Raw genomic sequence first — 45,943 nt, 5'->3', positions numbered from 1 at the left:
GCGCGGTCGTGCGGGTGCCGGCGTCGGCGGTGACGGCGGCGCCGAGCCAGTCGGCCAGCCGCACGGCCGCGTCGCCGTGCCGGACGGCGCCGCCGACCAGCCGCAGCGAGACCAGCACGCCGCACAGGATGTCGTCGCCGGACGGCGTCAGCCCCGGCCCGAGGCCGACGATCCGCTCGGCCGCCTCCACCGCGCCCGCGAGGTCGCCGGCCGCGCACGCGGCCGCGAGCGCGCCGGGGTCGGGATGCCCGTCCAGGCCGCCGCGCACCGGCTCGCCGGCGGCGAGCACGCCGGCCGCGGCCAGCTCCGCCTCCAGCGCGCGGACGCCGCGGGCGAGCGCGGCCGGGTGCGGCACCGCGAGCGCGGGCGAGGGGTCCCACCAGCGGCGGACGCGCACGCTCAGCCCGTCCGCCTCCACCCGGCCCTCGCCGACGAGGGCGTCCCCGCCCTCGCGGACCGACCGGAACGGGTGCTCGCGGCGCGTCGCGACGACGACCACCGCGTTCGGCAGACGCCCGGCGTCGGAGGTGACGACGGCGAGCACGCGCGGCTCGGGGCCGCCCCGCATCTCCAGGTACACCGCCGAGGGGAACACGGCGATGACGCGGGCCGCGCGGCGCGGCGGGTCCAGCAGCGGGCGCAGCGCGAGGCTCGCGGCGCCGGCGGCGGGCGGCCGCCGCCGGGGTCCGGCCGGGAGCGGGATGGGGTCGCGGACGAGGGCGGTCACGGATCCTCCCGAGGCCGGTGTCGGCGGCCGCCCGGCGCGCGGGCGGCCCGGCCTCGCGACGACGGTAGAACGGCCCCCGCGGCGGTCGTATGGAGAAAGCTGCCAAGGATGGTTGTCATCGTTCGTCTTTGTTGTCATTTTTGATCAGGAACCGGTAGCGATCACGTCGTCACGGACGATGTACGCACCAAAAGCGAGGTGACCCCTGGCATGAGCTACACCACAGCCGATCCGGGCCCACCGGCCCTGCGGCTCGCGAGTACCGGAACACTGACCTACGGCCTGTCGGTGGGCGAGGTCCTCGGCGTCAGCACCCTCAACGGCGCCCGCCTCATCGCCGGCCGTGCCGGCCTCGACCGCGTCGTCCAGCGGCTCAACGTGATGGAGGTCCCCGACATCCTGTCGTGGGTCAAACCGAACGAGCTGCTCCTCACCACCGGCTACCCCCTCCGCAACACCCCCCAGTCGCTCGACAACCTGGTCGCCGACCTCGACGAGCGCGGCCTCGCGGCCCTGGCCATCAAGCTGGGCCGCTACCTCGACTCCCTTCCCGCCGAGATGATCGCGCAGGCGGACCGGCGCGGCTTCCCCCTGATCCTGCTCCCCAACGACGTCGGCTTCGACGACATCCTGAACCAGGTCCTGACCGACATCCTGAACCGGCAGGCGGCCGTGCTCGCCCGCACCGAGGAGGTGCACCGGGCGCTCGTGCAGATCGTGCTGTGCGGCGGCGGCCTCCAGGAGGTCGTGGACGAGGTCGCGACCCTGCTGGACGTGGCGGTCGTGGTGCTGGACGGCGAGCAGCGGGTGCTCGCCGGCGCCGGGCCCGACGAGCACGTCCAGGCGATGCGCGCGTTCGACGCGGGCCGGCACGCCGCCTGCGGGCGCGGCGGCTGCGGCGTCATCGGCGCGCACGGCACCGGCGACCACCTGGTGGTGCCGGTGATGGCCGGCGGCTTCGACCACGGCCGGATCGTCGCTTTCAGCCCCGGCGGCACGCTGCGCGGCACCGACCTCGGCATCCTGGAGCGCGCCGCGACCGTCGCGGCGCTGGTGGTGACCAAGCAGCAGGCGGTCGCGGCGGTGGAGAGCAAGTACCGCGCCGACTTCCTGCGCGACATCCTCGCCGGGCGGGCCGGCGAGGACGCCCGGGTCGTCGCGCACTGCGGCGGGTTCGGCTGGGACCTGGACCGCCCGATGATGGTGGTCGTGGCCGAGCTGGACGGCCGCCCGCGCGGCGCCGAGCCCGAGGGCAAGGGCCGCGCGAAGGCCGCCGAGCCGGAGGGCCGGGGCCGCGGCGCGGAGGAGCGCTCCGCGCAGGAGCGGCTCGCCGCCGCGTGGACGACGGCCGTCCGCAGGCACGACAAGGGCGCCGCGGTCGCGAGCTTCGCGCACGAGGTCGTCGCGGTCGTCGGCGCGGACGGCGGCGACCCCGCCGAATGGGCGGCCGGGCCGGTGCAGGCGATGGTGAAGGAGGCTTCGTCGATCTTCGCCGAGCACCTGCCGGTGCGGCGGACGTTCTCCACCGGCATCAGCCGGACGGTGGCGTCCCCGGCGGCGCTGCCGGAGGCGTACGAGCAGGCGGTGAAGGCCGTCCGGGTCGGCCGCCAGCTGAACGGCGCGGGCGCGCGGGCGCACTTCGACCAGCTCGGCGTGTACCGGCTGCTCAGCCTCGTGTCGGACCCGGACGAGCTGCACGCGTTCGTCCGCGAGACGCTCGGCGACCTCGCCGCCGACGACGAGCCGGAGCTGGTGGACCTGCGCAGGACGCTGCAGGTGCTGCTGGAGACCAACCTCAACGTCGCCGAGACGGCGCGCCGGCTGCACTTCCACTACAACACGCTGCGGTACCGCATCGGCAAGCTGGAGCGGATGCTCGGGGCGTTCACGGAGGACGCGCATCTGCGGCTCAACCTCACCCTCGCTCTGCACGTTCTGCGCATGCGCGGTATCTGAGCGTAGTGCACCGGGGCGCACACCGGCCGGTCCTCTCAATCGGCGCGGCGGGGTTTGGCAGAAGTCGCCGATGCCCGCCTGTCAGGGTAGATCTACCTTGCCCGCATGAACGCGCTCGGCTGAGCAGGAGGAACCCCGCATGGTGATCGGCTGGAAGCTGCACGGCGACGGACGCACGCCGCCGCCCGGGGAGGTCGTCCGGCCGGACGAGCGGCTGTCGTGGCCGCGGACCGCCGGCATCGGCGCGCAGCACGTGGTGGCGATGTTCGGCGCCACGTTCGTGTTCCCCGTGGTGATGGGGCTGGACCCCAACCTCGCGATCATGATGTCCGGGGTCGCGACGGTGCTGTTCCTGCTGATCGTCGGCGGCCGGGTGCCGAGCTACCTCGGCACGAGCGCCTCGTTCGTCGGCGCGGTCGCGGCGATCCGCGCGGCGGGCGGCGACAGCGCGACCGTGACCGGCGCGATCCTCGTCGCGGGCGCGGTGCTCGCACTGATCGGCGTGCTGATCCACTTCGCCGGCGGCGAGGTCATCCACCGGGTGTTCCCGCCGGTGGTGACGGGCGCCGTGGTCATGCTGATCGGCTTCAACCTGGCCCCGGTGGTCGCCACCGTCTACTGGCCGCAGGACCAGTGGGTCGCGCTCGCGACGCTGGGGTTCGCCGTCCTGGCCGCGGTGCTGCTGCGCGGGTTCTGGGCGCGGATCACGATCCTGCTGGCGCTCGTGTTCGGGTACGCCCTTTCGTGGATTCTCGACAAGACCGCCGGCATGGTCACGTCAGTCCTTCCCGGGCAGAACCTGCTGGACGGGGCGGGCAAGGCGTGCCCTGCGGAGGGCCCGTACTGCGTCGCGACCGCGTTCCCGCACGAGCGGGTCGACTTCTCGGGCGTGAAGGCCGCCGACTGGTTCGGGTTCCCGAGCCTGCACGGCCCCGACTTCAAGACCTCCGCGATCCTGCTGGCGCTGCCCGCGGTCATCGCGCTGATCGCGGAGAACACCGGGCACGTCAAGGCGGTGTCGGCGATGACCGGCGACGACCTGAACCCCGTCCTCGGCCGCGCGATCACCGCGGACGGCATCGGCACCACCCTCGCCAGCGCGGTCGGCGGCTCGCCCACCACCACCTACGCCGAGAACATCGGCGTCATGGCCGCGACCCGGATCTACTCGACGGCCGCCTACTACGTCGCCGCGATCGTGGCGGTGCTGTTCGGGCTGTGCCCCAAGTTCGGCGCGCTCGTCGCCGCGACGCCGGGCGGCGTCCTCGGCGGCATCACCGTCGTGCTGTACGGGATGATCGGGCTGCTCGGCGCGAAGATCTGGATCGAGAACCGGGTCGACTTCGCCGACCCGGTCAACCTCGTCCCGGTCGCCGCCGCGATCATCCTGGCGATCGGGAACGTGACGCTGCAGATCACCGACGACTTCCCGCTCCAGGGCATCGCGCTCGGCACGATCGCCGTCCTGGTCGGGTACCACGTCCTCAACGTGCTGCGCAGACCGGACGACTCGGGCGGCGGCGTCATCGCGCCCGCGGAGAAGGAGATCGGCGGCCCGGTCCGCCCGGCCCCGAACACGCCGGCCCCGAACACGGACGCGGGCTGACACGTGAAGCCGCCGCCGTTCGGCTACCACGCGCCCGGCACGGTCGCCGAGGCCCTGGACGCGCTGGCCGCCGCGCCGGGCGGCAAGGTCCTCGCGGGCGGCCAGAGCCTCATCCCGCTGCTGAACATGAGGCTCGCCGCGCCGTCCGACCTGGTCGACATCAACCGGATCGCCGAGCTCGACACCCTGCGGGCGGAGGACGGCGGCGTCCGGGTCGGCGCGCTCGCCCGGCACGCGCGGGTGGAGCGGTCGGCGGAGGCGGCGGCCGTCCAGCCGCTGCTCGGGCAGGCGCTCCGCCACGTCGCGCACCCCGTGATCCGCAACCGGGGCACGGTCGTCGGCAGCCTCGCGCACGCCGACCCCGCCGCCGAGCTGCCCGCCGTGCTCGCCGTCCTCGGCGGGACGGTCGAGGCGGTGTCGGCGGCGGGGCGCCGGACCATCCCCGCCGCCGGGTTCTTCGCCGGCCCGCTGGAGTCGGCGCTGGCACCGGGCGAGCTGGCCGTCTCCGCGTTCTTCCCGGCGGCGCCGCCCCGCACGGGCACCGCGTTCACCGAGACGGCGCGGCGCCACGGCGACTACGCGCTCGCCGGGGTCGCCGCCGTCGTCACCCTCGACGGGGACCTGCGTGTCGCCGCGGCCCGCGCCGGGTACCTCGGTATCGCGGCGACACCGCTGGTGTTCGACCTGACCGGCGCGGCCGGGCCGGACGGCGACTGGGCGGCCGCCGCCGCGCACGTCCGCGACCGGATCGACCCGGAACCCGACATCCACGCCGGCGCCGACTACCGGCGGCACCTGACCGGCGTGCTCACCGAGCGGGCGCTGCGCGCGGCGGCGTCCGAGGCATTGCTGAAGGCGGAGGCGCCGCGGAAGGCGGGGGACTGATGGAGGAGCGCTTCGACGTCGCGCTGACCGTCAACGGCACGTACCGCACGGCCAGCGTCCCGGCCCGGCGGCTGCTGTCGGACCTGCTGCGGCACGACCTCGGGCTCACCGGCACGCACGTCGGCTGCGAGCACGGCGTCTGCGGCTGCTGCACCGTCCTGCTGGACGGGGAGCCGGTGCGGTCGTGCCTGATGTTCGCCGTCACCGCCGCCGGGCACGAGGTCACCACCGTCGAGGGCCTCGCCGCCGAGGACGGCACGCCGTCGCCGGTGCAGCGCGCCTTCCGCGAATGCCACGGCCTGCAGTGCGGCTTCTGCACGCCCGGCTTCCTCTGCACGGTCACGGCGCTGCTGCGGGAGACGCCGCGCCCGACCGAGGAGCAGGTCCTCGAAGGGATCTCGGGGAACCTGTGCCGCTGCACCGGCTACCAGAACATCGTCAAGTCGGTGCACCGCGCCGCCGAGCTGCTCGCTCCGTCCGCCGAAGAAGGGGAGTCGTGAATGGGCACGCGCGTGTTCGGTGAACGGGTCGAGCGGCGCGAGGACGCCCGGCTCACCACGGGCCAGGGCCGCTACCTCGACGACCTCGGCCGGAACGCGCTCGCGGCGGCGTTCGTCCGGTCGCCGCACGCGCACGCCCGCATCACCGACATCGACGTGTCCGGCGCGCTCGACGTGGACGGCCTCGTCGCCGTCTACACCTGGGAGGACCTGCCGGGCCGGATCGGCGAGCCGCTGCCGCTGCTCATCCCGCACCCCGCGCTGACGCACGGCCGCACCGGGTACCCGCTCGCGCGCGACGTCGTCCGGCACGTCGGCGAGCCCGTCGCCATGGTCGTCGCCCGCGACCGGTACCTCGCCGAGGACGCCGCCGAGCGCATCCGCGTCGAGTACGAGCCGCTGCCCGCCGTCGTCGGCATCGAGGCGGCGACCCGCGCCGACCACCTCGTGCACGACGACGTGCCGGGCAACGTCGGGGCCGTCCTCGTCCAGGAGAACGGCGACGCCCGCGCCGCGATCGACGCCGCGCCGCACGTGCTGGAGTTCGGCCTCGCCATCGAGCGCAGCGCGTCCATGCCGCTGGAGGGGCGCGGCGTCTACGCGCGGTGGGACGCCGACGACGGATCGCTGCGCGTGTACTCGTCCACGCAGGCGTCCACCAGCGTCCGCGCCGCGATCGCCGCGCGGCTCGGGCTGCCGAACGGCAAGGTCGAGGTGGTCGCGCCGGACGTCGGCGGCGGGTTCGGCGTGAAGATCGTCCACCCGTGGCCGGAGGAGGTCCTCGTCCCGTGGGCGGCGCGGCTGCTGGACCGCGAGATCAAGTGGACCGAGGACCGGCGGGAGCACTTCGTGTCCGCCGCGCACGAGCGCGGCCAGCTCCAGGACGTGCGGGTCGGGTTCGACGGCGACGGCCGCGTCCTCGGCCTCGACGTGCGGATCCGGCACGACCACGGCGCCTACACCCCGTACGGGATCATCATCCCGATCGTCACCTCCACCCAGCTCCTCGGCCCGTACAAGATCGGCGCCTACCGGGCGGAGGTCGTCAGCCTCTACACCAACACGCTGATCGTCACCCCGTACCGGGGCGCTGGCCGCCCGCAGGGCGTGTTCTGCATGGAGCGGACGATGGACCGCATCGCCCGCCACCTCGGCCGCGACAGGGCCGACGTGCGCGCCGCGAACTTCATCCAGCCCGACGAGTTCCCCTACGACCAGGGCCTCACCTTCCAGGACGGGCGCCCGCTCGTCTACGACTCGGGCGACTACCCCGAGCTGCTCCGCAAGGCGCGCGACCTGATCGGCTGGGACGGCTTCGAGCGGGAGCGCGCCGCCGCCGCGGCCCGGGGCCGCCGGGTCGGCATCGGCCTCGGCGTCTACGTCGAGGGGACGGGCGTCGGCCCGTACGAGGGCGGCCACGTCGAGATCGACACCGCCGGGCGGGTGCACGTGTCGACCGGCCTCACCTCGCAGGGGCAGGGCCACGAGACGGTGTTCGCGCAGATCGCCGCCGCCGAGCTGGGCGTCCCCATCGAGGACGTGCACGTCACCACCGGCGACACCCGGCGGTTCGGGTACGCGGTCGGGACGTTCGCGTCCCGCGCGGCGGTGATGAGCGGCAACGCGATCGCGCTGGCCTGCCGGAAGGTCCGCGGGAAGGCGCTGCGCATCGCGGGGGAGGCCCTGGAGGCCGACCCGCGCGACCTCGACATCACCGACGGGGTCGTGCACGTGCGGGGCGACCGGTCGGCGTCGGTCCCGCTGCGGACGGTCGCGGTGCTGTCGAACCCGCTGCGGTACGCCTTCGACGCGGAGGCCGCGGCGGCGACGCAGTTCGCGGTGGGCGGCCCGGTCACCGAGCCGCCGGTCGCGGCCGGGGACGAGCCGGGGCTGGAGGGGCGCGACTACTACTCGCCCGTCCGGTCGACGTTCGCGGCCGGCGCGCACGCGGCCGTGGTGGAGGTCGATCCGGACACCGCCGAGATCGCGATCCTGCGGTACGCGGTCGTGCACGACTGCGGGCGGCTCATCAACCCGATGGTGGTCGAGGGGCAGATCCACGGCGGCGTCGCGCAGGGCATCGGCGGGGCGCTGTACGAGCGGATGGTCTACGACGAGTCGGGGCAGCTGCTGAACGCGTCGTTCATGGACTTCCTGATGCCGTACGCGACGGAGATCCCGCGCATCGAGACCGACCATCTGGAGACGCCGTCGCCGCTGAACCCGCTCGGCATCAAGGGCGCGGGGGAGGCGGGCGTCATCCCGGTGTCGGCGGTGATCGCGTCGGCGGTGGAGGACGCGGAGGGCGTCCGCGTGGACGCGATGCCGCTCTCCCCGGACGCCCTCTACGCGCTGCGGCGGCGCGCCGAGGGCGACGCGTCGCTGCGCGTCCGCGAGGGCGTGCGGGCGGGCTGACGCCGCCCCGGGGACGGCTGATGCTGGCGGGACCGGCTCGGGAAGCGGGGGACCTCGGCCCCGCCAGCGAGTTGACCCTAGTCAAGGACCCCCTGGGCCCTCGCCGTAACCGGGATTCCTCCGGGAAGGTCGGAAATCAGCAGCCGGGGATCAGCCGCGGGCGGGGGTCTCGGCGACGTTCCCGCCGAGCGACTTCGGCAGGTAGTTCTCCACGGCCGCGGGCCGGAACCCGGCCTGCTTGATCCAGCCGAGGATCATCTGGAACTCCTGGGCGAGGCCCTTGCGGTAGTGCATCAGGATGATGTCGCCCGGCTTGAACCCCTTGCCGCCGTCGCCGCGCGCGAACCCGTTGAACCCGACGCCGGGGCCGGTCGTCCCGTTGTAGAACTCCGCGGACCACAGCAGCACCGACTTGATGCCGCACTGCTTGGCGACCTGCAGCGTGGTCTGGTTGTAGCTGCCGAACGGCGGCCGGAAGACCTCGGGCCGGCGGCCGTACTGCGCCTGGATGGCGTCGGACGCGCCGCAGATCTCCTTCTTCTGCGCCTCGGCGCCGAGCGTCGCCATGTTGGGGTGGCTGATCGTGTGGTTCTCCATCGGCGACCCGGCGTTGCGCATCGCCCAGAAGTACTGGCCCTGCCCCTTGATGTAGGTGGAGGTCAGGAACGTCATGATCGGAACCTTCTCCTTGCGGACGAGGTTCACGAACTCCGAGTCGTAGGTGTAGCCGTCGTCGATGGTGAGGAAGACGACGCGCTCCTGCGTCTCGATGCGGCTGATGACCGCCGGCAGGCCGTTGGCGGCCGGCTTCGGCATCGTCCAGCTGCCGGGCTTCGGCGTCGGCCACCGCTGGTCGCCGAGGACCGCGGCGAGCTGCGACCGGGTGGACGGTCCGGAGTCGCCGGCCTGCGCGGTGACGACGGGCCATCCGCCCGCGGCCGCGCCGAGCACTCCGGCGGCCACCATGGCGATCACGGGCGTCTTCCCTCGCATCGGCCGCGTACTCCGTTCAGTGGGGGGTGGTGGATGTCGCGTCGGTTGACGCGCGGCGAACGGCCGGGGTTCGCACCCGACCGGAACCTGCCGGACATATCCGATCATTTCCGGGGCCCGTCAGGGTGCATTGCCCAATCGTCGGCGTGTACTCGGCAGATGTTGCCGTTCGGCGCCGCCGCCGCGTTCTCTACAGTCGGGACATGCAGCTGAACGGCAGTGCCGGCGTCGCCGCGCCGCTCGACCGCGTCTGGGACGCCCTCCAGGACCCGGCCGTCCTCGCCCGCACGATCCCGGGGTGCCGCTCCCTGGAGGAGACGGGCCCCGGCACGTACCGGATGACGGTCACCGCGGGCGTCGCGTCCATCCAGGGCACCTACGTGCGCATCTGGAGCGACGTGACCCGGCTGGCCGACGCCGGCGTGCCGCGCCCCGACCTGCTCGTCGTCACCGGCAACCTCACCCACTCGGGCAGCCGCCGGGAGTTCGCCGAGGCGCTGTCGTTCCTGACCAGCCTGCGGGCGCTGCTCGGCCTGGAGGCGCAGCGCGTCGTGATCGTGCCGGGCACCCACGACGTCACCCGCGCCGCGTGCCAGGCGTACTTCTCCAGCTGCGAGGCCGACGACATCGAGCCGCAGCCGCCGTACTGGCCGAAATGGCGCCACTACGCGGGCCTGTTCAAGGAGTTCTACCAGGGCATCGACGCGCTGATCTTCGACAGCGCGCAGCCGTGGACGCTGTTCCCCGTCCCGGACCTGCGGGTCGTGGTCGCCGGCCTCAACTCGACCCTGCCGCAGACCCACCGCGAGGAGGACCGCTACGGCCGGGTCGGCCAGGCCCAGGCCGCCTGGTTCAACGAGCGGCTGCGGCACTTCGAGGGCGAGGGGTGGCTGCGCCTGGGCGCGGTGGAGCACACGCCCATCGCCGGCGAGCCCGGGGCGCTGCGCGACCCCGACACGGTGGAGACGCTCCTCGGCGGCCACGTCAACGTGTTCTTCCAGGGGACGGAGTCGGAGCTCGGCGCCGTCCCGCTGCTCGGCGGCGGCGCCCCGTCCGTCCCGGCGCTCGGCCCCGGACGGCACCAGACCGTCGTCCTGACCCGCGACGGCATGGAGCGGTGGATCCCCGAACGCGCCGCCCAGCGCGGCCCGGAACGGCTCGAACGGTCGTGGGAGGGCGTCGCGGGAACGTTCCCCCCGCCGCGCGCGGAGACACCGCCCGCCCCTCCCGCCCCCGAACTGGGCCCGGTGGGGAACGGCGCCGCCGAACCCGTCCACGACCCCACGGCACGGCTCCTCGACCGGCTGACGGAGGCGTGCGAGACCCGGTTCGAGCGCGCCACCATCCGGCGGATCGTCCCGCCCGCGCGCGAGGAGGGCCGCACCGACCCGCCCCACCTGCTGCTCACCCACATGGAGGACGGCTTCGTCCGGCAGTACCGCATCGGCGCCCACGTCGGGCAGGTGACCGAGGCCGATGTGGACGCCTTCGCCCGGCACGTGCACGCCGACGGCGCCGACCACGGCTCGGAACTGGTGTACCAGGGGCCCGCGCCGTCCCGGTCGCTGCGCGACGACGCGCTGCGGCGCGGCATCCGGGTGCGCAGCCTCACCGAGTTCCAGGGCCTGCTCGACCTGTCGGAGTACGTCGCCGCGCAGACGCGGCGGCTGTCCGGCGACGGGGTGTACCCGCCGTCGCTGTACGTCCCGCAGCGCTTCCGCGAACTCGACCGCTTCCAGACGCCCGGCGAGGGGGCGCGCCTGGCCGGGGACGTCCGCGACGACGTCGTCGGCGAGATGCTGCGGCTGCTCGCCGCCGACCACGGCCGCTTCCTGCTGCTGCTGGGCGACTTCGGGCGCGGCAAGACGTTCGCGCTGCGCGAGCTGGCCCGCCGCATCCCCGAGGAGCTGCCGCACGTCATCCCGATCCTCATCGAGCTGCGCGCCCTCGACAAGGCCCACTCGGTGGACGGCCTGGTCGCCGCGCACCTCGCCAACCACGGCGAGGAGCTGATCGACCTCAAGGCGTTCCACTACATGCTCCGGCAGGGCCGCATCGTGCTGCTCTTCGACGGGTTCGACGAGCTGGTGACGCGGATGACCTACGACCGGGCAGCCGACCACCTCGACACGCTGCTGCAGGCCGCCCAGGACAAGGCCAAGATCGTCGTGGCGAGCCGCACCCAGCACTTCAAGTCGCAGGCGCAGGTGCTGACGGCCCTCGGCGAGAAGGTCGGCGTGCTGCCGCACCGGCGCGTCCTCGGCCTGGAGGAGTTCGCGCCCCCGCAGGTCCGCTCCTACCTGGTGAACCGGTACGGCGACGAGGGCGCCGCCGAGGCGCGGCTGACGCTGCTCGCGGGCATCGAGGAGCTCCTCGCCCTCACCGCCAACCCGCGGATGCTCTCGTTCATCGCCGACCTCCCCGAGGACCGGCTGCGCGCGGTCGCGCAGGCCCGCCGCGCGGTCTCCCCCGCCGACCTCTACGACGAGATCCTGTCGTCCTGGCTGGCCTACGAGGCCGACCGGGTCGGCGGCGCCGGCGGCCCGTCCGGGCTGAAGACCGACGACATGTGGCGCGCCGTGGGCACCCTCGCGCTGCGGCTGTGGGAGGGCAACGAGCAGTTCCTCAGCCTCGCCGAGCTGGCCGACGTCGCCGACGCGCTCACCGGCCTCGCCGGCGGCCGGATGTCGCCGCACCAGGTCACGCACGCCGTCGGCGCCGGCAGCCTGCTCGTCCGCACCGACGACGGCCTGTTCGGGTTCATCCACGCCTCGGTGATGGAGTGGCTCGTCGCCCGCCACATCGCCGCCGAGTTCGCCGCCGGCGCGGCGGGCACCGCGCCCGCCGCGCTCGGCCGCCGCGCCATGACCCAGCTCACCGTCGACTTCCTGTGCGACCTCGCCGACCCCCGCGCCTGCCAGGAGTGGGCGGCCGGCGTCCTCGCCGACCCCGGCGCCGGCGACATCGCCCGCGCCAACGCCATCCGCGTCACCACGCGGCTGCGCACCCCGGCGCGCACCGACCTGCGGGGCGCGCGCCTCCAGGGCGAGGACCTGTCCTACCGCGACCTGCAAGAGGTCGACCTCACCGGCGCCGACCTCACCGACGCGCAGCTCGTCGGCGCGAACCTGTCGCGGGCGGTCCTGCGGGACGCCTCCCTCGCCGGGGCCCGGCTGGACGAGGCGCGGCTCACCGGCGCCGACCTGCGCGGCGCCGACCTGTCCCGGGCCCGGCTCGCCCGCGCCGACCTGCGCGACGCCGCCGTCGACGGCAGCCGCTGGACCCGCGCCGCCCTCGTCGACGCCGTCCTGCCCGACCGGATCGCCGCCGCGCCCGAGCTGCGCGAGGCCGCGATCGCCCCCGGCCGCCCCATCGACATCCAGATCGCGCCGCCCGCGGTCGGCGTCCCCTACGGGTTCCACTTCGCCACCAGCCGCCTCCCGCAGCCGCTCGCCTACAGCCCCGGCGGGTCCGTCGTGGCCGTGGGCAGCGAGGACGGCGGCGTCCTGGTGTGCGACGCCGTCACCGGCACGCCCCTGCGCACGCTCCAGGGCCACACCGACCGCGCCTACGCGGTGGTGTTCGACTCCGGCGGCGACCTCCTGGCGAGCGGCTCGGCCGACGGCACCGTCCGCATCTGGGACCTCGCCACCGGGCACACCGCGCACACCCTGCCCGTCCACCCCGACGGCGTGTGGCCGGTCGTCCTCGGCGGGCGCGCCCCCTCGGGCGCCGACCTCCTCGCCGCGGGCGACGCAGGCGGCACCATCCGCGTCTGGGACACCGCCACCGGCGCCCTGCTCCACGAGCTGGCCGGGCACACCGCGCCCGTCTACACCGCCGTGTTCGACCCCGCCGGGTCCCTCATGGTCACCGGCGACGCGGGCGGCACGCTGCGCGTCTGGGACCTCGCCACCGGCGCGCTCCGGCGCGAGCTGACCGGCCACAGCGGCGCGGTGTTCCGCGCCGTGTTCCACCCCGACGGCTCCCTCCTCGCCGCGGGCGACGAGGCCGGCGTCGTCCGGCTCTGGGACATCCGCACCGGCGAGATCGGCCAGGAGCTCCTCGGCCACACCGGCCGCGTCTACGCCATCGCCTTCCACCCCGGCGGCGACCTCCTCGTCACCGGCGACACCGACGGGTCCGTCCGCCTCTGGTCGGGCGGGCGGCAGCGCGCCGTCCTGTCCGGCCACGGCGGCGGCATCTACCAGGCGACGTTCAGCCCCGACGGCGGCCGCCTCGCCACCGCCGACAGCGCCGGCTCCGTCCGCCTGTGGGACCCCGCGACCGGGCGGCAGCGCCTCGAACTCGCCGGGCACCGCGGCGCCGTATGGCCGTTCGCGTTCCGCCCCGACGGCGCCCAGCTCGCCACCAGCAGCAACGACGGCACCGCCCGGCTGTGGGACGCCGAGACCGGGCAGTGCCGCGTCGTGCTGCGCGGCCACGGCCGGCGCGTCACCGGCGTCGCGTTCAGCCCGGACGGCGGCATGCTCGCCTCCAGCGGCAACGACGGCCTCGTCCGCCTCTGGGAGCCGCGCTCCGGCCGGATGATCCGCGAATTGCGCGGCGTCGCCGACAACCTCACCTCCGCCGCGTTCAGCACCCGCGACTCCCAGCTCGCCACCGCCACCAACGACGGCGGCGTCCACCTGTGGCAGGCCGGCACCGGCACCTTCGAGCGGGAGCTGAACGTCGAGACCGACCACGTGTGGGCGCAGGCGTTCGCGCCCGCCGGGGACGTCCTCGCCACCGCCAACGACGACGACACCGTCCGCCTCTGGTACTGGACGACCGGCCGCGAGACCGTCAACCTCGCCGACCACCGGGGCCGCGTCCGCTCCATCGACTTCCACCCGGGCGGCGCGCTCCTCGCCACCGGCTGCGACGACGGCGCCGTCCGGCTGTGGCACCCCCGCACCGGCGAGCTCACCGCCGCCCTGCGCGGCCACACCGACCGCGTCTACCGGGTGGCGTTCTCACCGTCGGGCGACGTCCTCGCCAGCGCCAGCAACGACGGCACCGCCCGGCTCTGGGACTCCTCCACCGGCGAGACCCTCCACACCCTCACCGACCACGCAGGGCGCCTGTGGACGGCCGCGTTCCACCCGTCCGGGACGATGCTCGCCACCGCGGGCGACGACATGGTGGTGCGCCTCTGGGACCCGTCCACCGGGCGCCTCCTGCACGCCCTCACCGGCCACACCCGCCGCATCTGGTCGGCGGCGTTCAGCCCCGACGGCACACTCCTCGCCACCGCCGGCGACGACGGCGCCATCATCCTCTGGGACGTCACCGACCGCGACGCCCCCGCGCGCCACGCGACCCTCCTCGGCCTGGCCGAGGGCTGGGCCGCCCTGGCCCCCGACGGCCGCTACAAGTGGGAGGGCAACGCCACCGCCGAATTCTGGTACGCCGTGGGAATGTGCCGCTTCGAGCCCGGCGAACTGGACCCCTACCTCCCCGAGGTCCACCGCCTCCCCCTCGACGCCCCCTTCTAAGAGCGCGGCGTCAGGGGGCGGTGCGGTGGGTGAGGGTCTTCCAGAGGGCGTCCACCTGGGCCTTCAGGTCGTCCAGGGTGCCGGAGTTGTCGATGATGTGGGTGGCGACGGCGCGGCGGTCGGCGCGGGACGCCTGGGCGGCCATGCGGGCGCGGGCGTCCTCCTCCGTCATGCCGCGGCGCGACGTCAGGCGGTCGAGCTGCGTCTCCTCGGGGGCGTCCACCACGACGACCTCGTCGTACATGGGGGCCAGGCCGTTCTCCGCCAGCAGCGGGACGTCGTACACGACGACGGCGTCGGCGGGGGCGGCGTCCATCAGCTCCTGCATGCGCTCCCCGACGAGGGGATGGACGATCGCGTTCAGCGCGGCGAGCCGCTCGGGGTCGGCGAACACGATGCGGCCGACCTTCTCGCGGTCGAGGCCGCCGGACGGCAGCAGCACGTCCTCGCCGAACTCCGCCACGACGGCGGCGAGGCCCGGGGTGCCCGGCTCCACGACCTCCCGGGCGATCTTGTCGGCGTCGATGACCACCGCGCCGTGCCCGTCCAGCAGCGCGGACACCTCGCTCTTGCCCGAGCCGATCCCGCCGGTGAGTCCCACTTTCAGCACGGGCTCACCCTAATGGCTAGCCGGTTTCGACGGGAACGAGGGGTTTGCGCATGTGCACCAGCGTGAGGTGCGCGGCGACGCGCTCGCGGTGCGTCTCGCTGTAGCCGAGCCGCCGGTACAGCCGCAGGTTCGCGTCGCTGAGGTGGCCGGTGAACAGCACGCAGGCGTCCACCCGGCCGGCGACCTCGCCCTCCAGCTCCGCCATGAGGCGGCGCCCGATGCCGCGGCCCTGCAGGTCGGGGACGACGACGAGCCGCCCCACCAGGCACGTGTGGTCGCTGAACTGGGCGCGGACCGCGCCGACGACGCGGCCGCCGAGCACCGCCTTCAGCACCACCGCGTCCCCCGCGAGGACCTTGCGCAGCTGCTCGACCGACTCGACCAGCGGCGGCAGGAACGGGTCGCCGTACAGCTGCGCCTCCGCCACGTACGCGGCGCGCTGGACGGTCATCAGCTCCCCGGCGTCGTCCGGGCCCGCCCGCTCGATCGCGACCGCCGACTCGCTCACGGGCCTGCTCCCTGTGGGGGCGACCCCCGCCTCCCGGTTCGCCGCGCTCATGTCCAGACCCTAGCGGCGCGGGGACGCCGGGGGCGGGTCACCGCCCGATCCGGACGGTCACCGCGACCGGGTAGTGGTCGGAGGCGTCGGACTTCGGCACCTCGTAGTCGGTGACGAGGACCCCGTCCGACCCGAAGATCCAGTCGTGGGTGGAGCCGTCCGGCCGGGTCGGGTAGGCCTGGCCGCCGAGCGCGGCGCTGCGCAGGTCGGTGCCGTCGGTCAGCGCGGCCAGCTCCGGGCTGCCCGCGTCGGTCTGGAAGTCGCCGCCGATGATCGTGCGGGGCGCCCCGCCCCAGGCCCGCAGCAGCGCCGCGATCTCCCGGGACCGCTCGTCGGCCTGGTCGTCGCCGCCCTCCAGGTGCGTCGACCACACGTCCATCGTGGCCTTCCCGACGGCGAGCCGCGCCCACACGTAGCCGCGGATCTGCGACCAGTCGCCGCGCGACATCCGCCCGCTCCCGGACTTGCGCACCGGCAGCGAGGTCAGGATCGCGTTGCCGAACTGCCCGTCGGCGGCCGGGCCCCAGATCAGCTTCATGCCGAGCCGCCGCGACAGCCACACGCCGACGTCGGTGGTGCCGGACGTCAGCGCCCCGCGCCCGGCCTCCTGCAGCAGGACGACCTGGGCCCGCTGCCCCTCGATGACCCGGGCGATGCCCTCGGGGTCGAGGCGCCCGGACTGGTCGACCGCGTCGTGGATGTTGTAGCTCAGCACCCGCACCTGGCCGTTCGCGGCCGCCGGCGGGGCCTTGCCGTCCGGCGCCGCGACGGTGAACACCGCGGTGCCGATGAGCAGCAGCAGGGCCGCGCCCCCGGCGGTGAGCGCGCGCAGCGGGGCGCGGGCCGGCAGCGGGCCGCCGCGCGCCGCCGCGAACGCCGCGAGCGCGCCGAGCAGGATCCCGGCGAGGCCGGGCAGCAGGTTGTTCGGGAACGGCAGCGGCGACACGGCGCTGACCTGGTACGGGATCAGCACCACGGCGATCAGCAGGCCGCCGAGGGCCGCGCCGGCGTCGATCCGCCGGACGGGGCCGCCGGTCCCGGCGCGGCGCAGCGGCGCGCGGACCGCCACCGCCAGCAGCCACGCCGCCAGCACCTGCCCGACGATCACGACGGGGACGACCTCGATGCCGGCGACCGCGTACGTCCCGGCCACCGCGCCCGCGCCGACGCCGAGGAGCGTCCCGCCGAGCACGCACACGCCGCCCGGCACCGCCCGCACGGCGAGGCCGGAGGCGAGGAACGCGAGCGCGAGCCCCTGCCCGGCGACGATCGTGACGTGCGCGGCGGTCAGCGACAGCCAGCCGGACGACGCGACGAACGCGGGGCTGGCGAGGACGAGGACCTGCACCGCGAGGAACGGCCCGAACGCCGCGGCGCCCAGCGCGTCCCGCCAGGACACCCCGGGCGGGGCGATCGGCCCGGACGCCAGCTCGCGGTAGAGCGCGGCGGCGCCGACGCCGACGAACGCCAGGCACGCCAGCCAGGGGCCGACGCCGTCCCGCCACACCGGGTCCCAGGTGGCGAAGCACATCCGCACGGCGCCGTCGATGGCGAGGCCGGCGACGGCCGCGGTGGCGAAGCCGACCCCGGACAGGCCGCGGGCGCCCTCGAACAGCGCCGCGACGGCCACCATCCCGATCGCGGTGCCGGCGAGCGCCAGCCAGGTCCGCGGGTCGATGGCCTGGGCGAGCAGGCGCACCGCCAGCAGCCCGCCGACGCCGGTGAGCAGCAGCCCGCGCGGGCCCGCGGCGCGGCGCACCAGCGGCGCGGCGAACCCGGCGAGGAACAGCAGCAGCACGCCGCCGCCGGCGACGGCGTTGCCGGCCCGGTCGGCGAAGTGGTCGAGCTGCGGCAGCGCGAACCGCAGGGTCTGGGCGAGGACCGCGACCGTGACCGCGATCAGCGCGAGCCGGGCGGGGCCCTGCGGGACGATCGGGGGGCCGGCCGCGGCGGGGCCGCCGGTCCTGGCGCGGGCGTCGGCGTCTGTCCTGGCCAATTGAACGAGTGCTCCCGGGGACGAGCGGACCTTCGGTGCAGGGGCGAGGCGTCGGGGACGCGGCCCACCCGCCATCGTGACGCAACCGAAGCACGGCCGGAGGCCGATCCAGAAGATCGTTCTCCGGCCGTGTTCGTGTTGTTCACCGGCCGTCCGTCCGGGCCGCGAGGGCGGCACGGCATGGACGGCGCGCGCGAGCGGTCAGCGCGTCGTCATCGATCTCCCCTTCCCCGGGCGGACCCGGGGAAGGGGACGCGGCTCACTGGCCGCCGGAGAGCTTCTCCCGCAGCGCGGCGAGCGCCTCGTCGGTGGCGAGGGCGCCACCGCCGGACTCGCTCTCGCCGCCGCCGGAGTAGGAGGTCTCGCCGCCACCGCCGCCCGCGGGCGCGGTGTCGGCCTCCGCCTCGGCCTTGCGGGCCTCTTCGATCTGCTTGCGGTGGGCGTCGAAGCGGGTGCGGGCCTCGGCGTACTGCCGCTCCCAGGTCTCCCGCTGCTCGTCGAAGCCCTCCAGCCACTCGCCGGTCTCGGCGTCGAAGCCCTCGGGGTACTTGTAGTTCCCCTGCTCGTCGTACTCGGCCGGCATGCCGTACAGCGTGGGGTCGAAGTCCTCTTCCTCCATGCTGGCGGCGCCCTCGTTGGCCTGCTTCAGCGAGAGGCTGATGCGGCGCCGGTCGAGGTCGATGTCGATGATCTTCACGAAGATCTCGTCGCCGACCTGGACGACCTGCTCGGGGATCTCCACGTGGCGCTCGGCCAGCTCGGAGATGTGCACCAGGCCCTCGATGCCCTCCTCGACCCGGACGAACGCGCCGAACGGCACCAGCTTGGTGACGCGGCCCGGCACGACCTGGCCGATCTGGTGGGTGCGGGCGAACTGCTGCCACGGGTCTTCCTGGGTCGCCTTGAGCGACAGGGAGACGCGCTCGCGCTCCATGTCGACGTCCAGGACCTCGACCGTGACCTCCTGGCCGACCTCGACGACCTCGGACGGGTGGTCGATGTGCTTCCAGGACAGCTCGGAGACGTGCACCAGGCCGTCGACCCCGCCGAGGTCGACGAACGCGCCGAAGTTGACGATCGACGACACGACGCCCTTGCGGACCTGGCCCTTCTGCAGGGTGTTGAGGAAGGTCTGGCGGACCTCGCTCTGCGTCTGCTCCAGCCAGGCGCGGCGGGACAGGACCACGTTGTTGCGGTTCTTGTCCAGCTCGATGATCTTGGCCTCGAGCTCGCGGCCGACGTAGGGCTGCAGGTCGCGGACGCGGCGCATCTCGACCAGCGACGCGGGCAGGAAGCCGCGCAGGCCGATGTCGAGGATGAGGCCGCCCTTGACGACCTCGATGACCGTGCCGGTGACGATGCCGTCCTCGTCCTTGATCTTCTCGATCGTGCCCCAGGCGCGCTCGTACTGGGCGCGCTTCTTGGACAGGATCAGCCGGCCCTCCTTGTCCTCCTTCTGGAGGACGAGGGCCTCGACGTGGTCGCCGACGGTGACGACCTCGTTGGGGTCGACGTCGTGCTTGATGGACAGCTCGCGCGAGGGGATGACGCCCTCGGTCTTGTAGCCGATGTCGAGGAGGACCTCGTCACGATCGACCTTGACGACAGTGCCCTCGACAATGTCGCCGTCGTTGAAGTACTTGATGGTCTCATCGATCGCCGCGAGGAAGGCTTCCTCGGACCCGATGTCGTTGACCGCTACCTGCGGGGTGGTCGAGGTGGCCTCGGTGCTGCTCGTCATGTGTCGGCTGGCTCCGGTACGGACATGGAAGTCGTATGGGTTGTGCGCGGAGGGCCGTTATCCGCCCTGCCGAAGACCGGAATCGGACGCGGAGACCGCGTCAGTGAACCGAACCGTTGTCGCCGACCTGACCGAGCGCGAGCCTGCTCCGTCCGAAGCGCGCGCAGGCCCACAGCGCAGCGATCAGGATATGGGACCAATCTCGCGTGGTCAATCCGCCCGGGGCGGCGATGATCAGTACGTCCGCGCACGGGCCCGGTACTGCTTGGCGATCCGGTCCTCGGCGGCCTTCGGAAACGTCACGGTGTTCGGGTCGCCGTCCGAGGTGTACCGCTCGTCGGGGTGCTTGTCCAGGTACTCCAGCCACGCCGTCGAGCAGTACTTGGTGCAGTCGTTCTCCTTGATCTTGCCCTCGGAACGCACCCGGTCGATCTTCCACCGGTCGAACTCGCCGTCGAACGGCGACATCGCCGGCCGCCACCCGGCGAGGAACATGCCCTGGAAGGCGTACCTGCCGCCCTCCTTCTCCGCCCAGGTCTCCTTCTTCGGGACGGACCCGAACGGGTAGGCGAACGTCGTCGTGTGCGCGCCGGTGAGCTTGAGGATCTCGTCCTCCATCCCGCCGATCTCCTTGCGCACCCCCTTCTCCGACATCCCGGCCAGGTTCGGGTGCGTCACGGTGTGGTTGCCGAGCTCGAACCCGCGCTGCTGCAGCCACTTCAGCCCGGCGCCCGCCTGCACCGGGTCCATCCCGAACAGGTCCTTGTTCAGGTAGAACGTCGCCACGGGACGGAACCCCGGGTTCTCCCGCGCCACCTGCTCGATGATCGCGACCGCCGTGTCCGGCTTGGGGTTGCCCGCGGCGTCGAGCCCGAAGTGCCCCGGCGTGCTGTCGTCGAACGTCAGCACCACCGGGTGCCTGCCCGCCGGCACGTTGAACCGCCCGCCGACGAACTCGGCCGCCGTGATCGGGTAGTAGCCGCCCTTCGCCAGCGTCGTCAGCTCGTCGTACAGCTCCTTGGTCGACCGGTCCAGCGACAGCTCGGGCTTCTTCAGGATCCGGTGGTACATGATCACCGGCACCTGCCCCAGCTCGTTCGCCTTCGCCGCCACCGCCCCCGGCGCCGCCGCGGGAATGGGCGCGGACACCGAGACCGACGGGGACGCCGAGCCCCCCGCCGAAGGAGCCACGCTGACGCCGGCGGCCTTGGCCGTGGGCGTCACCGAGGACTTCGCCCCGGCCCGCTCGGCGGTCTCCCCCTTCTCCCGTCCGCGCGTCCCGGGCAGCGTCAGCCCGAGCACGACGGCGCAGATGATCACAACCCCAGCGATCTTGTGAAGGAGCGGCACGATACCCCCGCCGGTGCGACCGAACAGGACCAGGGGGACAGCGTACGACCCCCCGGACATCTAGGACACCCACTGGCGTACCCGCATGATCCCTACAGACGCTCCGCCCCCACCCACACTTCCCTCAAGACACGCCGGAACGCCCGTAACCCAATCCCCACGACAACCCCACGACCGCGACGCAAGGCAGGTCGAGCAAAGCAAGAACGCCTTCACCTAGCGAGCCGCAAGGCGAGCCACCCAAGACCATCGCAACCCACTACAGCGACGACCCCGGCCGCAACCTCAGCCCCGCGACGACCCGAACCCTCGCGATTGCGTCCGAAGGCAGGTTCAAGCGAAGCGAGAACCTGATCGCGCAGCGAGCCGCAAGGCGAGCCGAAGCGATGCAGCAATCGCACGTTTTGTCCGCCGAAGGGAGGGCCCCCAGGGCCCGACCGCCAAGGACAAAACAAAAAACTAATGCGCAGCGTCCTGCCAGGTTCGGCCGGTGCCCATGGAGATGCTCAGGGGGGCGCGCAGCTCGTAGGCGCCGGCCATCTCGGTGCTGACGAGGGTCTTGAGGGTGTCGAGCTCTCCGGCGGCGACCTCGAAGACGAGTTCGTCGTGGACCTGGAGGAGCATGCGGGAGGTGAGGCCGGCGTCGCGGAGGGCGCGGTCGACGTTGAGGCTCGCGACCTTGATGATGTCGGCGGCGGAGCCCTGGATGGGGGCGTTCAGGGCCATGCGCTCGGCCATCTCGCGGCGCTGCCGGTTGTCGGAGTTGAGGTCGGGCAGGTAGCGGCGGCGGCCGAGGATGGTCTCGGTGTAGCCGTCCTGGCGGGCCTTGGCGACGATGTCGCGGAGGTAGTCGCGGACGCCGCCGAACTGCTCGAAGTACTCCTCCATGAGGCCGCGGGCCTCGTCGGGGGAGATCCGCAGCTGCTGGGAGAGGCCGTAGGCGGACAGGCCGTAGGCGAGGCCGTAGTTCATGGCCTTGATGCGGGCGCGCAGCTCGGAGTCGATCTGCTCGGGCGGGAGGCCGAAGACGCGGGACGCGGTGATGGTGTGGAAGTCGGCGCCGGAGCCGAACGCCTCCAGGAGCGCGTCGTCCTCGGAGAGGTGCGCCATGATGCGCAGCTCGATCTGGGAGTAGTCGGCGGTGAGGAGGGACTCGTAGCCCTCGCCGACGACGAACGCCTCGCGGATCTGGCGGCCCTCGGCGGTGCGGATCGGGATGTTCTGCAGGTTCGGGTCGGTGGACGACAGCCGGCCCGTCGCGGCGATCATCTGGTTGTAGGTGGTGTGGATGCGCCCGGCGTCGTCGAGCATCGGGATGAGGGAGTCGACGATGCTCTTGAGCTTGGCGACCTCGCGCCAGCGCAGGATGTGCTCCAGGACGGGGTGGCCGTCCTTCTCCAGGAGGGTCGTGAGGGCCTCGGAGTCGGTGGTGTAGCCGGTCTTGGTGCGCTTGGTCTTGGGCAGGTTCAGCTCGTCGAACAGGACCTGCTGGACCTGCTTGGGCGAGCCGAGGTTGAAGTCGTGGCCGACGGCGTTGTGGGCGAGCTGCTCCTGCTCCTTGACCTGCCCGCCGAGGGACGCCGACAGGTGCGCGAGGTGGTCGGCGTCGACGGCGATGCCCGCGCGCTCCATGTCGGCCAGGACGCCCACGAGGGGCAGTTCCACCTCGTGGAGGAGGCGGGTGGCGCCGCGCTTCTCGAGGTCCTTGTCGAGGATGTCGGCCAGTTCGGTGACGGCGCGCGCGCGGACCGCGAGGGCCTCGGCCGCCTCCTCCTCGCCGGAGCCGTCCAGGGTGAGCTGCCCCGAGTCCTCGGTTTCGCTGCGCAGCTCGCGGTGCAGGTAGCGCAGGACGAGGTCGGCGAGGTCGAACGTCCGCTGGCCGGGGAGCGCGAGGTAGGCGGCGAGCGCGGTGTCGCTGGTGACGCCGGCGAGGGACATGCCGCGCGCGGCGAGCGCCAGCATCGGGCCCTTGGCCTCGTGGACGGCCTTGGGCCGCGCCGGGTCGGCGAGGTAGGCGGCGAGGGCGCGCTCGTCGTCCTCGATCAGCTCGGCCGGGTCGAGGTGGACCGCCGGCCCCTTCTTGGACGCCAGCGCCAGCGCGGTGATCTCGCCGGTGCCGCGGCCCCAGCTGCCGGTGACGGCGACGCCGAGGCGGTCGCCCGCGTTGGCGTCCAGCCAGGCGCCGAGCGCGCCGGGTTCGAGCGCGTCCAGGTCGACCTCGAAGCCCTCGTCGGCCTCGGGCTCGGCCGCCGACAGCGACGCGTACAGGCGCTCGCGCAGGACGCGGAACTGCAGCGAGTCGAACAGGGTGTGGATCTCCTCGCGGTCCCACTGGCCCATGGACAGCTGCGGCGGCATCAGCTCCAGGCCGACGCCGGTGTCGAGCTTGTTGATCTGCTGGTTGCGCAGCACCCCGGCGAGGTGCTCGCGCAGGTTGTCGCCCGCCTTGCCCTTGATCTCGTCGACGCGGGCGACGAGGGTGTCGAGGTCGCCGTACTTGGTCAGCCACTTCGCGGCGGTCTTCGGGCCGACGCCGGGGACGCCGGGCAGGTTGTCGCTGCTCTCCCCCACCAGCGCGGCCAGCTCGCGGTAGCGCTCGGGCGGGACGCCGTACTTGGCCTCGACGGCGGCCGGGTCCATCCGGGCGAGCTCGGACACGCCGCGCACCGGGTACAGGATCGTGACGTGCTCGTTGACGAGCTGGAACGCGTCCCGGTCGCCGGTGACGACCAGGGTCTCCATGCCCGCCTCGGTGGCCTGGACGGACAGCGTGGCGATGATGTCGTCGGCCTCGAAGCCGGCGACCGACATGCGCGGGATGCGCAGGGCGTCCAGCACCTCGAAGATCAGGCTGACCTGGCTGCGGAACTCGTCGGGGGTCTTCTGCCGCCCCGCCTTGTACTCCACGTACTGCTCGTGCCGGAACGTCGGCTCCGACCGGTCGAACGCCACCGCGATGTGGGTCGGCTGCTCGTCCCGCAGGACGTTGATGAGCATCGAGGTGAAGCCGTACACGGCGTTGGTCGGCTGCCCGTCGGTGGTGGAGAAGTTCTCCACGGGCAACGCGAAGAACGCCCGGTAGGCCAGGGAGTGCCCGTCGAGCAGGAGAAGCCGGTCACGCTTGTCAGGGGTCGCTGGTGTCGTTGCCACACCAGGACTCTAGTCTGCGCGTACGACAGTTTTGTGGAGGCGTAAGTGACTGACACCGGTGGGATGTCCCCGGAGCAAGCGGCCGCGGAGATCAACTCCGGCGAGAGGTTCGACGGGCACGGCGACCTGGCCAAGGCCATGGGCGTCGAGTACCTGGAGGTCTCGGCGGAGCGCGTCGTGGGCCGGATGCCGGTCAAGGGCAACACCCAGCCGTACGGGCTGCTGCACGGCGGGGCCTCCTGCGTGCTCGCCGAGACGCTCGGCTCGACGGGGTCGGCGATCCACGCCGGTCCCGGACGCGTCGCCGTGGGCATCGAGATCAACGCCACCCACCACCGGTCCGCGACCGAGGGGTTCGTGACGGGCGTCGCGACCCGCGCGCACGGCGGCCGCACCCTCGCCACCTACGACATCGTCATCACCGACGACCAGGACCGGCGGGTCTGCACGGCGCGGCTCACGTGCATGCTGCGCGACGCGCCGCCGAGGGCCTGATCCGCCGCGCGATCCGCGCTTTCTTTGCGGGCCGCGCCCCGGGGTCGGTAGCGTGATCGGAGCGGCCCGGGGTCACCGAGTAGACAACGTACGCGCCCGGGGAAGGTTCGTACGGCCCCAAAGGTGACCCCGGGTCAACGCATGTCCGGGTCCCCGCCGGACGCTTCCCTGCCGGACGACACCGGCGTGGGTTCGTGACCGGTTGCGGTTGCGTTGCGAAACGGGATCACCGGTTCATTCCCGTCCCCGGCCGGTCGTACGTTCCGGACCATGCGCCACCACCGCACGCGCACCCGACCGGCCGCCGTCGCCGCCCTCACCGGGGCGCTCGCGCTCACCGCGGCCCTCGCGCCCACCGGCTGCTCCGGCTCCGGAGACGGCGACTCCCTCCCCACCTACAAGATCCCCGCCGAGACCGCGCGGGAGGGCGAGTCCGTGCCCGCCGGCAAGACCGCCCGCAGCGCCGACATGAGCTTCACCGTGATCGGCTTCAGCGGCGCCATGACCGACGTCATGGGAACCCACGCCGCGATGGACGCCAAGGGCGCCTTCACGCGCGTCCGCGTCCTCGCCGTCAACACCGGCCGCGACATCCAGGTCTTCGACACCTGGAAGCAGCGGCTCGTCACCGCCGACGGCAGGACGTACTCCCCCGACGTCAACGCCACCATGATCAAACGGCAGCCGGAGCGGCTATCGGTCGGGGCGGCCATGCGCGTCGAGTTCGACCTCTGGTTCGACATCCCGCGCGGCGCCAAGACGAAGGCCATCCGCCTCTACGGCTCCCCGCCGGTCGGCGCGGTGAGCGACCCGTCCCCCGCCGAGATCGCGCTCCCCTGAACGCGGCGGCGCCCGCCAGGCCCGGTCTCGTCCGGGCCTGGCGGGCGCACACAGCGTCGGATGCCCGCTAGCTCGACTCCTCGCCGTTCTCGGCGGGCTCGGCCTTCGCCGCGTCCGCCGGAGCGGCGTCCGGCTCGGCGGCGGCGTCCGGCTTCACGGCGGGGTCCGCCGTGACCGACTCGCCGGCGCCGAGGTAGGCGGCGCGGACCTGCGGGTCGTCCAGCAGATCGGCCGCCGGCGCCGACTTCACGACCCGGCCCGTCTCCAGGACGTACGCGCGGCTCGCGATCTGCAGCGCCTGCTGGGCGTTCTGCTCCACCAGCAGCACCGTCGTGCCGCGCCGGTTGATCTCCTCGATGATCGAGAAGATCTGCTGCACCAGCATCGGCGCGAGGCCCATGGACGGCTCGTCCAGCAGCAGCACCTTCGGCTTGGCCATCAGCGCCCGCCCGATCGCGAGCATCTGCTGCTCGCCGCCGGACATCGTGCCGCCCGCCTGCGACTTGCGCTCGGCGAGCCGCGGGAACAGCTCGTACGCCTCGGCCAGCTCCTTCGACGCGCTGTCCCGGCGGGCGTAGGCGCCCATCAGGAGGTTCTCCTCCACGGTCATCCCGGGGAAGATCCCGCGCCCCTCCGGCGCCTGCCCGATGCCGACCGACACCCGCTTGTGCCCGGCCATCCGGCTGATGTCCTGGCCGTCGAAGCGGATCGCGCCCGACGTCAGGCTCCGCAGCCCGGAGATCGTCTTCAGCGTGGTCGTCTTCCCGGCGCCGTTGGCGCCGATCAGCGTCACGATCTCGCCCTCGTCCACGGACACCGAGATGCCCTTGAGCGCGGCGATCTTTCCGTAGTGGACGTGGATGTCCTCGATCTCAAGAAGCATCGGCCGGAGCCCCCAGATACGCCTCGATCACCCGCGGGTCGTTCTGCACCTCGGCCGGGAGGCCGTCGGCGATCTTCTGCCCGAAGTCCAGCACCGCGACCCGGTCGCTGATCCCCATCACCAGGCTCATGTCGTGCTCGATGAGCATAACGGTGACCCCGGTGTCGCGGATCTTGCGGATCAGGTCCTGCAGCGCCACCTTCTCCGCCGGGTTCATGCCCGCCGCCGGCTCGTCCAGCAGCAGCAGCTTCGGGTTCGTGCCCAGCGCCCGCGCGATCTCCAGCCGGCGCTGGTCGCCGTACGGCAGGTTCTTCGCGGCCTCCTCGGCCCGGTGCGGGATGCCCACCAGCTCCAGCAGCTCGCGGGCCCGCTCGCGGCCCTGCCGCTCCTCGCGGTGGAACCACGGCAGCCCCAGCGCCGCGCCGGCGAGCCCCGTCCGGTGGTGGGCGTCCGTGCCCACCAGGACGTTCTCCAGCGCGGTCATGTTGTGGAACAGCCGCACGTTCTGGAACGTCCGGGCGACGCCCATCTTCGTCACGATGTAGCGCTTCTTGCCGTCGATGCGCTTGCCGTCGAACACCACCGAGCCCTCCGACGGCCGGTAGACGCCGGTGGTCACGTTGAACACCGTCGTCTTGCCCGCGCCGTTCGGGCCGATCAGCGCGAAGATCTCCCCCTCGCGGATGGTGATCTCCACCTTGTTCAGCGCCACGACGCCGCCGAACCGCATCACGACATCGCGCAGCTCCAGGACCGGCCTGCGCTCGTCCGTCCCGCTCACTTGCCCACCTCCGCGGCCTCGGACTGACCCGGCCCGGCGACCTCGGCGCCCATGCTGCCCATGCCGCCGGTGCCCTCCGCCAGTTCGGCCTTGCGCCGCCGCGACGGCCACAGCCCCTCCGGACGGAAGATCATCATCAGCACCAGCGCGCCGCCGAAGATCAGCATGCGGTACTCGTCCAGGAACCGGAACCGCTCGGGCAGCCACGCCACCACGAACGCGCCCAGGATCGCGCCCGGGATGTTCCCCGAGCCGCCCAGCACGACCGCCGCCAGGATCAGCGCCGACACGATGAACTCGAAGTTCGCCGGGAGGATCGACGTCTGCTTCGCGGCGAACACGACGCCGCCGCTGCCGCCGATGGCCGCGCCGATCGCGAACGCCGCCAGCTTGAACTTGAACGTCGGGACGCCCATCAGCTCCGCCGCGTCCTCGTCCTCGCGGATCGACGCCCAGGCCCGGCCGACGCGCGAGGCGTCCAGCCGCCGGACGAAGATGATCGCGATCACGATGAACGCGAGCAGCAGGTAGTAGTACGGCCGCGTGTCCAGCAGCCCGTACTTCAGCGGCTGCACGCCGAGGATCTCGAACTCCGACAGCGACGGCGGGTGCGGGATGCCCTGCACACCGCGCGGGCCGTTCACGAACGAGCTGTTGTTCGCCGTCCGCTTGACGATCTCACCGAAGCCGAGCGTGACGATCGCCAGGTAGTCGCCCCGCAGCCGCAGCGTCGGAGCGCCCAGGATCACCCCCGCCAGCGCCGAGAACAGGATCGCCAGGACCAGCGTCTCCCAGAAGCTCCAGTGGTACCGCACCGCGAAGATCGCGATGGTGTAGCCGCCGACCGCGTAGAACGCGACGTAGCCGAGGTCCAGGAGGCCGGCCATGCCGACCACGACGTTCAGGCCCAGCGCCAGCAGCACGTAGATGGCGATCTGGTCGCTGAGCATCGACGGCCAGCTCGCGCCGCTCGGCGCCATGAAGCTGCCGATCGCCTCGCTCGGCAGGAAGACCGCGCCGACGATGAGCAGGACGTAGACCGCCCAGCGCTGCCAGCCGGGGGCGCCCGCCCACCAGTCCCGCAGCGGATCGAGGGAGAGGCCGGAACCGCGCCGGCCCGCCTTGCCGTTCTTCGTCTTCGAAAGGTTCATGCGCGCGCCTGCTGGAGAGACTCACCGAGGATGCCGGTGGGACGGAACATCAGGACCAGGATCAGCACGGTGAACGCGACCACGTCCCGCCACTGCGAACCGAACAGGCTCGAACCGTACATCTCGAGCAGCCCGAGGACGAACCCGCCCGCGAGCGCGCCGCGGATGTTGCCGATCCCGCCGAGGACCGCCGCCGTGAACGCCTTGATGCCGAGCAGGAACCCGACGAAGTAGTTCGTCTGCTCGAAGCGCAGGAAGTACAGCGCCGCCGCGACGCCCGCCATGACGCCGCCGACCACGAACGTCACCGACACGACGCGGTCGATGTTGACGCCCATCAGCACGGCCGTCTCCGGGTCCTGCGCCGTCGAGCGGATGCCGCGGCCGAGCTTCGTCCGGTTCACGAACTGGTCGAGCGCCACCATCATCAGCACCGCGCCGACGAAGATGATCAGCTTGTCGTTGCTGATCTGGATGGGGCCGAAGTCGACCACGTTCGTCAGCTGCTTGAAGTGCTCGTCGACGGGCAGCCGGCCGCCCTCCTTCGAGGTTCCGAACACCCGGTGCACGACGACCGTCGCGAACAGCTGCTGGATGAAGATCGACGCCCCGATGGCCGAGATCAGCGCGGCCAGCCGGGACGCGCCCCTTTTTCGGAGCGGCCGGTACGCCGTCACCTCCAGGAGCATTGCGCTGCCGGCCGTGACCGCGCCGGCCACCACCGCGGTCAGCGCGACGACGCCGATGAGCGCGAAACCGCCCACGGTGCCGACACCGAGCGAGCGCACCGTCCACAGGGCGGCGAAGGTACCGACCATGAAGATGTCGGCATGCGCGAAGTTGATCAGCCTCAGCACGCCGTAGACCATCGTGTAGCCCAGCGCCAGCAGCGCGTAGATCGCGCCGAGCGCCAGACCGTCGATGGTCGACGGCCAGAATTGATTGATGAAGTCGTCGAGCACCTTGGGGTCGCCTTAATCAGAGAAGGAGCGGGAGCGCTGTAGCGCTCCCGCTCCCGCGCCATCAGGGGGTCTCGTCAGGGGCGCTGGTGACGCCTAGGAGACCTTCGCTTCGTTGCTCTTGCCGAGCAGCGGCAGCTGGTTGTCCTTCACCTCGTAGACGTAGATGTCCTGGGTCGCGAGCTCGCCGTTCTCCGCGAACTTGATCTGCTTGCCGACGCCGGGGACGTCCACGCTCTTGAGGAAGTCGTTGATCTCCTCGGGCTTGGTCTTGCCGCCCTTGACCGCCTCGATGAGCGCCGTCGCGGCGTCGAAGCCCTCGGTCGAGTAGATCGCGACCTCCGAGCCGAACTTCGCCTTGTAGTCGTCGGCGAACTTCTTGGCCTTCGGGTTGGTCTTGCCGGTCGGGTCGATGAGGCAGCCGCAGCTGATCAGCGTGCCCTGGGCGTTCTTCTGCCCGGTGCCCTCGATCAGGCCGGTGGCGAGCGAGCCGTCGCCCGACATCATCTTGCCGGTGTAGCCGCCCTCGCGCAGTTGCTTGAACAGCCGGCCCGCGACCGCGTAGTAGCCGCCGAAGTACACGAAGTCGGGCTTGAACTCGTTGATCTTGTTGACCGTCGAGGAGTAGTCGGTGCCCTTGTCGTCGACCGCGTCGTTCTGGGTCTGGGCGCCCTTGGCCTTCACGGCCTTCTCGATGGCGTCCGCGAGGCCCTTGCCGTAGTCCTGGTTGTCCGACACCAGGAAGACCTTCTTGGCGCCGGAGTTCATCACGAAGTCGGCGACGCCGGTGCTCTGCGCCGCGTCGTCGGCCACCACGCGGTGCCAGAACTTCCAGCCCTTCTCCGCGAGCGTGATGTTCGTCGCCGACGGCGACACGCTCGGGATCTTGGCCTCCTCCAGGATCGGGCCGACGCTCTGCGACTCGCCGGAGAACGCCGGGCCGATCAGGCCGGCGATCTTGTCGTTCTTGACCGCGGCCAGCGCCAGCGAGGTCGCCTGCTCCGGCTTGCCCTGGCTGTCATAGGTCTTGAGCTTGATCTTGACCTTGGGGTTCGTGGCGTTGTACTGCTCGATGGCCAGCTGCGCGCCCTGCTTGGGCGGGATCACCAGGCCCGAGTTCTCACCGGTCAGGTCGCCCATGAACCCGATCGTGACCTCGTTGCCGCTGCCACCGGAGTCGCCGTCGTCACTGCAGGCCACGGCGCTGAGCGCGAGCGCCGCGCTCACCGCCACCGCGCCGGTGATCCTCATCTTGTTGCGCCGCAAGGTGCCCAACCTTTCCATCCGGATCCGGGAGGGGATCGGGTACGAGTCATGTCCCGACGCCGAACCTAGGGAAAGGAAAACGGTCAGTCAGGGACCAGCTATGTCGTACACCGTCGAGCCACCCCGAAACAGGACCCCCGGATCGAAGGGTTACTTGTTCGTTACTCCCCTGTGCCCATCCGATACCCGCAATTGCCTGGGACGATTACGGAGAGTAACGACCATGGGGCAGTCCACGGCCCGTGGTTGGACCTTGACAACGCGCCGATCGGCGGTGACGCGGGGTCACTCGGCGGCGGACTCGTCCCTCTCGCCGGACGCGCCCGCGACGACGGCCTCCGCGACGGCCCGCATCGTGAGCCGGCGGTCCATCGAGGTCTTCTGGATCCAGCGGAAGGCCTCCGGCTCGGACCACCCGTGCGCCTGCTGCAGCAGCCCCTTCGCGCGGTCGACCACCTTGCGCGTCTCCAGCCGCTCCTGCAGCCCCGCGACCTCGGCCTCCAGCGCCCGCAGCTCGGTGTAGCGGCTCACCGCCATCTCGATCGCCGGCGCGAGGTCGGTCTTGGAGAACGGCTTGACGAGGTAGGCCATCGCCCCGGCGTCGGTCGCCCGCTGGACGAGTTCGCGCTGGGAGAACGCGGTGAGGATCACCACCGGCGCGATCCGGTCCGCGGAGATCCGCTCGGCCGCCGAGATCCCGTCCAGCACCGGCATCTTCACGTCCAGGATCACGAGGTCGGGCTTGAGCTCCCCGGCCAGCCGCACGGCGGCCTCGCCGTCCCCCGCCTCCCCGACGACCTCGTAGCCGTCCTCCTGAAGCATCTCCTTGAGGTCCAGCCGGATCAGGGCCTCATCTTCCGCGATCACAACTCGCCGAGCGCTCTCCACGCGCACGAGCCTACCGAAACCCGCTACCCTGGTCCCCGCGAGGGTTCCCCGACGCGCCCCGTTCCCTACGCCGCCTAGCTGTCCGGATTATCCGGATAAATGCCCCGATAGCCCAATGGCAGAGGCAATGTGCTCAAACCACATCAAGTGTGGGTTCGAATCCCACTCGGGGCACCGCTGACGAACCGCCGTCCGACCGGACGGCGGTTTTTTCGTCCCGCCGGAGCCGCGTCTCGGCCGTCCGGTTGGCCGGAGCGTCGTGGAAATGAGATCGGGTGGTGATGCAAGGGGCCGGGCACCGCGCGGGGTGCGGGTCGCGCGGTGCCCGGCGGGGCGGATGGCTCAGTGCTGGACGGCGATGGCGTCGCCCAGGGTGTGGACGCGGAGGGCGTTGGTGGAGCCCGGCGTGCCGGGCGGTGAGCCGGCGACGACGACGACCTTGTCGCCCTTCTGGCAGCGGCCGAGTTCGAGGAGGGCCTGCTCCACCTGGCCGAACATCGCGTCGGTGTGGTCGACCTGCGGGACGATGAAGGTCTCGACGCCCCAGACGTGCGCGAGGCGGCCGCGGACGGCGGGGACCGAGGTGAAGGCCAGCAGCGGGATCGGGGAGCGGTAGCGCGACAGGCGGCGGGCCGTCTCGCCGGACATCGTGAACGCGGCGAGGGCCTCGGCACCGACGATGGCGCCGACCTCGGCGGCGGCGCGGGCGATGGCGCCGCCGACGGTCTCGGGCATGCGCTCCAGGGTGTGGGTGGCGTGCAGGACGGCCTGCTCGGCGGTCTGCACGATGCGGCTCATCGTCAGGACGGACTCGATGGGGTACTGGCCGACGCTGGTCTCGCCGGACAGCATGACGGCGTCGGCGCCCTCGAAGACCGCGTTGGCGACGTCGGAGGTCTCGGCGCGGGTGGGACGCGGCGCGGAGATCATCGATTCGAGCATCTGGGTGGCGACGATGACCGGGCGGGCCTTCTCGCGGCACAGCTCGATGGCGCGCTTCTGCACGATCGGGACCTGTTCGAGCGGGAGCTCGACGCCGAGGTCGCCGCGGGCGACCATGATGCCGTCGAAGGCGGCGACGATCTCGGGCAGGCGCTCGACGGCCTGCGGCTTCTCGATCTTGCCGATGAGGGGGACGCGGACGCCCTCCTCCTCCATGATCTGGTAGCAGATGTCGGCGTCGGCGGGGGTCCGCACGAAGGACAGGGCGACGAGGTCGACGCCGAGGCGCAGGGCCCAGCGCAGGTCGGTCTCGTCCTTCTCGGTGAGGGCGGGGACGCTGACCGGGACGCCGGGCAGGTTGAGGCCCTTGTTGTCGGAGACCATGCCGCCGACGGTGACGGTGGTGCGGACGCGCGTGCCGTCGACGTCGACGACCTTGAGGGCGACGCGGCCGTCGTCGATGAGGACGGTGTCGCCGGGGCTGACGTCGCCCGGCAGGCCCTGGTAGGTGGTGGACACCTCGCGGCGGGTGCCGGGGACGTCGTCGGTGGTGATGGTGAACTCGTCGCCGAGCGTGAGCCGTACCGGCCCGTCGGGGAAGCGGCCGATGCGGATCTTGGGGCCCTGCAGGTCCGCCAGGATGCCGACGCCGCGGCCGGTGGCGTCGGCGGCCGCCCTGATCCGGTGGAAGACCTCCTCGTGGACGGCGTGGTCGCCGTGGCTCATGTTGAGGCGCGCGACGTCGATACCGGCCTCGACGAGGGCGTTGATCTGCTCGGTGCTGGAGCAGGCGGGACCGATGGTGCTGACAATCTTCGCTCGACGGGTCACGTGCACAACCGTACTTAGTTACTTGTCGGTACGGATATTCGTGCAGGATATGGTCGCCCGCGGTTCACCGATTGGTCTAGGTCAGAGGTCTAGACCACATGTGGCCCCGGTCAGCGCTTGAACGCCTCGACGGCCGCCTGGCAGAACGCCTTGAGATCGTCGGGCTTGCGGCTGCTGACGAGGGTGTTGGGCCCGTCCTCGCAGATCTGTACCTCCTCGTCCACCCAGTCGGCACCCGCGTTGCGCAGATCGGTCTGGAGACTGGGCCAGGACGTCATGGTGCGGCCGCGCACGACGTCCGCCTCCACGAGGGTCCACGGCCCGTGGCAGATGACGGCGACGGGCTTGCCGGCGTCGAAGAAGGACTTGGCGAACGCGACGGCCTTGGGGTCGGTGCGCAGGAAGTCGGGGTTGGCGACGCCGCCCGGCAGGACGAGCGCGTCGAACTCGGTGTGGTCGGACACGTCGACCGTGGTGTCGACGGGGAAGGTGTCGCCCTTGTCCAGGTGGTTGAACGCCTGGAGGCGGCCGGACTGGGTGGAGACCAGGCGCGGGGTGCCCCCGGCCTGCTCCACGGCCGTCCAGGGCTCGGTCAGCTCGACCTGCTCGGTGCCCTCGGGGGCGCAGAGGAAGGCGACGGTGCTGCCCTGAAGATCGTTCGACATGGTTTCTCCTGAAATGGCGGGTTTCTCTGGCCCCTGCCCGAAGGAGCGGGTGGTATGCAGGAGGAATGGGTCACACCGTCCCCCGGCCCCCGCCGGCGAGCTCCGCCCGGCCGGACTACCGCGAGTACCCGGTGCCGGGGCTGGCCTGCGCGTGGACGTCGGCGCTGCCGCCGGACGCGGAGCCGTTCGTCCAGCGCGTGGTGCCGGACGGGTGCGTCGACCTCATGTGGTCGGAGGCCGGGATCCTCGTGGCGGGCCCGGACACCGGGCCGCTCCCCGCGGCGATGCGCCCGGGCGCGGCGGTGGTGGCGGTGCGGTTCCGGCCGGGGACGGCGCCGCCGGTACTGGGCGTCCCGGCGGACGCGGTCCGGGACGCGCGGGTCCCGCTGCGGGAGCTGTGGGGCGCGGAGGCCGACCGGCTGGCCGCGGACGTCGCGGCGGCGGGCGACCGGCGGGCGGCGCTCGTCACGGCGGTGCGGGAGAGGCTGGGGCCGCCCGACCCGCTCGTCCCGGCGGTGGTGGCGGGGGTGGCCCGCGGCCGGGTGCGGGACGTGGCGGACGGCCTCGGCATCGGCGAGCGCCAGCTGCGGCGCCGTTCGCTGGCGGCGTTCGGGTACGGGCCGAAGACGCTGCAGCGGGTGCTGCGGTTCCAGCGGGCGCTGCGGCTGGCGCGGGCCGGCGGGGCGCTGGCGGACGTGGCGTACACGGCGGGCTACGCCGACCAGGCCCATTTCGCGCACGAGGTGCGGGACCTGGCGGGCGAGCCCGTCGGGAACCTGCTGTGAGTCAGGGCTTGAGCCGGCCGTAGGCGCGGAGCGTCAGGAGCCGCTCGACGGTGACGAAGCCGCGCCATTCGGGCCGGGTGACGGGCGTCCAGCTGGGGAAGGCGATGTCCCAGCCGCCGTCGTCGGCCTGGTCGTCGATGAGGGCGTCCAGCCGGGCATCGATGACGTCGTCGGCATAGAGGCGGCGCCCGTGGCCGCCGGGGGCCGGGGCGAAGTCGAGGACGTCCTGGTGGTCGCTGTGCGCGGCGGCGGCCAGGGCGTCCCGGACGCGGGTGAACGCGGCCTCGGCGCGGTCGCGGTCGGGGACGTGGTCGAGGAACATCAGGATCGCGAGGACGTCGTAGGGCCCGGGTTCGGTGTCGAAGTCCTCCAGGTGGCGCCAGCAGAAGGCGGTGGCCTGGGCGAGCCAGGGGTGGGCTGATCCGGCCCGGTGGAGCATCCCGGCGAGCGTCGCGGTGGGGTTGATGCTCGCGGGCGGGTCGTCGGGCGTCTGCCACCAGGGGCCATGCGGGGCGTCGCGGACGGTCGGCAGCGCGAACGGCACTCCCCCGCCGTCCCGGGTGATGGAGGCGAGGTAGCCGGCCACGCGGTCGACGGCGGGGTCGCGGTCGGCGCCGGCCTCGTGCAGGAACTGGAGGGCGTGCTGGGCGGGGACGGGCTGGCTGCCCGCCCCGCGCAGGTCGGGTTCGAGGGCGTGGCCGTAGCCGCCGTCGGGGTTCTCGTAGGCCCGGAGCGCGGCGACGACGGGGGCGGCGGGGCCGCCGCGGAAGTGGAGCGTGAACCGGTGGCGGTCGATGAGACGGCCGTTGAGCAGCATGAACCGTTCGGCGCGGGCCAGGGCGTCGGCGTGCGGGACTCTCATGGCCCCCACCCTAGGGAGGCCGGTTCCGGCCGGTCTTGTCGGAAACGGACGTCCGGGCGGGTCGCGGTGGGCCCGGCCACCCCAGCGGTGGGTGGCCGAGCCCCTGAGTCCCGCGTTGCGGGGTGCGGGAGCGCGCGGCCCGCGCGGCGCGCCGGGAGTGTGCGGTCCCGGCGCCGCGTGAACCCTGGCGGGACGCTAGCCGACCGGTCCCAAGACCACAAGGGGGGCCGAGGTCACGACCGTTTTCACCGGAACCGCGACTGTGGTCTGCTATGCGTCATGAGTGATCCCCTAGACGAACGTGACAGGGCCGGTGAGCCGCTCGCGGTGGTGGCGCGGGAGGCGGGGTCGTATCTGGACGGCCTGCGGGAGCGTCCCGTCCACGACGGCTCGAAGGACGCGCTGCTCGACGAGCTGGACGGTCCGCTGCCCGCCGCCGGGGACGGCGCGGTGGCGGCGGTGGAGCGGCTCGTCCGGATCGGGACGGCGGCGGCGACGCACTCGTCCGGGCCGCGGTTCTTCCACTTCGTGGTGGGCGGGTCGACGCCGGCGGCGATGGCGGGCGACTGGACCGCGTCCCTGCTGGACCAGGCGGCCGGGCTGTGGCTCACGTCGCCGCTGGCGGCGCGGGCGGAGACGGTCGTGCTGCGCTGGCTGAAGGAGCTGTTCGGGCTGCCCGCCTCGTACGGGGGCGTGCTGACGCCGAGCGCGACGCTCGCGCACGTGACGGGCCTGGCGAGCGCGCGGTCCTGGTGGGCGGAGCGGTACGGCGTGGACGTCGCGTCGCGGGGCCTGTCCGGGCTGCCGGCCATGCCGGTGTTCAGCAGCGGGCTGGTGCACGTCAGCACCCGGAAGGCGCTGCAGATCCTCGGCTGCGGCCGGGACACGCTGCGCACGTTCGCGCGCGACGACGCCGGGCGCGTCGACCTCGCCGCGATGGACGAGGCCCTGGCCCGGGTCGGCGGGCGCGCCGTGGTCGTGGCGAACCTCGGCGAGGTCAACACCGGCGACTCCGACCCGATCGCGGACCTCGCGGACCTGGCCGAGCGGCACGGCGCCTGGCTCCACGTGGACGGGGCGTTCGGGCTGTTCGCGGCGCTGAGCCCGCGTACCGCGCACCTCGCCCGCGGGGTGGAGCGGGCCGACTCGGTGACGGCGGACGGGCACAAGTGGCTGAACGTCCCGTACGAGAGCGGGTTCTCGTTCGTCCGGGACCCCGCCGGGCTGAGCCGCGCGTTCGGCGCGTGGGGCGCGGCGTACCTGCCGGACGCCGACGGGGAGCGCGTCAACTACAACATGCTGGGCCCGGAGTCGTCGCGGCGGGCGCGGGCGCTGCCGATCTGGGCGACGCTGCGCGCCTACGGCCGGGACGGCTACCGGGAGATGGTGGAGCGCCACCTCGACGTGGCCGCGCACCTCGGCGCCCTCGTCGAGGCGGCGCCCGACCTGGAGCTGCTGGCGCCCGTCCAGCTGTGCATCGCGTGCTTCCGGTACCGCCCGGAGGGCGTCCCCGAGGAGCGGCTCGACGCGCTGAACGCGCGCCTGGGCGAGGCCCTGCTCGCCGACGGCCGCGTCTACGCGGGGACGAGCACCTACCGGGGCATGACGGTGTTCCGCCCCGCACCGCTCAACTGGCGCACGACGAAGGCCGACGTGGAGCAACTGGTGCACGTTCTCCGCGAACTCGGCCCCACCATCGAGGCGTGACCGCCGTGCCTCAGACCATCTCGGAGGAGACGGTCAGCCGGGAGCCGAGCAGCGCCTCCAGGGACCGGTGCGCGATCTCCAGGTCGGCGCAGGGCGGGTCTCCGGTGACGCGGACGTGGTCCTGCCGCTCCGCGCCCGTCTCGTCGGTCCAGGAGACGAGGAAGCGCACCGCCCAGCCGTCCCCCTTCGACCCGAAGACCGCCTCGGCGATGCGGCCGGCGTCCAGCAGCCAGTTGCCCTCCCGCTGGAGCAGTTCCCGACTCACGGGGGCTCTCAGTCCGGTACCGGGATCCCGCACGGGACGATCTTGGGGGCGTCCGAATGGTAGCGGGACCCTCGGACGAGAGCTCCGCTTTCTCAGGTCGCGCAGTCGTTCCAGGAGGCGGTCTCGTCGAGTTCGTCGAAGGGCTGGGTGAGGCTGTACCAGCAGCCGGAGTCGTCGCGGAAGACGGCCTCGATGCCGTACGGGCGCTTCTCCGGCTTGTGGACGAACTCGACGCCCCGGGCGGACAGCCGCTCGTACTCGGCCTCGCAGTCGTCGGTGTTGAACGCGCCGGCGCCGAGGACGCCCTTGGCGATGAGCGCCTTCATCTGCGCGGCGGAGTCGGGGTCCATGGTGGGCGGTCCGGGGACCATGAGGGCGAGGCTGAGGTCGGGCTGCCCCTCGGCGCCGACGGTGACCCAGCGCATCCCGCCCTCGCCGAGGGTCAGGTCGTCGCGGACCTCCAGGCCGAGCTTGCCGGTGAAGAACGCGAGGGCGGAGTCCTGGTCGAGGACCCAGACGGTGGCCAGTCCCAGCTTCGTGATCATGTTGCCTCCCTGGTGGGCGGGTTCCGGGTGTTCACGCTAGGGGGCCGGGAGGCGGGCGGCCTTCTCGAAAGTTGCTCAGCGGCCGCGGAAGCCGCCCGCCCAGAGCAGCACGTAGCAGCCGGGGATGGCGGCGGCCCCGCCGGTGCGGGCGCGGCGGCGGAACTCGGTCGGCGTCATGCCGGTCTGCTGCTTGAAGCGGGTGCAGAACGTGCCGAGGCTCGTGAAGCCGACGAGCATGCAGATCTCGGTGACGGTCAGGTTGGCGGTGCGCAGCAGGTCCTGGGCGCGTTCGATGCGGCGGCGGGCGAGGTAGGCGCCGGGGGTCTCGCCGTAGACCTCGCTGAACAGCCGGACGAAGTGGTAGCGGGAGTAGCCGGCGCGGGCGGCGACGGCGGCGACGTCGAGGGGCTCGGCCCATTCGCGGTCCATGGCGTCCCGGGCGATCCGCATCCGCCGCAGCACGCCGGTGTCCAGCACGGGGGCCGTGTTCCGCATGCTCCCCATGCTCGCACGAAGGCCCTGGAGGGACGTCCCTCCAGGGCCTTCGGTGCGGTGCGCTCAGGCGATCGGGCGCGCCGTCGGCGGGATCGGGTACGGCAGGTCGGTCCGGCCGGTGAGGTAGGCGTCGACGCCGTGCGCGGCGGCGCGTCCCTCGGCGATCGCCCAGACGATCAGGGACTGGCCGCGGCCCATGTCGCCCGCGGCGTACACGCCGTCCACGGACGTCTTGTAGTCGCCGTCGCGGACCACGTTGCCGCGCTGGTCGAGCTCGACGCCGAGCTGCTCCAGCAGGCCCTCGCGCTGCGGGCCGAGGAAGCCCATGGCGAGCGTGACCAGCTCCGCGGGGATCTCCCGCTCGGTGCCCTCGACCGGCGCGAACCGGGTCTCGGGGCCGCCGACCTCGACCAGCCGCAGCGCGCGGACGTTGCCGTCGGCGTCGCCGGCGAACTCGGTGGTGGAGACGGCGTACACGCGGTCGCCGCCCAGGTCGGCCAGCTCCTCGTGGGCGCTCTCCACCTTGAACAGCATCGGGTACGTCGGCCACGGCTGGGAGTCCGGGCGGGACTCCGGGGGCCGCGGCATGATCTCCAGCTGGGTGACGGACGCGGCGCCCTGCCGGATCGCGGTGCCGATGCAGTCGGCGCCGGTGTCGCCGCCGCCGATGACCACGACGTGCTTGCCCTTCGCGGAGATCGGCGACTCGTCGTAGTCGCCCTCCTGCGCCTTGTTGGACGGCGGCAGGTACTCCATCGCCTGGTAGACGCCCTTGAGGTCGCGTCCGGGGACGGGCAGGTCGCGCCACGCGGTGGCGCCGCCCGCGAGGACGACCGCGTCGTAGCGCTCGCGCAGCTCGTCGGCGGTGACGTCGACGCCCACGTTCACCGAGGTCTTGAAGGCGGTGCCCTCGGCGCGCATCTGGGCGAGGCGCCGGTCGAGGTGCCGCTTCTCCATCTTGAACTCGGGGATGCCGTAGCGCAGCAGGCCGCCGACGCGGTCGGCGCGCTCGTACACCGTGACGTCGTGGCCGGCGCGGGTGAGCTGCTGCGCGGCGGCGAGGCCCGCGGGCCCGGAGCCGACGACCGCCACCGTCTTGCCCGTCTTCACGGCGGGCGGCTGCGGGCGCACCCAGCCCTCCGCGAACGCCCGGTCGATGATCTCGACCTCGACCCGCTTGATCGTCACCGGGTCCTGGTTGATGCCGAGGACGCAGGCGCTCTCGCACGGGGCGGGGCACAGCCGCCCGGTGAACTCGGGGAAGTTGTTGGTGGCGTGCAGCCGCTCGATCGCCTCCCGCCAGTCCTTGCGGTAGACGAGGTCGTTCCACTCGGGGATCAGGTTGCCGAGGGGGCAGCCCTGGTGGCAGAACGGGATGCCGCAGTCCATGCAGCGGCTCGCCTGCTTCTCCAGCCGGTCGGTGCCGAAGTCCTCGTAGACCTCCGACCAGCTCTTGATCCGCACGTCGACCGGGCGGCGCTTCGGGAGCTCCCGCCGGACGGTCAGGAAACCCTTCGGGTCAGCCATGTGGAGTCCCCCTCTCAGCTCTGCGCCGCGGACATGACGGCCTCGTCGACGTCGCGGCCCTCGGCCTCGGCCTTGGCCATGGCGTCCAGGACGCGCCGGTAGTCGCGCGGCATGATCTTGGTGAAGCGGGCGGCGGCCGCGTCCCAGCCGTCCAGCAGCCGGCGGGCGACGGCCGAGCCGGTCTCCGCCAGGTGCCGCTCGACCAGCGTCCGGACGAACTCCGCGTCGCCGGCGTCGAGCGGTTCCAGGTCGACCATCTCGCCGTTGACCCGCTCGGGCACCAGGTCCAGGACGTAGGCGATGCCGCCGGACATGCCGGCCGCGAGGTTGCGCCCGGTCCGGCCGAGGATCACCGCGCGGCCGCCGGTCATGTACTCGCAGGCGTGGTCGCCGACGCCCTCGACGACGGCGGTGGCGCCGGAGTTGCGGACGCAGAACCGCTCCCCGACGACGCCGCGGGCGAACAGCTCGCCGGACGTCGCGCCGTACAGGATGACGTTGCCGCCGATGATCTGCTCCTCGGCCGCGAACCCGGCGTCCGCCGGGGGCGCCAGCGTGAGCCGCCCGCCGGACAGGCCCTTGCCGACGTAGTCGTTGGCGTCGCCGACGAGCCGCAGCGTGATGCCGCGGGGCACGAACGCGCCGAACGAGTTGCCCGCCGACCCGGTGAAGGTGACGTCGATCGTGCCGTCGGGCAGGCCCGCGCCGCCCCACTTCTTGGTCAGCTCGTGGCCGAGCATCGTGCCGACCGTCCGGTTGACGTTGCGGATCGGCAGTTCCAGCTTGACCGGGTCGCCGAACGAGAGCGCGCCCTCGGCGAGCTGGATCAGCGTGTTGTCGAGCGCCTTCTCCAGCCCGTGGTCCTGCACGGCGGTGCGGCGCAGCGACGCGCCGTCCGCGACCTCGGGGGCGTGCAGGATCGGGGCGAGGTCCAGGCCGGACGCCTTCCAGTGGTCGACGGCCTCGCGCATGTCGATCATCTCGACGTGCCCGATCGCCTCGTCCAGCGAGCGGAACCCGAGGGCCGCCAGGTACTCGCGGACCTCCTCGGCGACGAACTCGAAGAAGTTCACCACGAACTCGGGCTTGCCGGAGAACCGCTGCCGCAGCACCGGGTTCTGGGTGGCGACGCCGACGGGGCAGGTGTCCAGGTGGCAGACCCGCATCATGACGCAGCCCGACACCACCAGCGGCGCCGTCGCGAAGCCGTACTCCTCGGCGCCGAGGAGGGCGGCGACGACGACGTCCCGGCCGGTCTTCATCTGCCCGTCGGTCTGCACGACGATGCGGTCGCGCAGGCCGTTGAGCAGCAGCGTCTGCTGCGTCTCGGCGAGGCCCAGCTCCCAGGGGGCGCCGGCGTGCTTCAGCGACGTCAGCGGGGACGCGCCGGTGCCGCCGTCGTGCCCGGAGATCAGCACCACGTCGGCGTGCGCCTTGGACACCCCGGCCGCGACCGTGCCGACCCCGACCTCGGCGACGAGCTTGACGTGCACGCGCGCCGCCGGGTTGGCGTTCTTCAGGTCGTGGATGAGCTGCGCCAGGTCCTCGATCGAGTAGATGTCGTGGTGCGGCGGCGGCGAGATGAGGCCGACGCCGGGCGTGGAGTGCCGGGTCTTGGCGATCCACGGGTAGACCTTGTGGCCGGGCAGCTGGCCGCCCTCGCCGGGCTTGGCGCCCTGCGCCATCTTGATCTGGATGTCGTCGGAGTTGGTGAGGTACTCCGAGGTCACGCCGAACCGGCCGGACGCGACCTGCTTGATGGCGCTGCGCCGCAGGTCGCCGTTCTCGTCCGGGGTGAAGCGCGCCGGGTCCTCGCCGCCCTCGCCGGTGTTGGACTTGCCGCCGAGCCGGTTCATCGCGATCGCGAGGGTCTCGTGCGCCTCCGCGGAGATGGACCCGTACGACATCGCGCCGGTGGAGAACCGCTTGACGATCTCCGAGACCGGCTCGACCTCCTCGATCGGCACCGGCTCCCGCTCGCCCTCCTTGAGCTTGAACAGCCCGCGCAGCGTCATCAGCTTCTCGGCCTGCGCGTCGACCGTGGAGGTGTACTCCTTGAAGATCTCGTAGCGGCGGGTGCGGGTGGCGTGCTGGAGCTTGAACACCGTGTCCGGGTTGAACAGGTGCGGCTCGCCCTCGCGGCGCCACTGGTACTCGCCGCCGACCTCCAGGGTGCGGTGCGCGAGGTCGTTGCCGCCCGGCGGGTAGGCGCGGGCGTGCCGCTGCGCGACCTCCCGGGCCAGCACGTCGAACCCGACGCCGCCGAGCCGGGACGTGGTGCCGGTGAAGCAGCGCGCCACGACGTCCTCGCCGAGGCCGATCGCCTCGAAGATCTGCGCGCCGGTGTAGGACGCGACCGTGGACACGCCCATCTTCGACATGACCTTCAGGACGCCCTTGCCGTACGCCTTCACGAGGTTCCGGACGGCCTTCGCCGGGTCCAGGCCCTCGATCGCCCCGCCGCGGACCAGGTCCTCGACGGTCTCGATCGCCAGGTACGGGTTGATCGCGGACGCGCCGTACCCGATGAGCAGCGCCATGTGGTGGCACTCGCGGGCCTCGCCCGTCTCGATCACCAGGCCGGTCCGGGTGCGGGTCTTCTCCCGGATGAGGTGGTGGTGGACCGAGCCGGTGAGCAGCAGCGACGGGATCGCGGCGCGGGCGGAGTCGGCGCCGCGGTCCGACAGCACGATGATGCGGGCGCCGGCGGCGATGGCCCGGCTCACCTCGGAGTTGATCTCCTCCAGGCGCGCCTCCAGGGCCTCTCCCCCGCCGGCGACCTCGTACAGGCCCTGCACGACGTGGGCCTGCAGGTGCGGCAGCGAGCCCTCGTCGTCGATGTGGATGATCTTGGACAGCTCGTCGTTGTCCAGGATGGGGGTGGGCAGGACGAGCCGGCGGCACGAGTCCGGGCCGGGCTCCAGGAGGTTGCCCTCCGGGCCGAGCGTGGACTGCAGCGAGGTGACGAGCTCCTCGCGGATCGCGTCCAGCGGCGGGTTCGTGACCTGCGCGAACAGCTGCTTGAAGTAGTCGAACAGCAGCCGCGGCCGCTCCGAGAGCACCGCGATCGGGGTGTCGGTGCCCATCGACCCGATCGGCTCGGCGCCCGTCTTCGCCATCGGCGTCAGGATGATCCGCTGCTCTTCGAGGGTGTAGCCGAACGTCTGCTGCCGCCTGACCAGCGTCTCGTGCGTCGGGATCTCCCGCTCGCGCTGCGGCAGCTCCTCGAAGCGGACGAGGCCCTCGTGCAGCCACTCGCCGTACGGGTGCTCGGCGGCCAGCTCGGCCTTGACCTCGTCGTCCTCGACGATCCGCCCGGCGGCGGTGTCCACGAGGAAGATCTTGCCGGGCTGGAGCCGGCCCTTGCGGACGACCTTGCTCGCCGGGATGTCGAGCACGCCGGCCTCGCTGGCCAGCACGACCAGGCCGTCGTCGGTCACCCAGTACCGGCCGGGGCGCAGCCCGTTGCGGTCCAGGACGGCGCCGACCACGGTCCCGTCGGTGAAGCTGACGCTGGCGGGGCCGTCCCACGCCTCCATCAGCGTGGAGTGGAACTCGTAGAAGGCCCGGCGGGCCGGGTCCATCTCGGTGTGGTTCTCCCACGCCTCCGGGATCATCATCAGCACCGCGTGGGGCAGCGACCGGCCGCCGAGGTGCAGCAGCTCCAGGCACTCGTCGAACGAGGCGGTGTCGGACGCCTCGATGTCGATCACCGGGAAGATCCGGGACAGGTCGCCGGGCAGCAGGTCCGACTTCAGCAGCGCCTCGCGGGCCCGCATCCAGTTCCGGTTGCCCTTCACCGTGTTGATCTCGCCGTTGTGGGCGATGAACCGGTACGGGTGGGCCAGCTCCCAGGCGGGGAACGTGTTGGTCGAGAACCGCGAGTGCACCAGGGCGATCGCGCTGGTGAAGCGGCGGTCCGACAGGTCGGGGAAGAACGGCTCCAGCTGCGGGGTCGTCAGCATCCCCTTGTAGACGATCGTGCGGCTGGACAGGCTCGGGAAGTACACCCGGACGTCCTGCTCGGCGCGCTCGCGCATGCAGAACACCGCGCGGTCCAGCTCCAGGCCGGTCTTGCCCGCGTGCGGGCCGCCGGCGGCGGGGGCGATGAACAGCTGGGCGAAGTGCGGCATGACGCGCCGCGCGGCCGGGCCGGTGAAGTCGGGGTCGTGCGGCAGCTCGCGCCAGCCGAGAACCGTCAGGCCCTCCTCGACGCACAGCGTCTCGATGTGGGCGACCGCCGCCGCGCGCTCGGCGGCGTCCGCCGGGAGGAAGGCGATCCCGGCCGCGTACGCGCCGGCGTCGGGCAGCGGGAAGCCGCAGACCTCGCGGAAGAACGCGTCCGGGAGCTGGACGAGGATGCCGACGCCGTCGCCGTCGTCCGGCTCCGCGCCCACCGCGCCGCGGTGGTCGAGGTTCTTCAGCACGGTCAGGGCGTTCTCGACGATCTCGTGGCTCTTGCGGCCGTGCATGTCGGCGACCATGCCGACGCCGCAGGCGTCGTGCTCGTTCGCCGGGTCGTACAGCCCCTGGGCATCGGGGCGGCCCTGTACGCGGGCAGCAGGTGTGAAGGCAGCTGCGGCCATCAACCCTCCCGTCGTCGTCTCGTGTCACTGCTTCGGTGTCAGTGCAGTCGTGGGACGACGTTGGCCCTGCTGCGGTGAGATGACATTACATCACTGTCGGGAACATGCCCGACTGCACCGGATCGCGAAACTTACCCGCGGCGATCCGAGCGCATGCCATCTCGGAGTGGTTTAGACCAAGGCTAGTGGCGGGTTCGGGGCGGGCATTGCGCTGACCTGCGTGAGCATCATCACCGGGTCGGGACGTTTACCCCGAAATTCGGGTGATCTACCGAAATTTTCCGTCGTCCGCGGCCACTCGGACGCACTCGGGGCGGGTCACCCGGACGCGGCTCATTCGGACGCGCGGGCGGCGCGGCCGAGCACCGCCGGGGACTTGCCGCCCTCGATCAGCAGCGACAGCAGCGTCTCGTCGGTCTCGGTGCCCTTGCCGTCCAGCCGCTCCGCCCACGAGACCACGGCGAAGTGGCCCATGGCGAGGCCCCGCGCCATGCCGAAGCCGCGGCCGAAGTCGTCCAGCGGCTCGGGGGCCTCCAGCGGCCGGACGAAGCCGGCGCCGATCGTGTGCTCCAGCCGGGCGACGAACCGGTCCGCGTCCGCCGAGCTGTTCAGGTTGAACACCGTGACGGCCAGCCCGTAGCCGCGCTTCGGGTCGGAGTAGATGCCCCGCGCCGCCTGGGTGCAGCCGCCCTTGCCCAGCTCGGCGCCCACGCTGCCGCCCCACACGGCGGCGGCGCAGTCGGCGTCGAGCCGCTTCGCGCGCAGCTTCACCTTGACCTCGCCGTCGGGGACGGCCAGCGTCGCCGCGTCCGCCGGGAACGCCTCCGCCGCCGTCAGCGGCTCGGGGTCGGACCCGCGGGCGGCGATCCCGCCGTACGCCGACGTCGAGGGCGAGCTGGAGTAGGAGGTCGGGGACGGTCCGTTCCCCGCCGGCTTCCCGATCTTGGCGTTCGCCGCGCTGCCCGCCGCGGGACCGTTCCCGTCGCGGAACACCACGACGGCGGCGAGCCCGATCAGCACGAGCACGCCGAGCGCGGCGGCCGCGCCGAAGTACAGCTTCGGGCCGAGCGCGGCGACGCGGCCCGCGAGCCCGCCGGGCGCCGCCGGCTCACCCGCCTGGGCGGGCCGTTTCGGCCGTTTGGGCTGCTCGGACCGGCCGGGCCGGCCCTGCCGCTTCGCCTTGCCGGGCCGCTTCGGCCCGCGCCCGCCGGGACGGGGAGGCGGGACGGCCTCGTACGGCTCGCCGTACGGCTCCTCGTACCGCTCGTCGTACCGCTCGTCATAGGCGGGCTCGGCGTAGGGGGCCGGCTCGTACGGAGCCTCGGCATAGGGCGGCGGCACGTCGTCGTAGGGCGGCGCGGGAGGCGGGACGGGGCGCTCCCGGCGCGGGCCCGGATGTCCTGCACCTGGACCTGCTGGCCGGTCGCGGTCCCGACCTGCTGGAACACCTCGGTGATCAGCGTCGTCTCGATCTTCCCGGCCGA

At 72.7% G+C, this 45,943-nt stretch carries 33 protein-coding genes and 1 tRNA gene; 11 read left to right on the top strand and 23 right to left on the bottom strand.

The annotated features are described in order from the left end of the window. Positions 1-727: DUF2877 domain-containing protein (locus tag AB0K34_RS29090; protein ID WP_364552129.1), on the bottom strand; the 727-nt coding region annotated here is incomplete at its 3' end. Positions 728-937: 210 nt separating this feature from the next. Here AB0K34_RS29090 and AB0K34_RS29085 point away from each other — a divergent pair. The 5 genes from AB0K34_RS29085 to cutA all read left to right on the top strand — a co-directional run bounded on the left by AB0K34_RS29085 (position 938) and on the right by cutA (position 8,089). Beyond that, positions 938-2,683: a PucR family transcriptional regulator ligand-binding domain-containing protein gene (locus AB0K34_RS29085; RefSeq protein ID WP_364552127.1), complete on the top strand. Its 1,746-nt coding sequence runs from the start codon at positions 938-940 to the stop codon at positions 2,681-2,683. A 139-nt stretch (positions 2,684-2,822) separates the two neighbouring features. Beyond that, a complete protein-coding gene (locus tag AB0K34_RS29080) occupies positions 2,823-4,289 on the top strand; it encodes a solute carrier family 23 protein (protein WP_364552125.1) in 1,467 nt (488 codons plus the stop codon). A gap of 3 nt (positions 4,290-4,292) precedes the next feature. Continuing rightward, complete coding sequence (locus AB0K34_RS29075) at positions 4,293-5,174, top strand: FAD binding domain-containing protein (protein WP_364552123.1); 882 nt, start codon at positions 4,293-4,295, stop codon at positions 5,172-5,174. Further along, positions 5,174-5,674, top strand: a complete 501-nt coding sequence (locus AB0K34_RS29070; RefSeq protein WP_364552121.1) for a (2Fe-2S)-binding protein — start codon at positions 5,174-5,176, stop codon at positions 5,672-5,674. Before AB0K34_RS29075 ends, AB0K34_RS29070 begins: the two co-directional genes overlap by 1 nt. Then, the gene (gene cutA / locus AB0K34_RS29065) at positions 5,675-8,089 is read left to right on the top strand and encodes an aerobic carbon-monoxide dehydrogenase large subunit (protein ID WP_364552119.1); all 2,415 of its coding nucleotides are present in this window, start codon (positions 5,675-5,677) and stop codon (positions 8,087-8,089) included. A gap of 150 nt (positions 8,090-8,239) precedes the next feature. Here cutA and AB0K34_RS29060 read toward each other — a convergent pair whose 3' ends face one another. Then, positions 8,240-9,082, bottom strand: a complete 843-nt coding sequence (locus tag AB0K34_RS29060; protein ID WP_301178057.1) for a polysaccharide deacetylase family protein — start codon at positions 9,080-9,082, stop codon at positions 8,240-8,242. A gap of 203 nt (positions 9,083-9,285) precedes the next feature. Between AB0K34_RS29060 and AB0K34_RS29055 the strand changes: the two genes are divergently transcribed. Further along, the gene (locus AB0K34_RS29055) at positions 9,286-14,580 is read left to right on the top strand and encodes a pentapeptide repeat-containing protein (protein ID WP_364552117.1); all 5,295 of its coding nucleotides are present in this window, start codon (positions 9,286-9,288) and stop codon (positions 14,578-14,580) included. 10 nt (positions 14,581-14,590) lie between these two features. Here AB0K34_RS29055 and coaE read toward each other — a convergent pair whose 3' ends face one another. From coaE to polA, 6 genes are all read right to left on the bottom strand, one after another. Continuing rightward, entirely contained in the window at positions 14,591-15,190 is a 600-nt protein-coding gene (gene coaE / locus AB0K34_RS29050) for a dephospho-CoA kinase (RefSeq protein ID WP_138641355.1), read from the bottom strand. Positions 15,191-15,206: 16 nt separating this feature from the next. Beyond that, positions 15,207-15,641, bottom strand: coding sequence for a GNAT family N-acetyltransferase (locus AB0K34_RS29045; RefSeq protein WP_240808521.1), 435 nt, complete (start codon positions 15,639-15,641; stop codon positions 15,207-15,209). A 145-nt stretch (positions 15,642-15,786) separates the two neighbouring features. Further along, positions 15,787-17,745, bottom strand: a complete 1,959-nt coding sequence (locus tag AB0K34_RS29040) for an endonuclease/exonuclease/phosphatase family protein (protein ID WP_364552115.1) — start codon at positions 17,743-17,745, stop codon at positions 15,787-15,789. A 259-nt stretch (positions 17,746-18,004) separates the two neighbouring features. After that, positions 18,005-19,486, bottom strand: coding sequence for a 30S ribosomal protein S1 (gene rpsA / locus AB0K34_RS29035; RefSeq protein ID WP_138638852.1), 1,482 nt, complete (start codon positions 19,484-19,486; stop codon positions 18,005-18,007). A gap of 234 nt (positions 19,487-19,720) precedes the next feature. After that, entirely contained in the window at positions 19,721-20,806 is a 1,086-nt protein-coding gene (locus tag AB0K34_RS29030) for a polysaccharide deacetylase family protein (RefSeq protein WP_364552113.1), read from the bottom strand. Between the two features lie 489 nt (positions 20,807-21,295). Next, positions 21,296-23,986, bottom strand: coding sequence for a DNA polymerase I (gene polA, locus AB0K34_RS29025; RefSeq protein WP_138638854.1), 2,691 nt, complete (start codon positions 23,984-23,986; stop codon positions 21,296-21,298). Positions 23,987-24,124: 138 nt separating this feature from the next. Between polA and AB0K34_RS29020 the strand changes: the two genes are divergently transcribed. Both AB0K34_RS29020 and AB0K34_RS29015 read left to right on the top strand, forming a co-directional pair. Beyond that, complete coding sequence (locus tag AB0K34_RS29020) at positions 24,125-24,481, top strand: hotdog fold thioesterase (RefSeq protein ID WP_240808137.1); 357 nt, start codon at positions 24,125-24,127, stop codon at positions 24,479-24,481. Positions 24,482-24,751: 270 nt separating this feature from the next. Then, positions 24,752-25,321, top strand: coding sequence for a DUF4352 domain-containing protein (locus AB0K34_RS29015; protein ID WP_364552112.1), 570 nt, complete (start codon positions 24,752-24,754; stop codon positions 25,319-25,321). Between the two features lie 67 nt (positions 25,322-25,388). Here the strand turns inward: AB0K34_RS29015 and AB0K34_RS29010 are convergent, their stop codons facing one another. From AB0K34_RS29010 to AB0K34_RS28985, 6 genes are all read right to left on the bottom strand, one after another. Beyond that, a complete protein-coding gene (locus AB0K34_RS29010; RefSeq protein ID WP_364552110.1) occupies positions 25,389-26,204 on the bottom strand; it encodes an ABC transporter ATP-binding protein in 816 nt (271 codons plus the stop codon). Continuing rightward, on the bottom strand, positions 26,194-26,934 hold the full coding sequence (locus AB0K34_RS29005) for an ABC transporter ATP-binding protein (RefSeq protein ID WP_364552131.1): 741 nt from the start codon (positions 26,932-26,934) through the stop codon (positions 26,194-26,196). The genes AB0K34_RS29010 and AB0K34_RS29005 overlap by 11 nt, the downstream gene beginning before the upstream one ends. A 47-nt stretch (positions 26,935-26,981) precedes the next feature. Further along, a complete protein-coding gene (locus tag AB0K34_RS29000; protein WP_138638857.1) occupies positions 26,982-28,136 on the bottom strand; it encodes a branched-chain amino acid ABC transporter permease in 1,155 nt (384 codons plus the stop codon). Beyond that, positions 28,133-29,098 carry a branched-chain amino acid ABC transporter permease gene (locus AB0K34_RS28995; protein ID WP_138638858.1) on the bottom strand — a complete coding sequence of 322 codons (966 nt, stop codon included), beginning with the start codon at positions 29,096-29,098 and terminating at the stop codon, positions 28,133-28,135. Before AB0K34_RS28995 ends, AB0K34_RS29000 begins: the two co-directional genes overlap by 4 nt. 93 nt (positions 29,099-29,191) lie before the next feature. Then, the gene (locus AB0K34_RS28990) at positions 29,192-30,361 is read right to left on the bottom strand and encodes a branched-chain amino acid ABC transporter substrate-binding protein (protein ID WP_205719440.1); all 1,170 of its coding nucleotides are present in this window, start codon (positions 30,359-30,361) and stop codon (positions 29,192-29,194) included. Between the two features lie 285 nt (positions 30,362-30,646). Continuing rightward, positions 30,647-31,255: a response regulator gene (locus AB0K34_RS28985; RefSeq protein WP_274704640.1), complete on the bottom strand. Its 609-nt coding sequence runs from the start codon at positions 31,253-31,255 to the stop codon at positions 30,647-30,649. Between the two features lie 95 nt (positions 31,256-31,350). On the opposite strand from AB0K34_RS28985, the gene AB0K34_RS28980 reads away from it, so the two are divergent. After that, a tRNA-Leu gene (locus tag AB0K34_RS28980) sits at positions 31,351-31,423 on the top strand. A gap of 168 nt (positions 31,424-31,591) precedes the next feature. Here AB0K34_RS28980 and pyk read toward each other — a convergent pair. Further along, positions 31,592-33,022: a pyruvate kinase gene (pyk, locus tag AB0K34_RS28975; protein WP_138638859.1), complete on the bottom strand. Its 1,431-nt coding sequence runs from the start codon at positions 33,020-33,022 to the stop codon at positions 31,592-31,594. 110 nt (positions 33,023-33,132) lie between these two features. Next, positions 33,133-33,687, bottom strand: a complete 555-nt coding sequence (locus AB0K34_RS28970; protein WP_138638860.1) for a type 1 glutamine amidotransferase domain-containing protein — start codon at positions 33,685-33,687, stop codon at positions 33,133-33,135. Positions 33,688-33,752: 65 nt separating this feature from the next. Between AB0K34_RS28970 and AB0K34_RS28965 the strand changes: the two genes are divergently transcribed. Beyond that, positions 33,753-34,472, top strand: coding sequence for a helix-turn-helix transcriptional regulator (locus AB0K34_RS28965; protein ID WP_364552107.1), 720 nt, complete (start codon positions 33,753-33,755; stop codon positions 34,470-34,472). 1 nt (position 34,473) lies between these two features. Here the strand turns inward: AB0K34_RS28965 and AB0K34_RS28960 are convergent, their stop codons facing one another. Further along, entirely contained in the window at positions 34,474-35,334 is an 861-nt protein-coding gene (locus AB0K34_RS28960) for a hypothetical protein (protein WP_364552104.1), read from the bottom strand. A 279-nt stretch (positions 35,335-35,613) separates the two neighbouring features. Here AB0K34_RS28960 and AB0K34_RS28955 point away from each other — a divergent pair, with 279 nt between their 5' ends. Beyond that, entirely contained in the window at positions 35,614-37,041 is a 1,428-nt protein-coding gene (locus AB0K34_RS28955; RefSeq protein WP_364552101.1) for a pyridoxal-dependent decarboxylase, read from the top strand. A gap of 10 nt (positions 37,042-37,051) precedes the next feature. Here AB0K34_RS28955 and AB0K34_RS28950 read toward each other — a convergent pair whose 3' ends face one another. The 6 genes from AB0K34_RS28950 to AB0K34_RS28925 form a co-directional block, all read right to left on the bottom strand. Continuing rightward, the gene (locus AB0K34_RS28950; RefSeq protein ID WP_364552098.1) at positions 37,052-37,306 is read right to left on the bottom strand and encodes a hypothetical protein; all 255 of its coding nucleotides are present in this window, start codon (positions 37,304-37,306) and stop codon (positions 37,052-37,054) included. 92 nt (positions 37,307-37,398) lie between these two features. Beyond that, positions 37,399-37,851: a VOC family protein gene (locus tag AB0K34_RS28945; protein ID WP_301176973.1), complete on the bottom strand. Its 453-nt coding sequence runs from the start codon at positions 37,849-37,851 to the stop codon at positions 37,399-37,401. Positions 37,852-37,926: 75 nt separating this feature from the next. Next, positions 37,927-38,346 (bottom strand): helix-turn-helix transcriptional regulator, encoded by a 420-nt coding sequence (locus AB0K34_RS28940; RefSeq protein WP_364552095.1) that lies wholly within the window; start codon positions 38,344-38,346, stop codon positions 37,927-37,929. Between the two features lie 63 nt (positions 38,347-38,409). After that, positions 38,410-39,873 (bottom strand): glutamate synthase subunit beta, encoded by a 1,464-nt coding sequence (locus AB0K34_RS28935; protein ID WP_301176971.1) that lies wholly within the window; start codon positions 39,871-39,873, stop codon positions 38,410-38,412. Positions 39,874-39,887: 14 nt separating this feature from the next. Beyond that, positions 39,888-44,459, bottom strand: coding sequence for a glutamate synthase large subunit (gltB, locus tag AB0K34_RS28930; protein WP_138641045.1), 4,572 nt, complete (start codon positions 44,457-44,459; stop codon positions 39,888-39,890). Positions 44,460-44,792: 333 nt separating this feature from the next. Continuing rightward, positions 44,793-45,800: a hypothetical protein gene (locus AB0K34_RS28925; RefSeq protein ID WP_364552091.1), complete on the bottom strand. Its 1,008-nt coding sequence runs from the start codon at positions 45,798-45,800 to the stop codon at positions 44,793-44,795. Between the last annotated feature and the right edge of the window lie 143 nt (positions 45,801-45,943).

This window comes from Actinomadura sp. NPDC049382, from assembly GCF_040677125.1.
Taxonomy (GTDB): Bacteria; Actinomycetota; Actinomycetes; order Streptosporangiales; family Streptosporangiaceae; genus Spirillospora; species Spirillospora geliboluensis.
The sequence above is the reverse complement of the archived record's forward strand: the minus strand, read 5'-3'. Positions and strand labels throughout refer to the sequence as shown.

Coding starts and splice junctions, on each gene's coding strand:
- AB0K34_RS29085 (WP_364552127.1), top strand. CDS start 938: ATGAGCTACACCACAGCCGATCCGGGCCCACCGGCCCTGCGGCTCGCG.
- AB0K34_RS29080 (WP_364552125.1), top strand. CDS start 2,823: ATGGTGATCGGCTGGAAGCTGCACGGCGACGGACGCACGCCGCCGCCC.
- AB0K34_RS29070 (WP_364552121.1), top strand. CDS start 5,174: ATGGAGGAGCGCTTCGACGTCGCGCTGACCGTCAACGGCACGTACCGC.
- cutA (WP_364552119.1), top strand. CDS start 5,675: ATGGGCACGCGCGTGTTCGGTGAACGGGTCGAGCGGCGCGAGGACGCC.
- AB0K34_RS29060 (WP_301178057.1), bottom strand. CDS start 9,082: ATGCGAGGGAAGACGCCCGTGATCGCCATGGTGGCCGCCGGAGTGCTC.
- AB0K34_RS29055 (WP_364552117.1), top strand. CDS start 9,286: ATGCAGCTGAACGGCAGTGCCGGCGTCGCCGCGCCGCTCGACCGCGTC.
- AB0K34_RS29045 (WP_240808521.1), bottom strand. CDS start 15,641: ATGACCGTCCAGCGCGCCGCGTACGTGGCGGAGGCGCAGCTGTACGGC.
- rpsA (WP_138638852.1), bottom strand. CDS start 19,486: ATGACGAGCAGCACCGAGGCCACCTCGACCACCCCGCAGGTAGCGGTC.
- AB0K34_RS29020 (WP_240808137.1), top strand. CDS start 24,125: ATGGGCGTCGAGTACCTGGAGGTCTCGGCGGAGCGCGTCGTGGGCCGG.
- AB0K34_RS29015 (WP_364552112.1), top strand. CDS start 24,752: ATGCGCCACCACCGCACGCGCACCCGACCGGCCGCCGTCGCCGCCCTC.
- AB0K34_RS29010 (WP_364552110.1), bottom strand. CDS start 26,204: ATGCTTCTTGAGATCGAGGACATCCACGTCCACTACGGAAAGATCGCC.
- AB0K34_RS29005 (WP_364552131.1), bottom strand. CDS start 26,934: ATGCGGTTCGGCGGCGTCGTGGCGCTGAACAAGGTGGAGATCACCATC.
- AB0K34_RS29000 (WP_138638857.1), bottom strand. CDS start 28,136: ATGAACCTTTCGAAGACGAAGAACGGCAAGGCGGGCCGGCGCGGTTCC.
- AB0K34_RS28970 (WP_138638860.1), bottom strand. CDS start 33,687: ATGTCGAACGATCTTCAGGGCAGCACCGTCGCCTTCCTCTGCGCCCCC.
- AB0K34_RS28965 (WP_364552107.1), top strand. CDS start 33,753: ATGGGTCACACCGTCCCCCGGCCCCCGCCGGCGAGCTCCGCCCGGCCG.
- AB0K34_RS28960 (WP_364552104.1), bottom strand. CDS start 35,334: ATGAGAGTCCCGCACGCCGACGCCCTGGCCCGCGCCGAACGGTTCATG.
- AB0K34_RS28955 (WP_364552101.1), top strand. CDS start 35,614: ATGAGTGATCCCCTAGACGAACGTGACAGGGCCGGTGAGCCGCTCGCG.
- AB0K34_RS28945 (WP_301176973.1), bottom strand. CDS start 37,851: ATGATCACGAAGCTGGGACTGGCCACCGTCTGGGTCCTCGACCAGGAC.
- AB0K34_RS28940 (WP_364552095.1), bottom strand. CDS start 38,346: ATGCGGAACACGGCCCCCGTGCTGGACACCGGCGTGCTGCGGCGGATG.
- AB0K34_RS28935 (WP_301176971.1), bottom strand. CDS start 39,873: ATGGCTGACCCGAAGGGTTTCCTGACCGTCCGGCGGGAGCTCCCGAAG.
- gltB (WP_138641045.1), bottom strand. CDS start 44,459: ATGGCCGCAGCTGCCTTCACACCTGCTGCCCGCGTACAGGGCCGCCCC.